This window comes from Streptomyces racemochromogenes, assembly GCF_044129415.1.
In the GTDB taxonomy this organism is placed as follows: domain Bacteria; phylum Actinomycetota; class Actinomycetes; order Streptomycetales; family Streptomycetaceae; genus Streptomyces; species Streptomyces racemochromogenes_A.
Map to the genome: position 1 here is coordinate 1 of NZ_JBBDHD010000042.1, position 56,381 is coordinate 56,381.

Below are 56,381 nucleotides of genomic sequence, written 5' to 3' on the forward strand. Positions count from 1 at the left end.
GGCCGGGCGGGGGGCGGGGGGGGGGGGGGGGGGGGGGGGGGCGGCGGGCCGCGCGCCCCCCGGCCCCGCCCGCGCCCCCCCCCCCCCCCCCCCCCCCCCCCCCCCCCCCCCCCCCCCCCCCCTGCCGTGTGCCGCGGACGGTGCTGTGCCGGGTCCTACTCGACCGTGACCGACTTCGCCAGGTTGCGCGGCTTGTCGATGTCCCGGCCCAGGGCCAGGGCGGTGTGGTAGGCCAGCAGCTGGAGCGGGATGCCCATCAGGATCGGGTCCAGCTCGTCCTCGTTCTTGGGGACGAGGATCGTGTGGTCGGCCTTCTCCTGCATCCGGTGCGCGACCGCCAGGATCCGGCCGCTGCGGGCCTTGATCTCCTCCAGCGCCGCGCGGTTCTTCTCCAGCAGGTCGTCGTCCGGGACGATCGCGACCGTCGGCATCGCCGGCTCGATGAGCGCGAGCGGGCCGTGCTTGAGCTCGGAAGCCGGGTAGGCCTCGGCGTGGATGTAGGAGATCTCCTTCAGCTTGAGGGAGGCCTCCAGGGCCACCGGGTAGCCGCGCACCCGGCCGATGAACATCATCGACTTGGCCTCGGCGTACTCGGCCGCCAGCTTCTTGATGTCCTCCTCGCCCTCCAGGATCTCCTGGATCTGGCCGGGGAGCTTGCGCAGGCCCTCGATGATCCGCTTGCCGTCGGCGACGGACAGGTCGCGGATGCGGCCCAGGTGCAGGGCGAGCAGGGCGAAGGCGGTCACGGTGTTCGTGAAGCACTTGGTGGACACGACGCAGACCTCGGGGCCGGCGTGCACGTACACCCCGCCGTCGGCCTCGCGGGCGATGGCGGAGCCGACCACGTTGACCACGCCGAGGACGCGGGCGCCCTTGCGCTTGAGCTCCTGGACCGCGGCGAGCACGTCGTAGGTCTCACCGGACTGGGAGACGGCGACGTACAGGGTGTCGGGGTCCACGACCGGGTTGCGGTAGCGGAACTCGGAGGCCGGCTCGGCGTCGGCGGGGATGCGGGCGAGGCTCTCGATGAGCCCGGCGCCGATCATGCCCGCGTGGTAGGAGGTGCCGCAGCCGAGGATCTTGACCCGGCGGATGCCGCGCGCCTCGCGCGGGTCCAGGTTCAGGCCGCCCAGGTGCACGGTGGAGAAGCGGTCGTCGATCCGGCCGCGCAGCACGCGGTCGACCGCGTCGGGCTGCTCGGAGATCTCCTTGTGCATGTACGTGTCGTGGCCGCCCATGTCGTAGGAGGCGGCCTCCCACTCCACGGTCTCGGGCGTGGCGGTGGTCGTCGTGCCGCTGGTCGTGTAGGTGCGGAAGTCGTCGGCCTTGAGGGTGGCCATCTCGCCGTCGTCGAGGGTGACGACCTGGCGGGTGTGGGCGACGAGCGCGGCGACGTCCGAGGCGACGAACATCTCCTTCTCGCCGATGCCGAGGACGACCGGGGAGCCGTTGCGGGCGACGACGATGCGGTCGGCGAAGTCGGCGTGCATGACGGCGATGCCGTAGGTGCCCTCGACGACCTTGAGCGCCTCGCGGACCTTCTCCTCCAGGGTGAGGGCCTGGGAGCGGGCGATCAGGTGGACGAGGACCTCGGTGTCGGTCTCGGAGACGAAGACCACACCGTCGGCCTCCAGCTTGGCGCGGAGCTCGGCGGCGTTGTCGACGATGCCGTTGTGGACGACCGCGACCTTGCTCTCGGCGTCCAGGTGCGGGTGCGAGTTGATGTCGCTCGGCGCGCCGTGGGTGGCCCAGCGGGTGTGGGCGATGCCGGTGGTGCCGGCGAAGCGCTTGGGGACCCGGGACTCCAGGTCGCGGACCCGGCCCTTGGCCTTGACGACCTTCAGGGCCGCCGACTTCGGGCTGTTGACGACGATGCCCGCCGAGTCGTAGCCGCGGTATTCGAGCCGCTGGAGGCCTTCCAGCAGCAGTGGTGCCACGTCGCGCTTGCCGATGTAACCGACGATTCCGCACATACGGTGTTGCCCCTCCTGAAGTTCGGTGTCCGTGCCCGGACGCGTAGCGGCCCCGGTGCCGGGGCCCGTCTGCCGCTGGAGACGATGCGGCGTCTCAGCCGTAGACGATGCGGCGCAGCTGCCGGAGCGAGAGCTCCGGGGGCGCCACGGCGCGGTGCGGCAGTTCCGCCGCGATCCGCTCGAAGATCTCCGCGTTGACCGCTCCGCCGGACTGCAGCTCGCGGTGGCGGCGACGGACGAACTCCTCGGTCGTCTCGTCGAAGTACGCGAGCACGTCGAGCACCACCCGGGCGGCCTCGCCGCGCTGCAGCGCGGTGGTGCGTACCAGGTGGTCGACGAGTTCGTCATGGGACGGTCGGCGGTCGAGCACCAGTAGATATTGACGGCCCAGGGGCAGAAACGCAAAGATCCTGCCCGGAATCGGGCAGGATCATGCTGGTCTGGACCAGGGAATAGGTGATTCCGGTCTCGTTGGGTTAGAAACCACCCAAAATGGCGGCCTTCGCCGCCGAGAACTCGTCCGCCGTGAGGACCCCGCTCTGGTGCAGCTCGCCGAGCTCGCGCAGCCGCCGCAGCAGGGTGTCGTGGTCCGCCGGCTCGCCCGCCAGGGCCGGGGCCGCGTCCGCGAGGGGGAGGGCCGCGGGGGCGTCCGCCGCCGTCGCCGGGGCGGCCGGGTGGGGCATCCGTACCGCCACCGCCGCCGCGACCAGTGCCATCAGCGGGTCCTTCTTGAAACCGAAGAGCTCCACCGCGCAGGGGTCGTACTTGGGCGCGGGCGCCGGCGGGGCACCCGTCAGGGTGAACCGCAGCCAGCCGTTCTCCAGCCCCTTCGACGGGGCCCACTCCACCGCCCGCACGTCCGCGACCCGGAACTCGCGCGGGCCGCCCGAGGCCTTCGCGTCCTCGGTGGTCCAGTTCCAGTCCAGCACCACCCGGTCGCCGTCGAACGCGGCCGTCCCGTCCCCCGCAGCGACCGTGATCGGCACCGCCGGGCCCGGCAGCAGGTACGCCTCCGAGGGGCCCGGGTCCACCCCCTCCAGCAGGAGCGCGTTGCGCACCTCGTCCACGAAGTACTCCGCCACCCCGACCCGCTCCGCCTCCACCGTCAGCCGGTAGGGGTCCGAGGACTCCGGCAGCCGGCCGCCCGTCACCTGGAGCAGCGGGTCCGCCCCGTCGCGCAGCCGCAGCCGCAGCCGGCCGGACTTGCGGCCCGGCTCGTGACTGATGCCCCCGATCGCGCGCAGCGGCACGACCACCTCACCGAGCTGCTGCCGCAGCAGCCCCACCCCCTTGTCGCGGCCCGGCACGATGCGCACCGCGTCCCCGTCGAAGGTCCACGTACCGTCCTTCTGGATGATTTCCGCCATCCGGGCATTCTCCCACCGGTATGTGGGGCCCGGGCGGGGGCCGTTGGGCCTATACCTGGGCGCATGAGAGTCCTGCGCCGCTCCCTCGGCACCCTCGGCACCCTCTTGGCCCTCGCCGCCGCCTGCGCCTGCACCGCCGCGCACGGCGACGACGCCAAACCGGCCGCCTCCGCCGTCCTCACCCCCTACGAGCGGCTGCTGCCGGCCCCGTCCTCCGTACGGGCCCAGGGGCCCGGGTACGCCTTCGGGGCGGGCACGGTCATCCGGACCGGCGGCCCCGGCACCCCGGAAGAGGTCCGGCGGATCGGCGAGCTCCTGGCGGAGCAGCTGCGCGGGCCGACCGGGCTGCCGCTGCCGGTGGCGGACGGGCCGGGCGGGCCCGGCGACGGGGACGGGGTGCGGCTGCGCCTCGACGGCGGGGCGCGGGAACTGGGCGAGGAGGGCTACCGGCTCCTGACCACCCCCGCGGGCGTCACCCTCACCGCCCGCACCCCGGCCGGCCTCTTCCACGCCGGCCAGACGCTGCGGCAGCTCCTGCCGGTGCGGGGCGCGGGGACGGTCCCGGGCGGCACGGTGACGGACACCCCGCGCTTCGCCTACCGCGGCGCCATGATCGACATCGCCCGCCACCACTTCCCGGTGGAGCAGGCGAAGCGCTACGTCGACCAGCTCGCCCAGTACAAGATGAACACCCTGCACGTGCACCTCACCGACGACCAGGGCTGGCGGATCGCCATCGACTCCTGGCCCCGCCTCGCCGAGTACGGCGGCGCGAGCGAGGTCGGCGGCGGGCCCGGCGGCTCCTGGTCCAAGGACGACTACCGCGAGCTGGTCTCCTACGCGGCGGACCGCTACGTCACCGTCGTCCCGGAGATCGACATGCCGGGCCACGTCAACGCCGCCCAGGCCGCCTACGGCGAGCTGACCTGCGACGGCAAGGCGCCCGCCCGCTACACCGGCGTCAAGGTCGGCTTCAGCTCCCTGTGCGTGGGCAAGGAGCGCACGTACGCGTTCGTCGACGACGTCCTCGGCGAACTCGCCGCCCTCACCCCCGGCCCCTACCTCCACATCGGCGGCGACGAGGCCCACTCCACCCCGGCGGCGGACTACGCGGCGTTCATGGACCGCGCCCAGGCGGTGGTGGCCCGGCACGGCAAGACGGTGATGGCCTGGCACCAGCTTGCCTCCGCCCGCCCGGCACCGGGCGCGGTCCTCCAGTACTGGGGCCACGACCGGACCCCGGCCGCCGAGAAGGCGGCGGTCGCGGCGGCCGCCAGGGCGGGCCACCGGGTGGTCCTCTCCCCGGCGGACCATGCCTACCTCGACATGAAGTACGACCGGCGGACCGGCCCGGGCCTGGCCTGGGCCGGCTACGTCCCCGCACCGCGCGCCTACTCCTGGAACCCCGGCTCCTACCTTCCCGACGTCCCCGAACCGGCGGTCCTGGGGGTGGAGGCCCCCCTCTGGACGGAGACCATCTCCACCCGCGCCGACTGGGAACTGATGGCCTTTCCCCGCCTCCTCAGCCTGGCGGAACTCGCCTGGTCCCCGGCCACCGCCCTCGACTGGCCCGCCCACCGGGCCCGCCTCGCCGCCCAGGGGCCCCGCCTGGACGCCCAGGACATCACCTACTACCGCGCCCCGGAGGTGCCGTGGCCGTAGCCGGCCGGGTCAGCCCGTGCGCGGCGAGAGCTGTTTGTGGCCCGGGTAGACGTGGGCCGGGGTGACGATCTCGGTGACCGCCTGGCCGAAGAGGGTGCTCGGCTCCTGTCCGTCGTGGCCGGAGTCGGTGTTGAGGACGATGACCATCGTGGCCCCGGCCTGCGGGAGGTGGACCGCCAGGACCTGGTAGCCGGGGATCGAGCCGTTGTGGCCGATCCAGCCCTGGACGTCGAAGATGCCGAGGCCGTAGCCGGCGCCCGGGACCCCCATCGGGGTGGTCTTCAGCCGCTCGGCCTGCGTCGCGGGCTTCAGCAGGGTGCCGGTGGCCAGGGTGCGGGCCCAGCTGCGGAGGTCGTCGAGGTCGGAGACCATCGCGCCCGCCGCCCAGGCCCATGAGGGGTTCCAGCCGGTCGCGTCCTCGGTCCGGCCCGAGGACGTCTGGTCGGTGTAGCCGTGGGCGTACGGGGCGGGGAGCGCGGCGTTCGTCGGGAAGGACGTGGAGCGCAGCCCCGCCGGTGCCAGGACGTCACGGGCGATGACCTCGTGGAGCGGGCGGCCGGTGAGCTTCTCCACGACCAGGCCGAGCAGGATCAGGTTGGTGTTGGAGTAGTCGAAGCGGGCGCCCGGCTCGAACTGCGGACCGTGCCTGAAGGAGTAGTCCAGCAGCTCGCGGGGCGAGAAGGGCTGGTTCGGGTCGGCCAGGAACCTCTTGTCGAAGTCCGCGTCCAGGCTGTAGTTGAAGAGCCCGCTGCGCATGCCCGCCAGCTGGCGCAGGGTGATGCGGTCGCCGTTCGGGACGCCGGTGACGTACTTCCCGATCGGGTCGTCGAGGGCCGCCCTGCCCCGGTCCACCTGCCGGAGGAGGGCCGTGACGGTGAACGTTTTGGTCTCGCTGCCGATGCGGACGTGGAGCGGGACCCTCATGGGCGCACCGGTCGCCTTGTCCGCGACGCCGAAGCTCTTGACGTAGCTCCCCTTCCCGGGGGCCCACAGCCCCACCGTCACCCCGGGCACCGCGGCCTCGCGCATGACCCGCCGCACGGCCGCGTCGAGCTGCGCCACGACGGCCGGCGTGAGCGGGCGGAACCCGGTGTCGGCGGACGCACTGGCCGGCGGCGGCGAAGGCGGCGGCAACGGGATGGCCGCGGCCCCGTACGCGGTGCCGGCGAGCACCGGCCCGGCGAACACGCCGACGGCAGCGGCGGCGGCACAGCCCCGGCGCAACCGCATGCGGGACGGCTTCACCACGACCACTCCTCCCGGTCCGAGGACCCGGCCAGTACACCAGCGTAGATCCGCCCGAATCCCCCCGCGCGGCGAGCGCCCCGGGGTCGCGCGATCTCGACCCTGTCTCGGTGTCTGCCCGCCTCGGGTTGCAGCCCACTTCCGCGGGGGCGCCCGACCCGGAGCCGTGGGGCCCATCTGGGGAGATGGGCGGCTACTGGATTCTCGCCTGTGATGAGCGGGTCACCAGAGATCCTTTGGAACAGCTCGAATACGTGGTCGCGGCCGCGGAAGGGTGTGCGCCGCAACTGCGGGACGTGAGCGAGGAGGGGTTTGAGGTCTCCCTCGCTGTCTACGGGTTCGCCGGTCACGGCACGCGTTATCTGGTTCCCGCCGACGTTCTGCGCCGAGTTGCAGACCTGGGGATTCCGTTGCGGATCACGCCCAACATGAATGAGCGATAGTTCAATGGACGCTGAAAGGTCGATATGAGCGGGTCCGCTGAATGGCATGAGTTGCGCACTGCGTTGGTGGTCGCCAAGGACGGGATCGATGCGCGATATGTGGCCGAATCCGTGGGACTGGGACTGGAAGTGCTCCTCGACGATGACTGTGGCCCCTGAATTTCTCGCCTAACTGGCTTCTCTCGGGGTCCCGTTGACCTTCACCTGCTTCTCCGGGGCGGGAGCGCCCGAGGCCGACCCGCTGGACTGGCTCGACGGATAGCCGAAAGCGCCCGCCCGGAGGGGCCCGGGCGGGCGCGGTTCTTCGGTGGGGGCGGGCGTGCCCGCCCCCGGAGGGGGCGTCAGTGTCGGGCGAAGGGGGCTATGGGGTTTTTGAGGGTGCCGATCAGTTGGAGGGCCGCCGACGGGTCCGCGAGGTCGACCATCTGCTTGTTGTTGCGCAGCTGGAGGCGGTTGAGGCAGGAGAGGGCGAACTCCTCCCCGAAGAGGTCGTAGCGGGCGAAGCGGTCCGCGAGGGAGGGGAGGGACCGCTGGTAGTCGTGGGCGCAGTCCGCCACCGCCCGCCAGAACGTCGACTCGTCGCAGATGCCCTCCGTGACGAGGATGGAGTTCAGGAAGCGGAAGAAGCAGTCGAAGACGTCCGTGAAGATCGACAGCAGCTTCATGTCCTCCGGGATGTCCGCCCGGACGCGCTCGACCGCGGGCGGGAGGGCCGCGTCCGGGTCCATGACGACGATCTCCTCGGCGATGTCCTTGAAGATCGCCCGCTGGACCACCCCGTCCTTGATCACCAGGATCGTGTTCTCGCCGTGCGGCATGTAGGCGAGGTCGTACCGGTAGAAGCAGTGCAGGAGGGGGAGGAGGTAGGCGCGGAGGTAGGGGCGCAGCCAGTCCGCCGGGGTGAGGCCCGATTCGGTGATCAGGGCGCCGACGAAGGACTTGCCGTCCGCGTCCACGTGCAGGAGCGAGGCCATCGTGGCCAGGCGTTCTCCCTCGCGCAGGGAGCTCACCGGGGACTCGCGCCACAGGGCGGCCAGCATCTTGCGGTACGGGGAGTAGCGGTCCGTCGCGCGTTCGTACTGGCGGTGGTGGTAGCCGATGGCCGCGCGCTCGCGGATGATCGAGAACTGGACGGAGCGAAGGGTCTCGTCCGACTCGATCAGCTGGTGCAGCCAGTCGTTGATGGCCGGGGTGGCCTCCATGTAGGCCGCCGACAGGCCGCGCATGAAGCCCATGTTGAGGACCGAGATGGCCGTCTTCACGTAGTGCTTCGTGGGCGTGGTGGTGTTGAAGAAGGTGCGGATCGACTGCTGCGCCAGGTAGGCGTCCTCGCCCTCGCCCAGGAGGACCAGGCGGCGGTTCGCGATCTCGGCGGCGAAGGTGACCGTGGTCTTGTTCCACCACTGCCAGGGGTGGACGGGGAAGTAGTGGTAGTCGGCCGGGTCGAGGCCGAGGGCGGTGAGTTTCGCCGAGAAGCCGGCGACCGCCGCCTCGCCGAGTTCCTCGCGCATGAACGTGTCGTGGTCCAGGCCCGCGCCCGCCGTGAAGGTGGACACGTCCTTGTGGGCCGCGGCCCAGATGAGGTGCACCGGGTTCGCGGTCTCCGGGGCGTACGCGCGGTACTCGTGCACGCCGAAGCCCAGACGGCCGTTGTTGGCCACGAAGCAGGGGTGGCCCTCCGTCATGCCCGTCTCGATGTCCTGGAAGGAGGACGCGGCCAGGACCGCGGCGGGGATCTGCGGCTTGGTGTACTTGTAGCCCGTGCCGGCCAGGGTGGAGGAGATCTCCTCCAGGTAGACGGGGAGGACCTCCGCGCTCAGGCCGAGGGTGTCCCGGAGTTCCGTGTGGAAGTCCAGGGCGTCGAGGGGGAGCTCGGCGCCGTCGCGGTGGCGGGTGATGGAGGACTCCTCCACCGCCCAGTGGTCCAGGGCGTGGAGGACCGCGCGGAAGCGGTACTCGACCGTGCCGTCGTCGCTGAGGACGGCGTAGCGGTCCTCGCCCAGGGGCTTCGGGGTCAGCAGCCGTTCGTGGGAGAACTCCGCCAGGGCCTTGCGGACCAGCGCGCGGTTGGCGCGGGTCCACAGCTCCGGGGTGAGGTGGGCGATGTCGGCGGAGAGGTTCATATCGAGACCCCGGTGGTGAGGGCGGTGGCCGCCTCGAACCGGGCGCGGGTGCAGAAGCTCAGCAGGGCTTCCTTCTCCGGTTTGGTGACGGGGCCCTCGACCACGAAACCGACGGCCGCGTTGAGGGCGTGGACCGCCGTGTTGCGGACGTCCGGCTCGACCACGACCCGTTCGGTGGCCGGGTCGGCGAAGAGGGCGGCCATGACCGTGGTGATGACGGCGCGGGTGAAGCCGGAGAGCGGGGTGTCGGTCGGGGCGACGAGGAAGTGCATGCCGACGTCGCCCGGCCGGGCGTCGTACAGGCCGACGAGCTCCAGGTGCGCGGGATCGTAGCTCTCCATCAGGAAGGCCGGCCGGCCCTCGTGGAAGCCGAGGAAGGCCTGGTGGTGCTCGTGCGCGGTGATCCGCACGTACTCGCGCTCCACCTCGGTGAGGGTGGCGTCCTGCATCATCCAGAACGCGGCCTTGGGGTGGGTGACCCAGCCGTGGAGCAGCTCCGCGTCCGAGAAGGGGTCCAGGGGGCGGATGGAGAAGGTGCCGAGGGCGGGGTCGGTGCGGGTGAAGAGGGTTTCCGTGGTGCTCATGCGTACGTGCCTTCCGGGGCCGCGAACTGCTGGAACGCGATGGACTTCTCGACCTTGTAGTACTCGCGGCCGAGGAGCTCTCCGACGATGTACGCGTTGCGGTACGCGGCCATGCCCAGGTCGGGCGAGGTGAGGGAGTGGTTGTGGGTGGTGCCGTTCTGGAGGTAGACGCCGCGGCCGGTGACGTCGACGGCGTAGTTGCGGCCGGCGTCGAGACGGCCGTGGCCGTCGAAGTTCAGGCGGTCGCGGACGGGCGCCAGGAACTCCGGGACGCGGTACTTGTAGCCCGTGGCGAGGACCAGGCCCTCGGTGGTGAGGGAGAAGTCCCGCTCCTGCTCCTCCTGGCGCAGGCCCAGGGTGTACGTGCCGGTGGTGGTGTCGTACGCCGTGCTGTTCAGGGAGGTGTTGGTGAGCAGGGTCGTGGGGACCGGGCCCGGCATGGTGATCCTCTTCTGGTAGAGCAGGTCGAAGATGGCGTTGATCAGCTCGCCGTCGATGCCCTTGAAGAGGTTCTTCTGCTGGGTCTCCAGCCGGTAGCGGGTCTCCTCGGGCAGGGCGTGGAAGTAGTCCACGTACTCCGGGGAGGTCATCTCCAGCGTGAGCTTGGTGTATTCGAGGGGGAAGAAGCGCGGGGAGCGGGTCACCCAGTCGAGCCGGTAGCCGTGGACGTCGATCTCGGTGAGGAGGTCGTAGTAGATCTCGGCGGCGCTCTGGCCCGAGCCGATCAGGGTGATCGACTTCTTCTTCTGGAGGGCTTCCTTGTGCTCCATGTACGAGGAGTTGTGCAGGAAGTCGCCGCCCAGGTTCTCGCAGGCCGCGGGCACGTGCGGCGGGGTGCCGGTGCCGAGGACCAGGCGGCGGGCCAGGAACGTTTCGCCGCCGTCCGTGCGCACCTCGTACAGGCCCGTCGGCTCGTCGTACGCGACCTCGGTGACGGAGGTGGAGTACAGGACGTTGTCGAGCCGGTCGGCGGCCCAGCGGCAGTAGTCGTTGTACTCGGCGCGCAGCGGGTAGAAGTTCTCGCGGATGTAGAAGGAGTACAGCCGGTCCTTGTCCTTCAGGTAGTTCAGGAAGGAGAAGGGCGACGTCGGGTCGGCGAGGGTGACCAGGTCCGACATGAACGGCGTCTGCAGGTGCGCGCCGTCGAGGAACATTCCGGCGTGCCACTCGAAGTGCGGCTTGGACTCGATGAACAGGCCGCTCAGCTCGTCGATCGGCGCGGTCAGGCAGGCGAGTCCCAGGTTGAAGGGGCCCAGGCCGATGCCGATGAAGTCGTAGGGCTCAGTGGTGGACGGCAAGGGACTCTCCCAGGAACTGCTCGGCGTGTGCGGCGACGAGGTCGAGGACGGCGGTGATGTCGGCCGTCGTGGTCTGCGGGTTGAGGAGGGTGAACTTCAGGTACTGCTTCCCGTCGACCCTGGTGCCGGCGACGACGGCCTCGCCGGAGGCGAACAGGGCCTTGCGGGCGTGCAGCTGGGCCTCGTCGAGGAGGTCGGCGCGCGGGCCTTCGCCGTCGCCGCCGGGGGCGGGGACGTAGCGGAAGACCAGGGTGGAGATCTGCGGTTCGACGACCACCTCGAAGCGGGGGTCGGCGTCGAGGATGCCCCAGCCGGCGGCGGCGAGGTCGACGACCTCGTCGAAGAGCGAGCCGATGCCGTCGGCGCCCATGACGCGCAGGGTCATCCAGAGCTTGAGGGCGTCGAAGCGGCGGGTGGTCTGGAGGGACTTGTCGACCTGGTTCGGGATCCGCTCCTCGGCCATGCGGCGCGGGTTGAGGTAGTCGGCGTGGTACGTGGCGTGCCGGAGGGTGTCGCGGTCGCGGACCAGGACGGCGCTGGAACTCACGGGCTGGAAGAAGGACTTGTGGTAGTCCACGGTCACCGAGTCGGCGTGCTCGATGCCGTCGAGGAGGTGCCGGCGGGTGGGGGAGACCAGCAGTCCGCAGCCGTAGGCGGCGTCCACGTGCATCCACGCGGAGTGCTCGGAGGCCAGGCGGGCGATCTCGGGGAGCGGGTCGATGGACCCGAAGTCGGTGGTGCCGGCGGTGGCGACGACCGCCATCGGAAAGAGGCCCTCGCCGGCGCAGTTCTCCAGCTCCAGGGCGAGCACGGAGGTGTCCATGCGGCGGTGGCGGTCGACGGGGACGCAAATGACGGCCTCGTAGCCGAGACCGAGCAGGGCCGCCGACTTCTGCACGCTGAAGTGGCTGGCCTCAGAGGTGAAGATGCGCAGTTTCGGGAGGAGTTCGGCCTTGGTGAGCTCGGTGCCCTCGTCCAGGGCCCGCTTCATGACGATCCGGCAGGCCTCGTCACGGGCCAGGAGCAGCGCGTGGAGGTTGGACTGGCTTCCGCCGGAGGTGAAGATGCCGTCCGCGCCCTCGCCGAGGCCGATGCGGCGGGCGGTCCAGTCGATGAGGCGCCGCTCGATGAGCGTGCCGCCGATGGACTGGTCCCAGGTGTCGAGGGAGGAGTTGACGGCCGACAGGACGGCTTCGCCGACCACCGCGGGGATGACGACCGGGCAGTTGAGGTGGCCCAGGTAGCGCGGGTGGTGGAAGTAGACCGCGTCGCGCAGGTAGACGTCCTCCAGCTCGTCGAGGGCGGCGGTCGCGTCGCCGAGCGGGCGGTCGAGGTCGATGCCGTCGATGACCGGGGCGAGTTCGTCCACGGAGATGCCGGTGTGCGGGCGCCGCGTGGCCGCGAGTTTGGCGGCGACGCGGTCGACGCCCTCGGTGACGGTGCGCCGGTAGCGGTCCGCGGTCGTCTCGTTCAGCAGATGCGAGCGCATCAACTTTCCTCCGGACGGGGAGAGCAGGGGGGTGGGTGCAAGATTTAGGTTAGCCTAACCTAAGTTAGATCACAAATGAGGAAGGGCTCCGGCTGATGCCGGAGCCCTTCTCGAATGGCTTGAAAATAAAGGGAGTTGACTACAGTTCGGACGCCGGGTCCTCGCTCGGGGCCTGGCCCGCGTACGCCTCGGCGAGCAGCTGCTCCTCGCTCGCGCCGAGCCTCCAATACCCGGTGAACCGCACCGCGCGCCGGTCGACGGAACGTTCCTGCACCAGATGGCGGCGCACCGCCCTGATCGTCCCGGCCTCGCCCGCGAGCCACGCGTACGGGGCCTCGGCGGCGGGGAGCCGCGCCGCGCGCAGCTCCGACAGCACCCTCTCGGTGCGCGCCGCCGCGCCCGCGCCGTCCTCGCGCACGATCCAGGTGATGTCCGTGTCCGCGAGGGTGTGCAGGCCCAGACGGTCGTCCGCGTGCGGGACCTCGAACCAGGCCTTCACCCTGGTGCCGGCGGGCAGCCGGTCCAGGATCGCGGCGGCCGCCGGCAGGGCCGTCTCGTCCGCGTACATCAGCACCGCGTCGGCGCCCTCCGGCCGCTGGAACCGGACCGACTTGTTCTCCGCCACGGCCGGGCCGATCGCCATGATCCGCCGGCCGGTCACCGCCCGGCCCGCCCAGCGGGAGGCCGGTGACGAGTCCCCGTGGAGGACGAAGTCGATGTCGACCTCGACCGCCCCGCCGTCCGTACGCCGCTGCTCGCGCACGGTGTACGAGCGCATCACCGGGCGTTCCTCCTCCGGCATCGCGCGCCAGGAACCGAACCAGATGTCCTCGTCGGTGGACGGGAGTTCGGTGTGCTCCCGGTCCCCGACGGGGAGGAAGAGCGACAGGCTCTGGTCGTAGCCGCCCGAGCGGAAGCCGGCCAGGGACTCGCCGCCGAAGGTCACGCGCAGGAACGAGTGGCCGAGGCGGCGCGTGCGCAGCACTTCAAGGGTGAAGAAGCGGAAGTGCGCGGCGGCCGGGGTCGCGCCGGAGGCGGCGTCGGCGGAAGCGGTGGCGGTCATGCGGAGGTCCCCCCCTGGGTTACCGGGTCAGCCGAGCTTCTTGGCGTTCTGGATGGTCTTGGCGAGGTCTTCCAGCAGCTGCGCGCACTTCTCGTACGAGTAGATCGGCTCGGTCACGCGCGGCGCGACCTGGCCGGCCTTGACCGCCGGAAGCTCGTTCCAGGTCGGCTTGGCCTTCAGGGCCTCCGGCTGGAGGGCCTGGGTGCGGTTGTCGAGGAGGATGACGTCGGCCTTGTACTTGCCGGCGTTCTCCCAGCTCAGGCTCTCGAAGAAGCCCTGCGGGTCCAGCTTGTCCTGGTCCGGGGTGACGAACTCGACGCCGAGGGACTCGAAGTACTTCAGGTCCGCGGAGGTCTTCGGGGTGGAGACGTAGAACATCTGGTCGGAGCCGGAGCCGACGAGGACCTTGACGCCCGGGTTGGCCTTGACGGCCTCGCGGACCTTGGCGGAGGCGGCGTCGAAGCGCGCCTTCGCGTCGGCGCTCTTCTTGGTGTTCAGGTCGGCGCCGAGGGACTTGGCGAGGTCCGCCGTCCGCTCCAGGGCCTTGTCCATGGACACCTTGTCGCCCACGCCGATGGCGGCGGCCGGGGCCAGCTTGAGGATCTTGTCCTTGGAGGCCTCGGGCACGTACCAGTACGAGCCGTCCCAGGTGTTGGTCGCGAGGAGGTCGGGCCGCAGGGCCGCGTACTTCTCGACGTTGAACTCGTCGTAGACGTTGCCGAGGATCTCCACCTTGGAGATGTCCATCGTGCCGGCCATCGGGTCGGGCTTGCCGTCCGCCAGCCTGGTCGGGCCGAAGACGCCCTTGACCTGGACGCCGTAGTCGTAGAGCGCGGCGGCGGTGCCGGTGTAGGCCACGATGTTCTTCGGCGTGGACTTGGCGGTGGCGGTCTTGCCCAGGTCGTCCTTGAAGCTCCAGGAGCCCGACGCGGCGGAGGAGCCCTGGTCGCCCGCCCCGTCCTTCGCCTTGTCGCTGCCGCCGCACGCGGTGAGGGCGGCGACGAGGCCGAGGGCGCCGCCGGCCGCGATGAGGCCGCGGCGGGAGAGGAGGGTCGGGCTGGGCTTGGGCATGTCGGTTCCGCTTTCGTGCGTGCAGGGCGGCTGCGAGGGTGGGCCGTTCGGAGGGAAGGTTAGCCTAACCTTGGCCAAAAGCGGTAAGGCAGTCCTAACTTCTTCCGGGGGCGCACGGGCGCACGAACGCGCGACGGCCCGCGCCGGTGGGCGCGGGCCGTCGTACGGGGAGGTGCGGGGAGCGGTGCCGGATCAGCCGGCGAAGCCCAGTTCGCGGGCGATGAGCATGCGCTGGACCTCGCTCGTGCCCTCGCCGATCTCCAGGATCTTCGAGTCCCGCCACATACGGGCCACCGGGTACTCGTTCATGAACCCGTAGCCGCCGTGGATCTGCGTGGCGTCACGGGCGTTGTCGACGGCGACCGTGGAGGAGTACAGCTTCGCGATGGCCGCCTCCTTCTTGAACGGTTCGCCCGCCACCAGCCGCGAGGCCGCGTCCCGCCAGCCCAGGCGGGCCATGTGGGCGCGCGTCTCCATGTCGGCCAGCTTGAACTGGATGGCCTGGTTGTCGCCGATCGGCTTGCCGAAGGCCTGCCGCTCCTTGGCGTACTTCACCGACTCGTCCACACAGCCCTGGGCCAGGCCGGTGGCCAGCGCCGCGATGGCGATGCGGCCCTCGTCGAGGATCCGCAGGAACTGGGCGTAGCCGCGGCCCTCCTGGCCCACCAGGTTGGCGACCGGCACCCGGACCTCGTCGAAGGACAGCTCGCGGGTGTCCGAGGAGTTCCAGCCGACCTTGGAGTACGGGGCCGCGACCGTGAAGCCGGGGGTGCCGGACGGGACGATGATCGAGGAGATCTCCGGACGGCCGTCCGCCTTGCGGCCGGTGACCGCGGTGACCGTGACCAGGCCGGTGATGTCCGTACCGGAGTTGGTGATGAAGCACTTGGATCCGTTGATCACCCACTCGTCGCCGTCGCGGACGGCGGTGGTGCGGGTGCCGCCCGCGTCGCTGCCGGCGCCCGGCTCGGTCAGGCCGAACGCGCCGAGCACCTCGCCGGAGCACAGCTTCGGCAGCCACTCCCGCTTCTGCTCCTCGGTGCCGAAGAGGTAGAGCGGCATGGCGCCCAGGGAGACGCCCGCCTCCAGGGTGATGGCCACCGAGGAGTCGACGCGGGCCAGCTCCTCCAGGGCGATGCCGAGGGCGAGGTAGTCGCCGCCCATGCCGCCGTATTCCTCCGGGAAGGGCAGGCCGAACAGGCCCATGCGGCCCATCTCGCGGACGATCTCGTACGGGAACTCGTGGCGCTCGTACAGGTCGCCGATCTTGGGCGCCACCACGTCGTGCGCGAACGCCTCGACGGTACGGCGGAGTTCCTCGTGCTCGGGGGTGAGCCGGTGGTCGAGGGGCATGGCTTCGTTACTCCTTGTGGGAGAGGGCGCGGACGGTACGGGAGGGGCTGGGACGGCCCAGCCGTTCGGCCATCCACACGCTCGTGGCGGTGAGGGCGGCCAGGTCGACCCCGGTCTCGATGCCGAGGCCGTCGAGCATCCACACCAGGTCCTCGGTGGCCAGGTTCCCGGTGGCGCTCTTCGCGTACGGGCAGCCGCCGAGACCGCCGGCCGAGGCGTCGACCGTGGTCACGCCGTGCTGGAGCGCGGCGAGGGTGTTGGACAGGGCCTGGCCGTAGGTGTCGTGGAAGTGCACCCCGATCCGGCCGGTGGCCACGCCCGCCGCGTTCAGCTCGCCCAGCAGCGCCTGGACGTGGCCCGGGGTGGCGACGCCGATCGTGTCGCCGAGGCTCAGCTCGTCACAGCCGAGGTCCAGCAGGGCCTTGGCGACGCGGACCACCTGGGGGACGGGGACCGCGCCCTCCCAGGGGTCGCCGAAGCACATCGACAGATAGCCGCGCACATGCGCCCCGGCAGCCTTGGCGCGGGCCACGACGGGCTCGAACATGGCCAGGGACTCGGCGACCGTCCGGTTGAGGTTCCGCGCGGCGAAGGTCTCGGTGGCCGAGCCGAACACCGCGATGCGGGTGGCCCCGAGGGCGAGCGCGCGGTCGAGGCCGCGCTCGTTGGGCACCAGGACGGGCAGCTCCGCCGGGACATCGGAGAGCAGCGGGAACAGCTGCTCGGCGTCCGCCAGCTGGGGCACCCACTTGGGGTGGACGAAGCTGGTGGCCTCGACGGTGGTCAGGCCGGCGGCGGCCAGCCGGCGGATGAACTCGGCCTTCACCTCGGTGGGGACGGCCGTCTTCTCGTTCTGCAGCCCGTCGCGGGCGCCGACCTCGTGGATCCTCACGCGCGGGGGGAGCCCGGTGGACGACGGGACGGTCATGGGCAGCCCGTTCACGCGTCGGCCTCCGTGACCTCGTCGGGGGTGACGACGGCCAGGACCTGGTCCATGGCCACCGTCGTACCGGGGGTGACGTCGAGTTCGGTGACGGTGCCGGCGTGCGGGGCGGAGATGACGTGCTCCATCTTCATCGCCTCGACCACCAGCAGGCTCTGCCCGGCCGCCACCTTGTCCCCGACGGCCACCTTGACGACGGTGACGGTGCCGGGCATGGGGGCGGCGAGGGTGTCGGCCCCTGCCCTTCCGCTGCCGCTGAGGGCTGCGGTGACGGGGTCGTGGTGGTGGAGGTGCCAGGAGTCGGCGTCCCGTCCGAGCCAGGTCCCCTCCGGGGAGGTGGCGTGGCTGAACCGGTGCGTGACGCCGTCCAGTTCGACGGTGACCCGGCCGTGGCTGAGGTCGAGGACGCGGCCGCGGGCCGGCGTCCTGGGGCTCTGCCCCAGACCCCGCGCCTCAATCTCCCCCAGACTCCGTCCGGGGGTACCCCCAGGCGAGGCCGAGTTCGGTGCGGCGCCGCTGTCGGCTGCGGGCGCGTCGAGGAGGATCTCCTGCTCCGTGCCCCGCCGGCGGGTGCGGACCGTGACCGGGTCCTGGCCCGGGAGGCGGAAGTGGTGGACCGTCCAGGCCGGGGTGCCCCCGAGCCGCCAGCCGTTGCCGGCGGAGAACGGGTCCGCCCAGGCGCCGGCCGAATTGAGCCCCGCCTCGGGGCCCCTCCCAGCGGTAGCCGGGGGAGCTTGGGGCGCGGGGTCCGGGGCGGAGGCCGCCAGCAGCGCGGCCGCGGCGTACACCTCGTCCGGGACCCCCTCCGGGAGGAGGGACGGCAGGTCGCGCTCGACCAGGCCCGTGTCCAGGTTCCCCGACACCACGTCCGGGTGGGCCAGCAGCCTCCGCAGGAACCCGGCGTTGGTCTGGACGCCCAGGATCACCGTGTCCGCGAGGGCCCCGCGCAGCATCCGCAGGGCCGTCTCCCGGTCGGGGCCGTGGACGATCACCTTCGACAGCATCGGGTCGTACGTGGAGCCCGTGTCCACCCCGGCCACCAGACCGGAGTCCGTCCGTACCGCACCGCCCGACGGCTCGGACAGCGCCAGCACCGTGCCGCCGGACGGCAGGAACCCGCGCGCCGGGTCCTCCGCGCAGACGCGGGCCTCGATCGCGTGCCCGGTCAGCCGGACGTCCTCCTGGCCGAAGCCCAGTTCCGCCCCCGCGGCCACCCGCAGCTGCTGCTCCACCAGGTCCAGCCCGGTGATCAGCTCGGTGACGGGGTGCTCCACCTGGAGGCGGGTGTTCATCTCCATGAAGTAGTACGAGGACGGGTCCCCGCCCGGCACGATGAACTCCACCGTGCCCGCGCCGACGTACCCGCAGGAACGCGCCGCCTCCACCGCCGCCGCGCCCATCGCCGCCCGGATCTCCGGGGTCAGCAGGACCGACGGGGCCTCCTCGATGACCTTCTGGTGGCGCCGCTGGAGCGAGCACTCGCGCTCGCCCAGGTGCACCACGTTGCCGTGGGCGTCGGCCAGCACCTGGATCTCGATGTGCCGCGGCCGGTCCACCCACCGCTCCACCAGCAGGGTGTCGTCCCCGAAGGAGGAGCGCGCCTCGCGCCGGGCCGCCGCGATCTCGTCCGCGAGCAGGCCCGCGTCCCGGACCAGCCGCATGCCCTTGCCGCCGCCGCCCGCCGAGGGCTTCAGCAGCACCGGCATGCCGATCTTCTCGGCGGCCTCGACCAGTTCGGCGTCCGACAGCCCGCTCCCGGACGACCCGGGCACGACCGGCACCCCGGCGGCCCTCACCGTCTCCTTGGCCCGGATCTTGTCGCCCATCAGGGAGATCGCCGAGGCGGGCGGACCGATGAAGGCCAGCCCCGCCTCCGCGCAGGCCTGCGCGAAGGCCGCGTTCTCCGCGAGGAAGCCGTAGCCGGGGTGGACCGCCTCGGCCCCCGTGCGCCGGGCTGCGTCGAGCAGCTTCCCGACCGACAGGTAGCTCTCGGCGGCCGCCGCCGGGCCGATCCGGACGGCCGTGTCGGCCTCCCGTACGTGCCGGGCGTCCGCGTCGGCGTCGCTGAAGACGGCCACGGACCGGATCCCGAGCTCCCGCAGGGTGCGGATGACCCGTACGGCGATCTCGCCCCGGTTCGCCACCAGAACAGTGCTGAACATCAGTGAGGTCCTCACGTCACAAGTCACGGGTCACATGCGGAAGATGCCGTAGCCGCGCTCGCCGAGCGGGGCGTTCGCGCACGCGGTCAGGGCCAGGCCCAGCACCTGCCGGGTCTCCAGGGGGTCGATGACCCCGTCGTCCCACAGCCGCGCGGTGGCGTAGTAGGCGTTGCCCTGCTCCTCGTACTGCGCGCGGACCGGGGCCTTGAAGGCCTCCTCGTCCTCGGCGGGCCACTCCTGCCCCGCACCCTCGATCTGGTCGCGCTTGACCGTGGCGAGGACGGAGGCGGCCTGCTCGCCGCCCATGACGGAGATCTTGGCGTTGGGCCACATCCACAGGAAGCGCGGCGAGTACGCCCGGCCGCACATCGAGTAGTTGCCCGCGCCGTACGAGCCGCCGACCACGACCGTCAGCTTCGGGACCCGGGCGCACGCGACGGCGGTGACCATCTTCGCGCCGTGCTTGGCGATGCCGCCCGCCTCGTAGTCGCGGCCGACCATGAAGCCCGAGATGTTCTGGAGGAACAGGAGCGGGACGCCGCGCTGGTCGCACAGCTCGATGAAGTGGGCGCCCTTCTGCGCGGACTCGGAGAAGAGGATGCCGTTGTTGGCGATGATGCCGACGGGGTGGCCGTGGATCCGGGCGAACCCGGTGACCAGGGTCTGCCCGAACTCCGCCTTGAACTCCTGGAAGCGGGAGCCGTCCACGACGCGGGCGATGATCTCGCGGGCGTCGTAGGGGGTGCGGGAGTCGACGGGGACCGCGCCGTAGAGCCCGTACGGGTCCACCTTCGGCTCCTCGGCCGGCTCGACCGACCAGGGCAGGGCCCCGCGCTCGGGCAGGGTCGCCACGATGTTCCGTACGATCCGCAGCGCGTGCGCGTCGTCCTCCGCGAGGTGGTCGGTCACGCCGGAGGTGCGCGAGTGCACCTCGCCGCCGCCGAGCTCCTCGGCCGTGACCACCTCGCCGGTGGCGGCCTTCACCAGCGGCGGGCCGCCGAGGAAGATCGTGCCCTGGCCGCGCACGATGACGGCCTCGTCGCTCATCGCCGGGACGTACGCCCCGCCCGCCGTGCAGGAGCCGAGGACGGCCGCGATCTGCGGGATGCCGGCGCCGGACATGCGGGCCTGGTTGTAGAAGATCCGGCCGAAGTGCTCCCGGTCGGGGAAGACCTCGTCCTGCATGGGCAGGAAGGCGCCGCCGGAGTCGACCAGGTACAGGCAGGGGAGCCGGTTCTCCAGCGCCACCTCCTGCGCCCGCAGGTGCTTCTTGACCGTCATCGGGTAGTAGGTGCCGCCCTTGACGGTGGCGTCGTTGGCGACGATCACGCACTCGCGGCCGCTGACCCGGCCGATGCCCGCGATCACGCCGGCGGCCGGGGCCGCGCCCCCGTACATCCCCTCGGCGGCCAGCGGGGCCAGCTCCAGGAAGGGGGACCCGGGGTCGAGGAGGGTGTCGACGCGGTCGCGGGGCAGGAGCTTGCCGCGCGCGGTGTGGCGGGCGCGGGCCTTCTCGCCGCCGCCGAGGCGGGCCGCGTCCAGCCGGGCGCGCAGGCCCTCGGCGAGCTCGCGGTGGGCGGCCTCATTGGTCCGCCAGGCCTCGGACGCCGGGTCCGCGGCGCTCGTCAGCACTGGTGCCTGCTGCATCGGTCGAGCTCCCTTGCTCGGTACCTGCTGTGTTAATGACCGTTAACGCGTGTGGGTCAAAGGTTAACGAGCGCTAACCGCCCTGTCTAGAATGGATTCCCATGAGCACCAGAGCTGCCACCCCGACCCGCCGCGAGCAGATCCTCCGCGAGGCCGCTCGTCTTTTCGCGGAGCGCGGCTTCCACGGCGTGGGCGTGGACGAGATAGGGGCCGCGGTCGGCATCAGCGGCCCGGGCCTCTACCGGCACTTCGCCGGCAAGGACGCGATGCTGGCCGAGCTGCTCGTCGGGATCAGCGAGCGGCTGCTGACGGGCGGCCGCCGCCGCGTCGAGGAGGCCGCGGACGACCCGCGCGCGCTGCTCGCCTCCCTGGTCGAGGGGCACATCGACTTCGCGCTGGACGATCGGGCGCTGATCACCCTGCACGACCGGGAGCTCGACCGGCTGCGCGACGAGGACCGCAAGCTCGTCCGGCAGCTCCAGCGCCAGTACGTCGAACTGTGGGTGGCCGTCGTGCGCGAGCTGCACCCCGAGGTGGGGGAGGCGGAGGTACGGGTCGCCGTGCACGCGGTGTTCGGCCTGCTGAACTCCACCCCCCACCTGGGGGCGCTGAGCCGGGAGGCGACGGAGTCGCTGCTGCGCCGGCTCGCGCACGGGTCCTTCGGGGCGCTGTCGGGGTGAAGCGGGGCCGCGGCCCGGGCCCCGGCCGGCGCGAGGGCTTGAGGGCGGCTCGGTGGAACGGACGGATCGGGCCGGCCGACGGCAGAATGGGCCGCATGCCGAAGCCGACAGAGCCCATAGAGCCCCCCGCCGCCCCCAGCCGAGCGGAGCTGATCGACCACCTGGTGCGCACGCGCATCGCCGGACAGGTGGCGACCCCGCGCGAGAACAACCTCTCCCACTACCGCAAGCTCGCCAACGGCGACCGGCACTACTGGCTGGGCCTGGAGCTCGGCGACCGCTGGGCGGACGAGCAGGACGTCCTGGCCGTGATGGCCGAGCGCGTCGGCGTCGTCGACGACCCCGCGCACCGGGCCGGGCAGGACACCATCGACCCGGAGCTGACGGTCGCGGGCCTCGACCGGATGGCGGCCCGCCTGCGGAAGGCCGCCCTGGACCGGCAGAGCGTGCTGTTCGCCACCGGCCACCCGGGCGGGCTCCTGGACGTCCACCGCGCCACGGCCGACGCGCTGCGGGCCGCGGGCTGCGAGATCGTCCGGATCCCGGCGGGGCTCTTCGCCGACGAGGGCTCGGTGTGGCAGTTCGCCGACGTGGCGGTCCTGGAGCGGGGCGCGACCCTGTGGCACACCCACTCCCCGGCGCCGATGGCCGCGATCCTCGACGCCCTCGCGAACGACGGCCGCCCCCAGCCGGACCTGGTCGTGGCCGACCACGGCTGGGCGGGCTGCGCGGCGCAGCGGGGGCTGGACGCGGTGGGCTACGCCGACTGCAACGACCCCGCGCTGTTCCTCGCGGAGGCGGAGGGCACCCTCCAGGTGGCGGTCCCCCTGGACGACCACGTCCGCGACCCCCGCTTCTACGACCCGATGGTCGCCTACCTCCTCGCCGCGGCGGGCATCGGCTAGCCGCCGCCCCGCACGCCGGCGAGGCCGGGTACGGCCCCGCCGGCGTGCGAGGCGACGGGCGCGCAGCGCAAGCACGGGGTCCGCGGCGTGCCCCGGGGAACGGTCGAACGGCGGGCGGGGGCCCGCCCCGCGCCGCGGCGGACCCGTCAGGCGAGCCAGGACGAGGTCATCGCCTGGACGGCCGAGCCGTCGAGGTCGGTCAGCTTGGCGGCGACGAACTCCCGCGCCCAGTCCGACGTCTGCACGCGCAGCGGCATCCGCTCGGCCCCCAGCAGCTCCACGATCGGTGCGGCGGCCTCCGCCGGGGTCTGGGCGACCCCGTAGGACTTCTGCGTGCGGTCTACGTACGCCTGGAGCGTCGCCGTGTACGGCCCGGCCGTGGACAGCAGCTCCGTCACGTAGTCCAGCTGGCTCGCGACGAACTCGCTCGTCACGGCCCCCGGCTCGACCAGGGCCACCTGCACCCCCACCGTCGCCGCGACCGGCGCCAGCGACTCCATGAACCCCTCGACGGCGAACTTCGCCGCGCAGTACGCCTCGTTGAACGGCTGCCCCACCACGCCGCCGACACTCGTCACGGTGATCACCCGGCCGCCCGAGGCCCGCAGGTGCGGCAGGGCCGCGCGGGTCAGCTCCACGACGCCGAAGTAGTTGACCTCCATCGAGGCCCGCACCGCCGCCATGCCGTTCTGCTCGACGGTGCCCACGAACCCGGCCCCCGCGTTGTTCACGACGGCGTCCAGCCGCCCGTGCTCGGCGACGATCTCGGCCACGCAGGCCTCCACCGCGGCGGCATCGGTGACGTCCAGCGGCTTGACCTGGACGAGGTCCTGCACCCCGGCCTCCCGGGCGGCGTCCATGAGGGCCCCGGCCCGGCCGGTGTCCCGCATCGTGGCCACGGTGTGCCAGCCGGCCCGGGCGGCCGCGACGGCGGCGGCCAGGCCGATGCCGGTGGAGGTTCCGGTGATGAGGACGGTACGGGGGGTGTGGCCGGTCATGTGGGGCTCCCGGGGGTGGAGGGTGATTAAGTGCGTGTGCACGCACACATTATCTTTCCGTGTGTGTGCACGCAACCCGGGTACCCTGCCGGTATGGCGAAGAACAACCTCACCCTCGGCGACCTCACCGCCCGCGACCACGCCTTCTACGGCCTCGTCTGGGCCGGGTCCACGCTCAGCGCCCGCGTCGACCAGGCCCTCGCGCGCCGCCACGACCTCCCGCTCTCCTGGTTCGAGGTCATGCTGTGGCTCCAGGCCCAGCCCGAGCCCGTGGCCGCCTCCGACCTGGGGGCGATGACCCTGCTCAGCCGCAGCCAGGTCTCGCGCGTCGCCGACTCGCTCCAGGCCCGCGGGCTGATCGAGCGCATACCCTCCCCGACCGACGCCCGCTCGGTGCGCATCGCCCTCACCGAGGCCGGCCGCCGGCTCTACGCCGAGGCCGACGCCACCCGCCGGGAGGCCCTCGCCGAGGTCTTCGACGACCTGCTCGACGACGGGGACATCGCCGCGCTGGAGGCGGTCTGGGCGAAGCTCAAGGCCCGCCCGAAGGAGTAGGGGACGCCGAAGGCCCCCGGACCGGGTCCGGGGGCCTTCGGTGACGCTTCGGTCAGGCGCGCGGTACGCGGACCACGCCCTCCTGGATCACGGTGACGGCCAGCCGGCCGTCCCGGGTCCAGATCCGGGCCTGGCCCAGCCCCCGCCCGCCGTGCGAGGTGGGGGAGTCCTGGTCGTACAGCAGCCACTCGTCCGCCCGCAGCGGCCGGTGGAACCACATCGCGTGGTCCAGGGAGGCCCCGACCACGTCGCCCACCGCCCAGCCGCCGCGCCCGTGCGCGAGCAGCACCGAGTCCAGCAGGGTCATGTCCGAGACGTACGTGGCCAGGCACGTGTGCAGCAGCGGGTCCGCGCTGTCCAGCTTCCCCGCGGTACGGAACCACACCTGTGAGCGCGGCTCCACCGGCTCGCCGATCGACCCCCACGGGGGCGTCGTCGCGTACCGCAGGTCCACCGCGCCGCGCGCTTCCAGCAGCCGCTCCACCGTGCCCGGGTCCCGGAACAGTTCCCGGTAGGCGGGCAGGGCCTCGGCGGCCGTCGGCAGGGTCTCCGGATCGGGCGCGTCGGGCATGGGGATCTGGTGGTCGAGCCCCTCCTCGTCCACCTGGAACGAGGCCGACAGGTGGAAGATCGGCTGCCCGTGCTGCACGGCGACGACCCGCCGCGTGGTGAACGAACGCCCGTCGCGGATCCGGTCGACGGTGTAGACGATGGGCGCGCCCGGGTCGCCCGTGCGCAGGAAGTACGAGTGCAGCGAGTGCGCCGTGCGGTCCCCGGGCACGGTGCGGCCGGCCGCGACCAGTGCCTGGGCCGCGACCTGCCCGCCGAAGACGCGCGGGACCAGCGAAGGGCGGCTGGTCCCCCGGAAGATGTTCTCCTCGATCTGCTCCAGGTCGAGCAGATCGAGGAGGGCGGTGAGCGCCGCGCTGTTGTCGGACTCGGCCAACGGGACTTACAGGCCCATCGACTTGGCGATGATCGACTTCATGATCTCGCTGGTGCCGCCGTAGATGCGGTTGACGCGGTTGTCCGCGTACAGGCGGGCGATCGGGTACTCGTTCATGTAGCCGTAGCCGCCGTGCAGCTGGAGGCAGCGGTCGATCACGCGGTGGGCGACCTCGGTGCAGAACAGCTTCGCGGAGGCGGCCTCGGCCGGCGTCAGCTCGCCCGCGTCCAGGGCCTCCAGCGCGCGGTCGGCGACCGCCTGGGCGGCGTCCACCTCGGCCTGGCAGGCGGCCAGCTCGAACTTGGTGTTCTGGAAGTGCGCGACCGGCTTGCCGAAGACCGTGCGGTCGGTGACGTACTGCTGGGCGAACCGGACGGCCGCGGCGGCCTGGGCGTACGCGCCGAAGGCGATGCCCCAGCGCTCGGAGGCCAGGTTGTGGCCCAGGTAGTAGAAGCCCTTGCCCTCCTCGCCGAGCAGGTCCTCGACCGGCACCTTGACGTCGACGAAGGCCAGCTCGGCGGTGTCGGAGGTCTTCAGACCCAGCTTGTCGAGCTTGCGGCCGATGGAGTAGCCCTCGGACTTGGTGTCCACGGCGAACAGGGAGATGCCGAAGCGGCGGTCGTCCTCGCTCGGGGCGGAGGTACGGGCGCAGACGATCACGCGGTCGGCGTGGACGCCACCGGTGATGAAGGTCTTGGAGCCGTTGAGGACGTAGTGGGTGCCGTCCTCGGAGAGCTTCGCGGTGGTCTTCATGCCCGCGACGTCGGAACCGGTGCCCGGCTCGGTCATGGCCAGCGCCCACATCTCCTCGCCGGAGACGAACTTCGGCAGGAAGCGCTTCTTCTGCTCGTCGGTGGCGAGCATCTTGATGTAGGGCAGGGCGAGCAGCACGTGCACGCCGGAGCCGCCGAAGTTCACGCCGGCGCGGGAGGTCTCCTCGTACAGGACGGCCTCGAACTTGTGGGTGTCCAGGCCCGCGCCGCCGAACTCCTCGGGGACGTTGATGCCGAAGATGCCCAGCTCGCCGAGCTTGTAGTAGAAGTCGCGCGGCGCCTGGCCGGCCTGGAACCACTCGTCGTAGACCGGGACGACCTCGGCCTCGATGAAGGCGCGGAGGGTCTCGCGGAACGCCTCGTGGTCCTCGTTGAACACCGTACGGCGCACGGCCGGCTCCCTTCGTCGCGGCAGTCCGCCGCTTATGTCTAAGCGCTTGCTCATACCTAAGTTACCGGCGGGTTGTCGATCCTGTCCAGACTCGGCCGACCGGCGGTGAATCCTTTCCGCGGGCCCGCGTCTCTTATCCCCGTACCGCGACGGCCGCGGTACGGAACGGGGCCTGGAGGTCGCCATGATCATCGGTATCGCCATCGCAGCGGGCGCGGTGCTGCTCTGCACGTGCGTGCTCGTCCTGAAGCGGAGGCGCGCGCGTGGCTGACTGGCCCGGCGCACGCCTGATCGCCGAAGCCCAGCGCGGTGACCTCGACTCGATCACCGCGCTGGTCTCGGGCTCGCACCCGAACGTACGGCGCTTCGCCCGCTCCCTGTGCGCGACCCCGGAGGACGCCGAGGACGCGGCGCAGGAGGCCCTGATCATCCTGTACCGCAAGATCGGCATGCTGCGGGCCTCCGGCGCGCTGGCCTCGTGGATGTTCCGCATCGTCCGCAACGAGTGCCTGCGGCGCGCCCGCGCCGTCGTCCGCGACCGGGAGCACCCCCCGGCCCCGGACACCCCGGCGGACTCGGCGGAGGACGAGGCGCTGCGCCGCCTGGAGGCGGGCCGGGTGGCGGCGGCGGTCGCGGCCCTCCCGGCCGACCAGCGGCGGGTGCTGATCATGCGGGACGTCCAGGGCCACAGCGGCCGCGTGGTCGCCGACGCCCTGGGCCTCAGCACGGCGGCGATGAAGTCCCGCCTCCACCGGGCCCGCGCCACGGTCCGCACCGCCCTCCTCACCCCGCCCGACCCGGCTCCCGAAGGGAACGACCGATGACCGCGACGATGACCGCGACGAAGACGGCGACGACGGCCGACGGCCGCCCCGACTTCGCGAGCGCCTCCCTGCCGAGGCACCTGGTGCGCGGCGTGCTGGGCTTCGGCTCGCTCGCCTCGGCCGTCGCCCTCCTGCCGTACGCCTGGCCGGTGAGCCTGGCCCTCCTGCCCGCCGGCCTGCTCGCGCTGCGCGGCTGCCCGATGTGCTGGGCGGTCGGCCTGGTGCAGACCCTCTCCAGAGGCCGCCTGCGGCGCTCCTGCGAGGACGGCCGCTGCACGCTGACTCCGTCGTAGGCCCGACGGCCGGACCCGCCTCAGCCGAGGGGTTCCGCCGGCCCCTCCGGCGCGGGACCGAGCCACCGCAGCGCGAACCACAGCTCCATGCGGGTGTCCGCGTCGTCCAGGTCGGCGTCGCCCAGCAGGGCCGTGCACCGTGCCATCCGCTGGCGGACCGTGTTCCGGTGGACCCCCAGCGCCGCCGCCGTACGGTCCCAGCTGCCGTGGTGGGCCAGCCAGGCGCGCAGGGTCTCCCGCAGCGCCGGGGGGAGGGGCCCCAGCAGCGCCTCGGCGTGGGCGCGGGCCTCCGCCTCGCCGACCAGGCCCGTGACACCGGGGTCCGTGTGGCGGGCCAGCGGGGTACGGGCGGCCTCGGCGCGGGACAGGGCGCGGCGGGCCTGGGCGTCGGCCGTGCGCAGCCGCGCCGGGGCGGCCGGTGCGCTCACGCCGAGCCGCCACCCCGGCTGCGGGCCGGGGTCCCGGTCGGTGAGGAGGCGTACGGCGTCCCCGTGCGGGTCCAGCAGTACGGTGCCCAGCGCCGCCGCCAAGGCGTGCGGGTCCCCGCCGCCCCGGGCGTGGACGGCGTACCAGGGGCCCGGGCCGAGGGCGGCGGCCGGGTCGCCGTCCAGCAGGAGGCGGGTCAGCGCGGCCGCCTCCGCGGCGGCGGGGCCGCCGGCCGTGAGCAGGGTCAGCAGGACGGCGCCGACCGAGGCGATGGTGTGGTCGCCGGGGGCCCGGCCGGGGGTGGCCAGGGCCAGCACCTGCCCGCCGCCCACCGCGTAGGCGGCCAGATGGGTGCCGGCGAGGCTGTCGGTGGCGGTGGCCGCGCTCCCCGGGGCCACCCGCAGGGCCAGCGCCGCCAGCGCCGCCCTCACCTCCTCGTCCGGCTGCGCCCCCGCCGTGGCCCTGGCCGGCCGGACGGCGGGGGTCGGGGCGGATCCGGCCCCGGCGGGGCCCGCCCGCTCGTCGACCCCCGGGCGTGCCGGTCCCGGCCGGCCCCCGCCGGCCGTGCCGGCCCCGGCGGGGGAGCCCGCCCGACGCGTCCCGGCCCCCGGCGCCCCGGCCGTCGGAGGCCGGCCGGCCGCTCCGGCTCCGGGCCCCGCCCCGGCGGCCGTTCCCGCTCCGCCCTCCGGCCCCCACAGGGCCGCCCAGCCGCCCAGGCTCGCCGCCAGGCGGGACAGGACCGCCGGGACCGGGTCCGGGCGGGCGGCGGCCGACGCGAGGGACTGCTGGGCTTCGGTGACGCGGCGGAGCTCACGGGTGCGGGCCTCCGCCATCAGGCGCCCGACGCTGCGGGCGACGGCCGTGAACGGGGTCCCCGGCGGGACCTCGACGAGCGGCAGCCCGTACCGCTCGCACGCCTCGGCCAGACCGTGCGGCACCACCGCGTGCACGGGGGTCACGCCGAAGCCGAGCGCGGCGGCCCCGGCGCGGGCGAGCCGGTGCACGTAGGCGGCGGCCCCGTCCTCCGTCAGCGCGGCCCCGGCCGTCAGCAGCAGCTCGCCTCCCAGCAGGTACGGGGACGGGTCCGCCATCTCGGAGGCGTGGACCCCGTGCACCTCCGCCACCCCCGGGCCCGCGAGGTGCCGCAGCCCGAGCCCCCGCTCCCCGAGCAGCCCCGCCAGCCCCACGGGCGGCGTCATCGGCTCCCCGGCGGGTGCCGAGGCCGACGCCCGGGGCCCGGTGCCGGGATGCGGGGGGACCGGCGGGGGAACCGGGAGATCGGCCATGGATACTCCGTACATTTCAGCGCGGCCAGATGGATGAAACGTACCCTCCCTCCCTCCGCGCGGCACGCTTACGCTCGAAAGACCGCACCAGCAGGACCACCAGAAGGGCACCCCCCATGAGCACCGAGCAGACGCCGCGCGGCCCCGTCGACTCCTCCCGGATCCCGCGCTACGCCGGTCCGGCGACCTTCGCCCGCCTGCCCCGCCTGGACGAGGTCGGTTCCGCCGACGTCGCCGTCGTCGGCGTGCCCTTCGACTCCGGTGTCTCCTACCGCCCCGGCGCCCGCTTCGGCGGCAACGCCATCCGCGAGGCCTCGCGCCTGCTGCGCCCGTACAACCCGGCACAGGACGCCTCCCCGTTCGCCCTCGCGCAGGTCGCGGACGCCGGCGACATCGCGGTGAACCCCTTCAACATCAACGAGGCCGTCGAGACGGTCGAGGCCGCCGCCGACGAGCTCCTCGCGGGCGGCTCCCGCCTGATGACCCTCGGCGGCGACCACACCATCGCCCTCCCCCTCCTGCGCTCGGTCGCGAAGAAGCACGGCCCGGTCGCCCTGCTGCACTTCGACGCCCACCTGGACACCTGGGACACCTATTTCGGCGCCGAGTACACCCACGGCACCCCGTTCCGCCGCGCCGTCGAGGAGGGCATCCTCGACACCGAGGCCCTCTCCCACGTCGGTACCCGCGGCCCGCTCTACGGCAAGCAGGACCTGGACGACGACGCCAAGATGGGCTTCGGCATCGTGACCTCGGCGGACGTCTACCGCCGCGGCGCCGACGAGATCGCCGACCAGCTGCGCCAGCGCATCGGCGACCGCCCGCTGTACATCTCCATCGACATCGACGTCCTGGACCCGGCGCACGCGCCCGGCACCGGCACGCCCGAGGCGGGCGGCATGACCTCCCGCGAGCTGCTGGAGATCATCCGCGGTCTGTCGTCCTGCAACCTGGTTTCCGCCGACGTGGTCGAGGTCGCCCCGGCGTACGATCACGCCGAGATCACCTCGGTCGCGGCCTCGCACACCGCGTACGAGCTCACCACGATCATGAGCCGCCAGATCGCCGCCTCGAAGGCGAAGTAACACCCGGCGCACCACCGGCGAGGCGACCACGGCGGCCCGGACGGCACCGCACGAAGGGCACGCAAGCACGTGACGCACGACCACGACCTGGTTCTCCGCCCCACCGACGCCCAGACGGCGGCCGCCCTGGCCCCGCCGCCGGGCCGTACGGGCGGGGACCTGGTCGTGGAGACGCTGCGCGGCCTCGGCGCGACCACCGTCTTCGGTCTGCCGGGGCAGCACGCGCTGGCCCTCTTCGACGCCGTCGGCCGCTCCGACCTGCGCCTGGTCGGCCTGCGGACGGAGAACAACGCGGGCTTCGCCGCCGACGCCTACGGCCGCCTCACCGGCGAGGCGGTCCCGCTGCTGCTGTCCACGGGCCCCGGCGCGCTCATGTCCCTGCCGGCCCTGGCGGAGGCGGCCGCCGCCTCCGCGCCCGTCCTCGCCATCTCCTCCCAGGTCCCGTCCCCGGGCCTGGGCGGAGGCCGGCGCGGCCACCTGCACGAGCTGCGCGAGCAGTCCGCGTCCTTCCGCGACGTGGTGAAGTCCGTCCACACCGCCCGCACCCCCTCCCAGATCCCCTCCGTCGTCGCCGAGGCCTGGGAGTCGGCCCTCACCGCCCCGCACGGCCCCGTCTGGGTGGAGATCCCCGAGGACGTGCTCCGGGCGGAGACGGTCATCCCGCAGGTCACGGGCATGGACGCGAGCCCGCACGAACCGGCTCCGCGCCCGGAGCTGACCGCGCTGGCGGCGCACTGGCTGTCCCGGGCCGCCCGCCCCGTGATCATCGCGGGCGGCGGCGTCATCCGCGCGGACGCCGCCGGCAAGCTCAGGCAGCTCGCGGAACGCCTGAACGCGCCCGTCGTCACCACCTTCGGCGGCAAGGGCGCCTTCCCCTGGAACCACCCGCTCTCCCTCCAGTCCTGGCTGGAGGACCGCCACATGACGGACTTCCTGGAGGACGCCGACGTCCTGCTCGTCGTCGGCTCGGGCCTGGGTGAACTCAGCTCCAACTACCACACGTTCTTCCCCACCGGCCGGGTCGTCCAGATCGAGGCGGACCTCGGCAAGCTGGAGTCGAACCACCCGGCACTGGGCATCCACGCCGACGCCCGCCTGGCCCTCCAGGCCCTCCTGGAGACGGTCGGGCCCCGCGAGGACGAGGACGCCCCCGCCCGGGTCCGCGCGGTGCTCGCCGACATCGCCGCCCGCCTGGCCACCCAGGACCTCGCCCTGGAACAGGAGCTCCTGACCTCGATCAGGTCCGCCCTCCCGGCCCGCTCCCCGTCCTTCTGGGACATGACGATCCTCGCCTACTGGGCCTGGTCCGCGTTCGACGCGAAGCACCCCAACACCATGCACTCGGCCCAGGGCGCCGGCGGCCTCGGCTACGCCTTCCCGGCGGCCCTCGGAGCGGCCCTCGCCGAGCCCGGCACCCCGGTCCTCGCCGTCTCCGGCGACGGCGGCGCGATGTACTCCGTCTCCGAGCTCGCCACCGCGAAGCAGTACGGCCTGGACGTCACCTGGCTGATCGTGGACGACGGCGGCTACGGCATCCTGCGCGAGTACATGACGGACGCCTACGACGGCCGCACCACCGGCACCGAGCTCACCCGCCCCGACTTCACGGCCCTGGCAGCCTCCTTCGGCGTCCCGGCCTCCACCACCACCCCGGCCACCCTCCGCGAGGACCTCGCCGCCGCCCTCGCCACCCCCGGCCCCTCGGTCCTGGTCCTCCCGGCCACCCTCAGGATGTTCGCCCCGACCCACCTGGGCTAGGCGGCCTCGTGATGCTGGGCCGCGAAGACCACGTGGGACGTCTCCCCGACCAGCTTGAGGGTCAGCTCGGACTCCATGGCCCGAGCGAGCCGTGCCAGCAGAGGCACCGTCGGTACGGTCCCGCCCAGCTCCAGCTTCGACACCTGGGGTTGTGTCATCCCTGCCCGGCGCGCGAGCTCGGTCTGCGAGATCCCGAGCTCGCTGCGACGGTCGTACACCGCCTGCCCGAGCTCGAAGGCGAGCCGGATCTCCTCCCTCTGCCGTGCGGTCTCGGCGGACTCGGCCAGGCCCTGTGCCACCTTCCTGTCCCGCGAGAGCTTCCACTGAGCGTGGCTGACCATGGCGTTCTCCCTTCTAGACGTCACGGGTATACACGTCGACCGCCGGCCCATGGGAGGACTCGCACACCCGGCCCGCGCGTACGGCCCGATCCACTTCTGCGACTTCGCGCTGCTTCGTCTTCCTGAAGACGGTCAGAAGCACGATCCTCCGGTGAGGAGCGAGGCGGTACGAGAGGCGCACCGCCTCGCGGTTGTGGCCGAGTATGAAGCGCAGCTCGCGGACGCCGCCTCCCAAGTGCCGTGAGTACGGTTCCCCGAGTGTGGTCGGAGCGTCGACGAGGAGTCCCACGGCGTGCTCCGCCACCAGGTAGTCGGCGTCCGACAGGTTCATGAGCCACAGCCGGACCTCCGGCTCGATCTCGACCGTGAAAAGGTCTTCCATATAGCTGAACGTATAGACAGTCCAGTGTATGGCGGCGGCGAAAGTGCGGGAAGCCGCCCGAACGAGTGAGGACCCGTTCCCGGGATCCCCGCTGCCCGCGTAGCCCGTCCGGCCGCTCCCCGCGTGCGCCGGAGGCGCCGCAGGCGGATGTTCGAATTGTTGCGGCGGGATGAAATCCGCCGGTCGGAGCGTTGGGGGTCTCGGCAGGACAGGACCTACGGGGAGGCACCCACGTGACGGCGGCTGGGGAGAAACAGGGCTGGGGCAGGCGGCTGGCCGCCTACACCTGGCGGTACAGGCTCAACGTGCTGCTCGCGCTGGGCTCCTCACTGGCCGGCATGGCCGTCATGGCGCTCGTGCCGCTCGTCACCCGCGTCATCATCGACGACGTCATCGGCGACCGGACCAAGGAGATGGGCCCCTGGGCGGGCCTGCTCGTCGGCGCCGCCCTGCTGGTCTACGTGCTCACCTACATACGCCGGTACTACGGCGGCCGCCTCGCCCTCGACGTGCAGCACGACCTGCGCACCGACATGTACGACACCATCGCCCGCCTCGACGGACGGCGCCAGGACGAGCTGTCGACCGGGCAGGTCGTCGGGCGGGCCACCAGCGACCTCCAGCTGATCCAGGGCCTGCTGTTCATGCTGCCCATGACCATCGGCAACTTCCTGCTCTTCGGGATATCCCTGGCCGTCATGGTCTGGCTGTCGCCGCTGCTGACCGTCGTCGCGCTGCTGATGGCCCCCGCCCTGTGGTTCATCGCCAAGCGCAGCCGCAAGAAGCTCTTCCCCGCCACCTGGTACGCGCAGAGCCAGGCCGCCGCCGTCGCCACCGTCGTCGACGGGGCCGTCACCGGTGTCCGCGTGGTCAAGGGGTTCGGGCAGGAGGAGCAGGAGACCGGCAAGCTCCGCGAGGCCGGGCGCCGGCTCTTCGCCGGGCGGATGCGTGCCATCCGGATCAACTCGCGCTACACCCCCGCCCTCCAGGCCGTCCCCGCGCTCGGCCAGGTCGCCATGCTGGCCCTCGGCGGCTGGCTGGCCACCCGGGGGCACATCACCCTCGGCACCTTCGTCGCCTTCTCCACCTACCTCGCCCAGCTCGTCGGCCCCGTCCGCATGCTCGCCATGGTGCTCACCGTCGGCCAGCAGGCCCGGGCCGGCGTCGAGCGGGTCTTCGAGCTGATCGACACCGAGCCGGTGATCCGGGAGGGGACGCGGGAGCTGCCCGCCGACGCCCCCGCCACCGTCGAGTTCGAGGACGTCCGCTTCGGCTACGACCCCGAGCGGCCCGTCCTCGACGGGTTCTCGCTCCGTCTCGCCGAGGGGGAGACCGTCGCCGTCGTCGGGGCGTCCGGCTCCGGCAAGTCCACCGTCTCGCTGCTCCTGCCGCGCTTCTACGACGCCGACCACGGCACCGTCCGCGTCGGCGGCCACGACGTGCGCGAGCTGACGTACGACTCCCTGCGCGCCGCCATCGGCCTCGTCCCCGAGGACTCCTTCCTCTTCTCCGACACCATCCGGGCCAACATCGCCTACGGCCGCCCCGGAGCCACGGACGAGGAGATCCGCGAGGCCGCCCGCGCGGCCCAGGCGGAATCGTTCATCCAGGTGCTTCCCGACGGCTACGACACCAAGGTCGGGGAGCAGGGCCTGACCCTCTCCGGCGGCCAGCGCCAGCGCATCGCGCTCGCCCGCGCCCTCCTCACCGACCCCCGGCTGCTCCTCCTCGACGACGCCACCTCCGCCGTCGACGCCCGCGTCGAGCACGAGATCCACGAGGCGCTGCGCGCCGTCATGGCCGGCCGCACCACCCTCCTGATCGCCCACCGCCGCTCCACCCTCGCCCTCGCCGACCGGATCGCCGTGCTCGACGGCGGCCGGCTCGCCGACCTCGGCACGCACGAGGAGCTGGAGCGCCGCTCGGCCCTCTACCGGCGGCTGCTGACCGACCCCGAGGCCCTCGGCGCCGGCTCCCCGCGTACCCCCGACGCCCCCTCGATGGCCGAGTTCGAACGGGACGTCGAGCGGGACCTGGAACGGGACATCGAGCTGGAGGCCGAGATCGACTCCGAGCCGGTGAGCGCCAAGCGGCGCGTCGCCGACGGGGTGACCCCCGAGCTGTGGCGGCGCCGGGACAAGGCCGAGGAGCCCCCGCCGGGCGCCACGCCCGAACTGCTCGCGCAGGTCGCCGCCCTCCCGCCGGCCGACGACCGGCCCGAGGTGGACGAGGAGCGGGCCGCGGCGGCCGAGGAGAGCTACGGCCTGCGCCGGCTGCTGCACGGCTTCTGGGCCCCGCTCGCCGTCAGCCTCGGCCTCGTCGCCCTCGACGCGGGCGCCGGCCTGCTCCTGCCGGTGCTGATCCGGCACGGCATCGACCAGGGCGTGGAGAAGGCCGCCCTCGGCGCGGTGTGGGCCGCCGCTGCCCTCGCCCTGGCCGTCGTGACCGCCCAGTGGGCCGCCCAGGTCGCCGAGACCCGGATGACCGGGCGCACCGGCGAGCGCGTGCTCTACGCCCTGCGCGTCAAGATCTTCGCCCAGCTCCAGCGCCTCGGCCTGGACTACTACGAGCGCGAGCTCACCGGCAAGATCATGACCCGGATGACCACCGACGTGGACTCCCTCTCCAGCTTCCTGCAGACCGGCCTGGTCACCGCCGTCGTCTCGGTCCTGACCTTCTTCGGCATCCTGATCGCCCTGCTCGTCCTCGACCTCGAACTCGCGCTGATCGTCTTCGCCACCCTGCCCGTGCTGGTCCTCGCCACGTTCGTCTTCCGCCGCAAGTCGGTCGCCGCGTACGAGCTCGCCCGCGACCGGGTCAGCCTGGTCAACGCCGACCTCCAGGAGTCCGTCGCCGGGCTGCGCCTGGTCCAGGCCTTCCGCCGCCAGCACACCGGTGCCACCCGCTTCGCCGAGCGCAGCGACTCCTACCGCCGGGCGCGCGTGCGCGGCCAGTGGCTGATATCCGTCTACTTCCCGTTCGTGCAGCTGCTGTCGTCGGGCGCGGCGGCGGCCGTGCTGATCGTCGGCGCGGGCCGGGTGGAGGCGGCCACCCTCACCACCGGCGCCCTGGTGGCGTACCTGCTCTACATCGACCTGTTCTTCGCCCCGGTCCAGCAGCTCTCCCAGGTCTTCGACGGCTACCAGCAGGCCACCGTCTCCCTCGGCCGGATCCAGGACCTGCTGCGCGAGCCCACCACCACGCCGCCGCCGGCCGCGCCCCGCGCGGTCGACGGGCTGCGCGGCGAGATCGCCTTCGAGGACGTGCGCTTCGCGTACGCCACCGCCGAGGAGCGCGGTGAGAAGGGCGAGGCGCTGGGCGGCATCACCCTGCGGATACCGGCCGGGCAGACCGTCGCCTTCGTCGGCGAGACCGGCGCCGGGAAGTCCACCCTGGTCAAGATGGTCGCCCGGTTCTACGACCCGACCTCGGGCCGGGTGACCGCCGACGGCACCGACCTGCGGGAGCTGGACCTGACGGCGTACCGCCACCGGCTCGGGGTCGTCCCCCAGGAGTCCTACCTCTTCCCGGGGACGGTCCGCGACGCCATCGCCTACGGGCGGCCGGAGGCGAGCGACGCCGAGGTGGAGGCCGCCGCCCGCGCGGTCGGCGCCCACGACATGATCGCCACCCTGGACGGCGGCTACCTGCACACCGTCGCCGAGCGCGGCCGCAACCTCTCCGCGGGCCAGCGCCAGCTGATCGCGCTGGCCCGCGCCGAACTCGTCGAACCGGACGTCCTGCTGCTCGACGAGGCCACCGCCGCCCTGGACCTGGCCACCGAGGCCCAGGTCAACCAGGCCACCGACCGGCTCGCGGGCAAGCGCACCACCCTGGTGGTGGCGCACCGGCTGACCACCGCCGCCCGGGCCGACCGGGTGGTGGTCATGGAGCGCGGCCGGGTCGTCGAGGACGGCAGCCACGCCGAACTGCTGGCCCGGGGCGGCCGCTACGCCGTGCTGTGGCGGACCTTCGTCGGCGAGGACGAACGGGCCGCCGCCGCGTAGCGGAGCCCCTCAGGAGTGCGCCCCGGGTGTCAGAGCTCGCCGAAGAGCAGGTTGCCCGGGGCGTCCTCGTCGTCGCCGGTGTAGTACTCGCGCACCGCGTCCAGGAGCTCGTCCAGCGACAGGTACCCGTCGTGGTTCTTGTCGATCCGCTCGAAGAGGGCGTCGGCGTCGGCCGGCTCCAGCCGGGTGTCGAAGGCCAGCTGGGCCCTGTGGAACTCCTCGGGGCTGATCTGCCCGTCCCCGTTGGTGTCGACGACCGTCAGCATCGCCTTCATCATCGGCCGGAACGACTTCTCGTACGCGGGGCCGCCGTCCTTGTAGAGGCGGGTCATCCCGTCCCGGTACTGCCCGGGCGTCAGCTTCTGGTCCTGGCCCACGCCCAGCTCGTTGAAGAGGTCCACCCAGAAGTCGGTGAGCCCGCGGAACACCTCGGCCGCCTTGGGGGAGTCGGCGGGCTCGGCCAGCGCGGTCAGCAGCCGTGAGCCCAGCGCGATCATGTCCTTCTCGTCGATCACGCCGTTGCCGTCCGCGTCCAGGTGCGCGAACGCGCGCTCCAGCTTCCGGTCGAGCAGGTCGGTCGTCATGGGCGGACGCCTTTCATGGTGACGGTGGGCATTCGGTCGATCGCCCAGGGTAGTGCAACCTTCCGGGGGTCCGGCGCGTCGTACGTACGTCAGTACGTGTTACGTACGACCGATCGGGGGGTCAGGGTGTCTCAGGGGTGGAAGGCGCGGACGGCGCGCGGGCGGGGCGTGTCCCTCGGCGTGTTCGGGGCGGCGCTCTGGCTGGCCGTCGGCGGCGTGCTCACGGCGGCGCCGCAGGCGGCGGCCGCCGCCGGAGGCTGTCCGGGTGACCTGGTGCGGACGCTGCCGCTGCCGGGCGCCGAGGTGCGCGTGTACAAGAGCCGGACGCAGGTCTGCGCGGTGAACGTGGCCCTGCACCCCGGCGAGCGCCGCCACCTCGCGGTGAGCGTCCAGCCGCGCGGCGGGGTCCCCGTGGCTGATGCGGGACGATTCACCCGCTACGCGGGCCCCGTCACCGTCGGCGCGATCAGCCGATGTGTGTATGTAAGGGGGAGCGTCGCGGCCGGATCGGTGGAATCCGGCTGGATCCTGTGCTGACGCGGCGGCCCAACCGGTACTGTTCACAGGCGTGTTGACCCCGCTAGGTTCACGGCGACCACCAGTGGACCGAATGGGGAGAGTGCATGCGCAAGACGCTTGGCCGGCTGCTGCCGCTCACGGTGCTGATCGGCGCCTTCGGCCCGGTCGGCCTCACGGCTCAGGCGGCCACCGCCGCCGAGCCGGCCGCCACCGCGCCGACCACCGCCGGGCAGGGCACCACCGCGGACATCAAGGACCGGATCCTCGCCATCCCGGGCATGAGCCTGATCGAGGAGAAGCCGTACCCCGGCTACCGGTTCTTCGTGCTCACCTACGAGCAGCCGATCGACCACCGGCAGCCGTCGAAGGGCACCTTCAAGCAGCGCATCACCCTGCTGCACAAGGACGAGTCCCGGCCGACGGTGTTCTACACCTCCGGCTACAACGTCAACACCAACCCGCGCCGCGCCGAGCCGACGACCATAGTCGACGGCAACCAGGTGTCCATGGAGTATCGATTCTTCAACCCGTCCCGCCCCGACCCGGCGGACTGGTCGAAGCTGGACATCTGGCAGGCCGCCAGCGACCAGCACCGCATCTTCACCGCCCTGAAGAAGATCTACACCAAGAACTGGCTCGCCACCGGCGCCAGCAAGGGCGGGATGACGGCGACGTACTTCGAGCGCTTCTACCCCCGCGACATGGACGGGGTCGTCGCCTACGTCGCGCCCAACGACGTCGTCAACAAGGAGGACTCGGCCTACGACCGGTTCTTCACCAAGGTCGGCACCAAGGAGTGCCGCGACAAGCTGGCCGCCGTCCAGCGCGAGGCCCTGATCCGGCGCGAACCGCTGGAGGCCAAGTACAAGGAGGCCGCCGCCGCGGGCGGCTGGACCTTCAACACGATCGGCAGCATGGACAAGGCCTTCGAGGCCGTCGTCCTCGACTACACCTGGGCCTTCTGGCAGTACAGCCTGCTCTCCGACTGCGGAACCCTCCCGGACGCGAAGACCGCCACCGACCAGCAGATCTGGGACAGCGTCGACACCATCTCCGGCTTCTCGGCCTACACCGACCAGGGCCTGGAGACGTACACGCCGTACTACTACCAGGCCGGCACCCAGCTCGGCTCGCCCGACATCAAGCAGCCCTGGCTGAAGGGCCTGAGCCGCTACGGCTACCAGCCGCCGCGCAACTTCGTCCCGAGCGCCATCCCCATGACCTTCCAGCCGGGGGCCATGGCGGACGTGGACACCTGGGTCCGCAACAACGCCCACCAGATGCTCTTCGTGTACGGCCAGAACGACCCGTGGGGCGCCGAGCCCTTCCACGTCGGCTACGGGGCGACGGACAGCTACGTGATGATCGCGCCCGGCGCCAACCACGGGGCCAACGTGGCCAAGCTCCAGGACGGGGAGAAGGCCCTGGCCACCGCACGGATCCAGCAGTGGGCCGGAGTGGCCCCCGCCGCGAACCTGTTCGGCGCGCAGAAGGCCGCACCGCAGGCGGCGGCCCCGCTCGCCGCCCCGGACCCGGAGCTCGACCGGACCGACCTGCGCCGCGACTCCCTGCGGCCGTAGCGGTCCCCGCCGGGCCGCGGGCCGGGGTGCGTCAGTACTCCAGCCCGTGGCCCAGCGGATAGCGGCCCGGGACCGGGACCGGCAGGCGGCCCGACGGCCGCTCCGCCCCCGTCAGCACCCGGGCCGCCGCCCGCAGTTCCACGTCCGTCCAGGTGTACGTGGCCACCTCGGCCGCGCACCGCGGCAGCCTGGCCGGGTCGTACGGGTTGCGGACCGCCACCAGCACCACCGGGACGCCCGTCGCGACCAGGTCCGCCACGAGCGTGCGCTGCGGACCGTCCCCCTCCGGGACGTTGTACGTGCACACCAGCACCGCCGTGTTCCCCGGCGCGGCCGCCACCGCCCGCTCCGGGGGCAGGGCCTGCGCCCGGCAGCCCAGGGCCGTCAGCTCCCGCGCCAGGACCGCGGTGGGAGGCCCCGTCGTCCCCGTGGGGGAGGCCGGGTCGGCGCCGGTCACCAGCAGCCGCGGCCCGGCCGACGCGTCCAGCGGCAGCAGCCCGCGCGGGTTGGCCAGCAGCGTGGTCGTCCCCGCCGCGACCGCGTCGGCCGCCGCCAGGTGCTCCCGGGTCCCCACCACCGCGTCCACCCGTGCCTCGTCGGCGTACGGGTCCTCGAACAGGCCCCGGCGGGCCTTGACCTCCAGGATCCGCAGCACCGACTCCTCGACCCGCTCCCGGGTGAGCTCGCCCGACTGCACCGCCGCCAGCACGCTGCGGTACGCCAGCCCCAGGTCGGGGGCGTTCAGCAGCTGGTCGCAGCCCGCCTTGAGGGCCAGTACCGGCACCCGGTCGTCCCCGTACTTCTGGCGGACCCCCGCCATGTCGAGGGCGTCGGTCACCACCACGCCCCGGAAGCCCAGCCGTTCGCGCAGGATGCCGGTCACGATCGGCCGCGAGAGGGTCGCCGGGTCCCCCGAGGGATCGAGCGCGGGGAAGACGATGTGCGCGGTCATCACCACGTCCGCGCCCGCCTCGACCGCCGCCCGGAACGGCGGCTCGTCCAGCTCCTCCCACTGCGCGCGGCTGTGCCGCATCACCGGCAGCCCGACGTGGCTGTCGGTCTCGGTGTCGCCGTGCCCCGGGAAGTGCTTCGCCGTCGCCGCCACCCCCGCCCCCTGGTAGCCGCCCACCTGCGCGGCCACGAGTTCCGCCACCGCCTGCGGGTCGGATCCGAAGGAGCGGACGCCGATCACCGGATTGGCCGGGTTCACGTTGACGTCCGCCACCGGCGCGTAGTCCTGCCGGATGCCGAGGGCCGCCAGCTCGGCCCCCGCCACCCGGGCCGCCCGGCGGGCGTCGGCCGAGGACCCGCCCGCGCCGAGGGCCATCGCCCCGGGCAGCAGGGTCGCGGGCCGGCCGATCCGGGCGACGGCCCCGTGTTCCTGGTCGACGGAGAGCAGGAGCGGGATCCCGGCGCCCGAGCCGGCCGCGGCCCGCTGGAGGCCGTTGGACAGGGCGGCGATCTGGCGCGGGGAGCGGGTGTTGTGCGCCCAGGCGAAGTAGACGATGCCGCCCAGGTGGTAACGGGCCACCAGTTCGGCGGCGGTGCGCACGCCGAACTGGGCCCGGTTCAGCTCTGCGTCGGCCGGGTCGGGGTCGGTCGCCGAATGCCCGTACGCCCGCGACACGAACAGCTGCCCCACCAGCTCGGGCAGTTCCATCGACGCCACCAGGGCGCGCAGCCGCGCCGGGTCCGTGCGGCGGCCCGGGGGGCCTTCGGGGGATCGGGGGTCGTCCGGAGTGCGGTGGGAGCCCGAGGCGGACGCGGCGGCGCCCGCGGCCGTGGCTGCGGCCATGGCCGCGGCGGCGAGCAGGGCCCGGCGGGAGGCGTGGTACGGCACCCCCGGGACCCTACTCCCGCTCCGCGCCCCGCGCTGCCGGGACACTCGGCCCGTCCCCCGGAAGCAGGCCCGCCACGGCCGGCCAGTGCTCCCGGAGGGTGCGGACGGTCTCGGTGATCGCCGGGCGGCGGGAGGCACCCGTCCGCCACAGGGCGTACAACCGGCGTACGGGGACCGGCTCCAGGGGGACGGCCACCGCTCCCGGCGGCAGCGGGCCGGTGCCCAGCCGGGGCACGACCGCGATCCCGAGCCCGGCCGCGACGAGGGCGACGATGGTGTGGTTCTCCTCGGCCATGTGCGCGACGTCGGGCTCGAACCCGGCCGCCCGCAGGGTCCGCACCAGCCAGTCGTGGCAGACCCGCCCCGGCGGCTGGCACACCCACCGCTGCCCGCCGAGGTCCGCGCGGCGGACCACGGCCCGGGCGGTGAAGGGGTGCCCGGCCGGGACCACCAGGTCGCACCGGTCGTCCCCGATCAGCGCGTGCTCCACGCCCTCGGGGGCGGGCAGCGGGGCGATGTCCCAGTCGTGGGCGACCGCCAGGTCGGTGACGCCCCGGGCCACCAGGTCCACCGACAGGTGCGGGTCCACTTCCGTGAGGCGTACGTCCAGCGCCGGATGGCGGGCGGCCAGATCGGCCAGGACCCCGGGCAGCAGTCCGCGCGCGGCCGAGGCGAAGGCGGCCACCGTCAGCAGCCCGCCGGGCCGTCCGCGCCGCTCCTCCAGGGTGGTCTCGGCCCGCTCGACGATGGCCAGCAACTCCCGGGCGGTCTCGGCCAGGTGGCGGGCCTCCTCGGTGAGCGCGACCCCGCGCCCGCGCCGCTCCAGCAGGGTGGTGCGGGTCTCCCGCTCCAGCTTGCCGATCTGCTGCGAGACGGCGGAGGGGGTGTAGCCGAGGGCGGCGGCTGCGGCAGCCACGGAGCCGTGGACGGAGACGGCGTGCAGGGCGCGCAGCCGGGGCAGGTCGAGCATCCGGCCATCGTAGGGGGCCGGGGCGAGCATTCGTAAGGAATGCTTCATCCTTACCGGAAGACATGCGCGCTGGTGCTACATGGTGGGGGCGGCCGATCCTCGGGGCATGCGTCCCGTACACACCGCCCTCGCCGTCCTCGTCGCCGCCGTCTGGGGGTTCAACTTCGTCGTCATCCAGATCGGGCTCGGCCACTTCCCGCCGCTGCTGCTGTCCGCGCTGCGCTTCCTGGTCGCCGCGCTGCCGGCCGTGTTCCTCGTGGGCCGGCCCAGGGTCGCCTGGAAGTGGGTCCTGGGGGTCGGGGTGGCGCTGGGCATCGCGAAGTTCGGCCTGCTGTTCACGGGCATGGCCGCCGGGATGCCGGCCGGGCTGTCCTCGCTGGTGCTCCAGATCCAGGCCGTGTTCACCGCCGTCCTCGCCGCCGTCGTGCTGCGCGAGCGGCCCGGGCGGGTGCGGGTGCTGGGCATGGTCGTGGCACTGGCCGGGATCGCGGTCGCCGCCGCGGACACCGGCCTGTCCGGACCGGCGACCGGGTTCGCCCTGGTGGTGGCGGCCGCCGCCTGCTGGGGCGTGTCCAACGTCCTCACCCGCAGGGCGGCCCCGCCCGACGCGCTGAACTTCATGGTGTGGGTGTGCACCGTCCCCGTGGTGCCGTTGCTGGGGCTGTCGCTGCTGCTGGAGGGGCCCGACCGGGACCTGGCCGCGCTGCGCGCCCTGGACTGGTCCGGGGTGGCCGTCATCGGCTACGTCGCCTGGGTGTCCACGGTGTTCGGCTTCGGCGCCTGGGGCTACCTGCTGCGCCGCTACCCGGCCTCGGCCGTGGCGCCGTTCTCGCTGCTGGTGCCGGTGTTCGGGATGTCCTCGGCCGCGCTGGTGCTCGGCGAGCCGGTCTCGGGGCCGCGCTGGCTGGCCGCGGTGCTGCTGGTCGGCGGGGTCGGTCTGACCTCGCTGGCGCCGGCGGGCGGCAGGCGGGGTGCGGCGACGGCCGCGGGCGCTCCCGCCGGTGCGGTGGGGGCGGCCCGCTAGGGCCTGTCGTCAAACTCCCGTCGTCGCCCGCGGGGCAGCCGGGAGTTTGACGACAGGCCCGAGGGCGGGCCCCGCCGCCGCTATTTCCTGCCGCCGCCGAGGATCTGGCCCAGCAGGTCGCCGAGGCCGCCGCCCTCCGCGGGGGCGGCGCCGGAGGCCGGGGCGCCCGCGGTGGGCGCGCCCTTGCCGGAGGCGCGCCTGGCGAACACGGCCAGGACGACGGGGACCAGCATCTCGATGACCCGGGAGACGGTGGGGGCGGGGATGCCGGTCTTCTTCGACACCGCGTCGGCGACCGGCTTGCTCACCTTGCTCAGCACCCCGGCCATCATCCCGCCGCCGAGCAGGCCGCCGAGGCCGCCGCCGAGGGTGGCCACGCCCTGGAGGGGCGGCTGGGCCACCTCGGCGAACGCCTGGCGGACCTCGTCGTCCCCGCTTTCGGCCTTCTCCTGGAGGCCGCCGGTCATCGCGCCGACGGTCTGCGCGACGGTCTCGCGGGCGCCGTCGGTGTCGGTGCCGAGCACGCCGGCGATCTCCTGGAGTCCGTCGTCGCCGAGTTCGTGGATCACGTCGTCCTGGAAGGAAGATTCGCTCATGCCTGGAACGCTACGTGTGCGGGGATTTATCGGCATCTCAGAGCGACCTCCGGACCACCGTCGGTAATGGAAAGGTAAAGCTGTGATTCCGCATGCAACCCTCCGGGCCGCGTGGGGGTCGTATCTTGCGTCGGGACTTCCGGGGGGGATCCGGGGGGATCGGGAAGTCCGACGAGGGAGGGGTAACCGTGAGGGGGTCCGGCCGTGAGGCCGGACCCCCTTTCGTTTGTCCACAGGCCCGGCCCGCTGTCGGCGGGGGACGGTAGTTTCATGCCATGGCGAACAACGGGGCGGTGCAACACGCGGTGGTCGAGGGGGTGCTGGAGCGCATCACCTACGCCAACGAGGAGAGCGGCTACACGGTCGCCCGGGTCGACACGGGCCGCGGATCCGGAGACCTGCTGACCGTCGTCGGCTCGCTGCTCGGCGCGCAGCCCGGCGAGTCCCTGCGGATGGAGGGCCGCTGGGGCTCGCACCCCCAGTACGGACGCCAGTTCACCGTCGAGAACTACTCGACGGTCCTGCCCGCCACCATCCAGGGCATCCGGCGCTACCTGGGCTCCGGCCTGATCAAGGGCATCGGCCCGAGGATCGCCGACCGGATCGTGGAGCACTTCGGCCTCGACACCCTCGACGTGATCGAGGGTGAGCCGGAGCGGCTGATCGAGGTGCCGGGCCTGGGCCCCAAGCGGACGAAGCTGATCGGCGCCGCCTGGGAGGAGCAGAAGGCCATCAAGGAGGTCATGGTCTTCCTCCAGGGCGTCGGCGTCTCCACCTCCATCGCCGTCCGCATCTACAAGAAGTACGGGGACGCCTCCATCTCGGTGGTGAAGAACCAGCCGTACCGGCTCGCCGCCGACGTGTGGGGCATCGGCTTCCTCACCGCCGACCGGATCGCCCAAGCCGTCGGCATCCCGCACGACAGCCCCGAGCGGGTCAAGGCCGGGCTGCAGTACGCCCTGTCGCAGTCCGCCGACCAGGGCCACTGCTTCCTCCCCCAGGAACGGCTCATCTCCGACGGGGTGAAGCTGCTCCAGGTGGACACCGGGCTGGTCATCGAATGCCTGGCCGAGCTCGCCGCCGATCCGGAGGGCGTCGTACGGGAGGCCGTGCCCGACCCCCAGGGCGGCCCGGACCCGCTCACCGCCGTCTACCTCGTCCCCTTCCACCGCGCCGAACTGTCGCTGGCGGGCCAGGTCCGCCGGCTGCTGAACGCCGAGGAGGACCGGATGCCCGGCTTCCGGGACGTGGACTGGGAGAAGGCCCTCGGCTGGCTCGCCGGGCGGACCGGGGCCGCGCTCGCGCCCGAGCAGCGGGACGCGGTGCGGCTGGCGCTGACCCGCCGGGTCGCCGTCCTCACCGGCGGGCCGGGCTGCGGGAAGTCCTTCACCGTGCGCTCGATCGTGGAGCTGGCCCGGGCCAAGAAGGCCAAGGTGGTGCTCGCCGCCCCCACCGGCCGGGCGGCGAAGCGGCTCTCCGAGCTCACCGGGGCGGAGGCCTCGACCGTGCACCGGCTGCTGGAGCTCAAACCGGGCGGGGACGCCGCGTACGACCGGGACCGCCCGCTGGACGCCGATCTGGTCGTGGTCGACGAGGCCTCGATGCTGGACCTGCTGCTGGCCAACAAGCTGGTCAAGGCGGTGGCCCCGGGGGCGCACCTGCTGCTCGTCGGGGACGTCGACCAGCTCCCGTCGGTCGGCGCGGGCGAGGTGCTGCGGGACCTGCTCGCCGAGGGCGGGCCGGTGCCCGCCGTGCGGCTGACCCGGATCTTCCGGCAGGCCCAGCAGTCGGGCGTGGTCACCAACGCCCACCGCATCAACACGGGGGTGCCACCGCTCACCGACGGGCTGCCGGACTTCTTCCTCTTCCCCGAGGAGGACACCGAGGCGGCCGGCCTCCTCGCGGTGGACGTCGCGGCGCGCCGGATCCCCGCCAGATTCGGACTCGACCCGCGGCGCGACGTCCAGGTGCTGGCGCCGATGCACCGGGGTCCGGCCGGTGCGGGCCACCTCAACGCGCTGCTCCAGCAGGCCATCACCCCGGCCAGGCCGAACCTGCCCGAGAAGCGGTTCGGCGGCCGGGTCTTCCGCGTGGGTGACAAAGTCACCCAAATCAGGAACAACTATGAGAAGGGTGCCAATGGTGTCTTCAATGGCACCGTCGGTGTGGTGACCGCTCTGGACCCGGACGAGCAACGCTTGACGGTCCGTACGGAGGAGGACGAGGAGGTGGGGTACGAGTTCGCCGAGCTGGACGAGCTGGCGCACGCCTACGCCGTCACCATCCACCGCTCCCAGGGGAGTGAATATCCGGCGGTCGTGATCCCGGTCACGACCGGGGCTTGGACGATGCTCCAGCGGAACCTGCTCTACACGGCCGTGACCAGGGCGAAGAAACTCGTCGTCCTCGTCGGGTCACGCCGCGCCCTCGGGCAGGCGGTCCGTACGGTTTCCGCAGGCAGGAGGTTCACGGGGGTCGCGGCCAGGCTCGCCGGACGGATACCGGTGGGAAACATCACCTAAATGATCGATCATTCGGGTTCCCACAGGTGCCGCGGGCAGGGCAGGATGAGCAGGTTGACGGCACTCAGTGCCGCCAAAGAGACCAAAGGCCGACCCCGAGTGCACTCTCCTGCGCCAAATGGGGGAAGGTAGAGGCAGTCAGGGCACCTCGAAGAAGAGGCACTACGTCGGTGAGGGATGACGTGAGCGACAACTCTGTAGTACTCCGGTACGCGGACGGCGAATACACCTACCCGGTGATCGAGAGCACCGTCGGTGACCAGGGCTTCGACATCTCGAAGCTGAGGGCCCAGACCGGGCTCGTCACTCTGGACAGCGGCTACGGCAACACCGCCGCCTACAAGTCCGCGATTACCTACCTCGACGGTGAGCAGGGCATCCTGCGCTACCGCGGTTACCCGATCGAGCAGCTGGCGGAGCGCTCGACCTTCATCGAGGTCGCCTACCTTCTGATCAACGGTGAGCTGCCGACGGTCGACCAGCTCGCGTCGTTCCGCAACGAGATCACCCAGCACACCCTGCTGCACGAGGACGTCAAGCGGTTCTACGACGGCTTCCCGCGCGACGCCCACCCGATGGCCATGCTGTCCTCGGTCGTCAGCGCGCTGTCCACCTTCTACCAGGACAGCCACAACCCGTTCGACGAGAAGCAGCGCCACCTCTCGACGATCCGCCTGCTGGCCAAGCTCCCGACGATCGCGGCCTACGCGTACAAGAAGTCGGTCGGCCACCCGGTGGTCTACCCGCGTAACGACCTCGGTTACGTCGAGAACTTCCTGCGCATGACCTTCTCCGTGCCGGCCCAGGAGTACGAGCTCGACCCGGTCGTGGTCTCCGCGCTCGACAAGCTGCTGATCCTGCACGCGGACCACGAGCAGAACTGCTCGACCTCCACGGTGCGCCTGGTGGGCTCCTCGCAGGCGAACATGTTCGCCTCGATCTCCGCCGGCATCTCGGCCCTGTGGGGCCCGCTGCACGGTGGCGCCAACCAGTCCGTCCTGGAGATGCTCGAAGGCATCAAGAAGGACGGCGGCGACGTTGACGCCTTCATCCGCAAGGTGAAGAACAAGGAGGACGGCGTCCGCCTGATGGGCTTCGGGCACCGCGTCTACAAGAGCTTCGACCCCCGGGCGAAGATCATCAAGGCCGCGGCGCACGACGTCCTCTCGGCGCTCGGCAAGAGCGACGAGCTGCTGGACATCGCGCTCAAGCTGGAGGAGCACGCGCTCGCCGACGAGTACTTCGTCTCGCGCAACCTCTACCCGAACGTGGACTTCTACACCGGTCTGATCTACCGGGCCATGGGCTTCCCGACCGAGATGTTCACCGTGCTGTTCGCGCTCGGCCGCCTGCCCGGCTGGATCGCCCAGTGGCACGAGATGATCAAGGAGCCCGGCTCCCGCATCGGCCGCCCGCGCCAGATCTACACCGGCGAGGTCCTGCGCGACTTCGTCCCGGTCGAGGCCCGCTGAATCTGAGCCCCCAGGGCCCGGACACGCGAGAAGCGCCCCGCCGTCGATCCCCCCACGGGTCGACGGGCGGGGCGCTTCCCTTTCCCCGGCAGCGGATTCCCCCCACGGGACCCGCGCCGGGGCGTCGGTGTGTGCCGGGACCCGTTCGGGTCGGGAGGGCCGCTCAAAGCTTTCCCGAGGGCACGCGTCCCGGCCGGCGGATGCCGCGGACGTCCCCCAAGACCTCCGTGAAACATCCCCCAAGATGTTTCTGGCATCGCCCCATTAGACCTGGGACGACCCCGGATGGTTACGTTGCCATCACTGTGATCTGCGTCTCCAGTGAAGGAGTTGTGGAGGCTCCGGGGAGGGGCGTCCGCTAGCGGAACGAGCGCAGCCGCAGGCTGTTCGTCACCACGAAGACCGAGGAGAAGGCCATCGCGGCCCCCGCGATCATCGGATTGAGCAGGCCCGCCGCCGCCAGCGGCAGGGCCGCCACGTTGTAGCCGAAGGCCCAGAACAGGTTCCCCTTGATGGTGGCCAGGGTCCGGCGCGAGAGCCGGATCGCGTCGGCCGCCACCCGCAGGTCGCCCCGTACGAGGGTCAGGTCGCCGGCCTCGATGGCGGCGTCGGTGCCGGTGCCCATCGCCAGGCCCAGGTCGGCCCGGGCGAGGGCGGCCGCGTCGTTGACCCCGTCGCCCACCATGGCGACCGTGCGGCCCTCGGCCTGGAGCCGCTTGACCACGTCCACCTTGTCCTGCGGGAGCACCTCGGCGATCACCTCGTCGATGCCCACCTCGCGGGCCACCGTCTCGGCCACCGCCCGGTTGTCGCCGGTCAGCAGGACCGGGGTGAGGCCGAGCGCCCGCAGCCGGGCCACGGCCTCGGCACTGGTCGGCTTCACGGCGTCGGCGACGGTCAGCAGCCCCCGGGCCTCGCCGTCCCAGGCGACCAGCACGGCCGTGCTGCCGGCGGCCTCGGCGGCCGCCCGCGCCCCGGCGAGGGAGCCGGGCAGGGTGACGCCCCGCTCGGCCAGCATCCGTTCGCGCCCCACCAGGACGGTGCGGCCCTCGACCACGCCCCGCACGCCCAGCCCCGCGAGGTTCTCGAAGGACTCCGGGACCGGCAGGCCGCCCGCCGCCTCGGCGGCCTCGGCGGCACCGGCGGCGACGGCCCGGGCGATCGGGTGCTCGGAGGCGTGCTCCAGGGCTCCGGCCAGCCGCAGCAGCTCCTTCTCGTCCACCCCGTCGGCCGGGTGGACCCCCGACAGGGCCATCCGGCCCGTGGTCACGGTCCCGGTCTTGTCCAGGACCACGGTGTCCACGGCCCGCGTCGACTCCAGCACCTCCGGCCCCTTGATCAGGATGCCCAGCTGGGCGCCCCGGCCGGTGCCGACCATCAGGGCGGTCGGGGTGGCCAGGCCCAGCGCGCAGGGGCAGGCGATGATCAGGACGGCCACGGCGGCGGTGAAGGCGGCGGTGGCGTCGTCGGTGACCAGCAGCCAGGCGACCCAGGTCCCGAGCGCGAGCAGCAGCACGACGGGCACGAAGACGGCGGAGATCCGGTCGGCGAGCCGCTGCACCTCGGCCTTGCCGTTCTGCGCCTCCTCGACCGCCCTGGCCATCCGCGCGAGCTGGGTGTCGGCCCCGACCCGGGTGGCCTCCACGACGAGCCGGCCGGAGGTGTTGACGGTGGCGCCGGCGACGGTGTCCCCGACGGTCACCTCGGCCGGCACGGACTCCCCGGTCAGCATCGACGCGTCCACGGCGGAGCCGCCCTCGACGACCCTGCCGTCGGTGGCGATCTTCTCGCCGGGGCGGACGACGAACCGGTCGCCCGCCGCGAGGGAGGCCACCGGGATCCGCACCTCCCTGCCGTCCCGCAGGACGGACACGTCCTTGGCGCCGAGGTCCAGCAGGGCCCTCAGGGCCGCGCCCGCCTTCCGCTTGGAGCGGGCCTCCAGGTAGCGGCCGAGCAGGATGAAGGTGACGACGCCCGCCGCGACCTCCAGGTAGAGGGAGGAGGAGCCGTCGGCCCGCCGGACGGTCAGCTCGAAGCCGTGCCGCATGCCGGTCATGCCCGCGTGCCCGAAGAACAGGGCCCACACGGACCAGGCGTAGGCGGCGAGCGTGCCCACCGAGACCAGGGTGTCCATGGTCGCGGCGCCGTGCCGGACGTTGGTCCAGGCGGCCCGGTGGAAGGGGAGGGCGCCCCAGACCACGACCGGGGAGGCGAGCGTCAGACAGAGCCACTGCCAGTTGTCGAACTGGAGGGCGGGCACCATCGAGAGCAGGACGACCGGCAGGGCCAGCGCGGCCGACACCAGCAGTCGCTGCCGCAGCGCGGCGAGCACCGGGTCGGAGCCGTCCTGCGGCCCGGGCCCGGACTCCTCGTGCGCGGGCTCGGGCGGCGGGGGCTCCTCGGCCGTGTACCCGGTGCGGACCACGGTCTCGATCAGGTCGGCCACCCGCACGCCGTCGCCGTAGGAGACCCGCGCCTTCTCGGTGGCGTAGTTCACCGTGGCGCTGACCCCGTCCATGCGGTTCAGCTTCTTCTCGATGCGGGCCGCGCAGGAGGCGCAGGTCATTCCGCCGATGGTCAGCTCGACCTCGGCTATGGGCCCCTCGTGCACTGTGCTGCTGCTCATGTCCCGCTCCGGGGGAAGGGCCGGGCCGCACGGTCCAGTCGGGGCTGGCGGGTACGGCCCGGCAGGGTGCTGCGGAAGGAAGGAGAGCTCAGACCCGGCCGGCGAGCTCGTAGCCGGCCTCGTCCACGGCGGCGCGCACGTCCGCCTCGGCGAGCGGAGCGGCGGACACCACGGTGACCTCACCGGTGGCGGCGACGGCCTTGACGGAGGTGACGCCCGGCAGGGCGGTCAGCTCGGCGGTCACGGCGCCCTCGCAGTGCCCGCAGGTCATTCCGGTGACCTTGTACACGGTTTCCGTCACGGCGGTCATGTCGTTCTCCAATCAGGGGGTGTCTCTCTCTACCAGAGACTATACCCCTAGGGGGTATCAAGTCGTCATCCGGCACCCTTCCAGTGTGTGCCGGACGGGGTGGATCCGGCGGCCGGATCCCGCCGGACCCGGTCACTCCTCACGCCGGCCCCGGTTGCCCGGGCGGCGGGCCACCCAGGCGCGGATGGTGTCGGCGTACCAGTAGGGCTTCCCGCCCTCCACGTGGTCGGGGGCGGGAAGCAGCCCGTGCTTGCGGTAGGAGCGCACGGTGTCCGGCTGTACCCGGATGTGGGCGGCGATCTCCTTGTAGGACCACAGCTGACGGTCGCTCATCGGACGACACCTCCTCGTCCACGCTCCGGGGCCGGCCGGGAGGCCGTCGGGGGAGCCGGTGCGCGGACACTGACGATCACTCGCGTTGTGCCCGGAGAACGACGTCCGGTGGAGACGGGGGAGCGGCTGTGGGCCGCCTGTGACCGAAAACCCGCGTAATCCGGATATGTGTGACACGGGCGCGACTCCTGTGACAGACACGGCACAGGAGTCGCCCGGTGCATCCGGCGGCGGAGAGGGCGCTCAGCGGTAGAGCCCCGGCCGCTCCACCATCCGCACCTCGGTCCGTACGCCGCTGCGCGCGGCCGCGAGCCCCGCCTCCGCGACGGCGGCGGCCGCGTACCCGTCCCAGGCGTCCGGGCCGTCCACCCGGCCCCGCGCGGCGGCCGCCACCCACCGCCGCACCTGGCGGTCGTAGGCGTCCGCGAACCGGGTCGTGAAGTCCTGGGCGATCTCCCCGCCCCAGCGGCCGCCCGCCTCGACGACCATCGCGTGGCCGTCGCCGATGCGGGCGCTGCCGGACTCCCCGACCGCCTCGCACCGCACCTGGTAGCCGAACCCGCAGTTGACGAAGATCTCCACGTCCACGATCGCCCCGCCGGAGGTCTCCAGCAGCACCAGCCGCGGGTCGCTCAACCCCTCGGGGGCCGCCGAGGACGGCCGCGGCGACAGCACGGTCACGGCCGTGACCTCCTGCCCCAGCAGCCAGCGGGCCGCGTCCACCTCGTGCACCACCGAATCGCCGATCAGCATGTCGCTGGTGAAGAAGGACGGCGAGGCGGCATTGCGGTGCCGGCAGTGGAGGAAGAGCGGCCGGCCGATCCCGCCCGCGTCCAGCAGCTCCTTGAGCCGCTCGTACTCGGCGTCGAACCGCCGCATGAACCCCACCTGCACCAGCCGCCGGCCCAGTCGCCGCTCCGCCTCCAGCACCCGCAGCGCCCCCTCCGGATCCGGGGTCAGCGGCTTCTCGCAGAGCACCGGCAACTCCCGCTCCAGGGCGAGCAGGATCGCTTCTTCATGGGCGGGGCCGGGCGAGGCGATCAGTACGGCGTCCACCCCGGGAGCCGCCGTCGCCGCGGCCGGATCCGTGAACGCCGCCGCGCCCTCCACCCCCGCCGCCACCGCCTTGACCCGCTCCGCGTCCGGATCGGCGACGGCCACCACCCGCGCCCCGCCGACCGTCGCGCCGATGCGCCGGACGTGGTCGGCGCCCATCTTCCCGGTGCCGATGACGGCGATGCCGAGCGTGTTCATCGTTCCTCTGCCTCCAGGGTCTGCCGGGGTCTGCCGGGGTCTGCGAGGGGTCCGCCGGGGTCAACGGGCGCCGCAGGCACGCAGGTAGGCGCGGGTGCGCCGGGCGATCGGCAGCGGACGGTCCGGCGGGCACGGGTACATGTCCTGCTCCACGATCGCGAACAGCTCCACCCCCAGCCGCTGCGCCGCCGCCAGCACCGGCTCCAGCGCCGGCACCCCCGACGGCGGCTCGCACATCACCCCACGCTCGACGGCCGGCCCGAACGGGAGGCCGTCGGCCACCACTTCGGCGAGGACCCGCGGGTCCACCTGCTTGAGGTGCAGGTAGCCGATCCGCTCGCCGAAGGCCTCGATCGCCTCGACGCTGTCCCCGCCGCAGTACGCGTAGTGCCCGGTGTCCAGGCACAGGGACACCGACTCCGGGTCGGTGGCGTCCAGGAACCGGGCCACGTTCTCCGGGGTGTCCACATGGGTGTCCGCGTGCGGGTGGACCACGATCCGCAGCCCGTACCGCTCGCGCACCTCACGGCCCAGGCGTTCGGTCTGGGTGGTCAGTTCACGCCATTGGGCGGGGGTGAGGACCGGATCCTCCAGCATCCCGCCCGTCTTGTCGTCGCGCCAGAACGACGGGATCACCACCAGGTGCTCCGCGCCCGTGTCCCGGGTGAGCGCGGCGATCCGCGACACGTGCTCCCACGTCTGCTCCCAGACGGCGGGTCCGTGATGGAGTCCGGTGAAGACGGTGCCGGCGGACACCCGCAGGCCCCGCCTGGCGGTCTCGTCGGCGAGCCGGGCCGGATCGGTGGGCAGGTAGCCGTAGGGGCCGAGCTCGATCCACTCGTACCCGGCCTCGGCCACCTCGTCGAGGAACCGGTCCCAGGGGACCTGGAGCGGATCCTCCGGGAACCAGACACCCCAGGAGTCCGGAGCCGAACCGACACGGATACGGGTCAACGCGGGCGGGGAGGAGGTCATGACGGCCACCTTAGGGTGCGAGGTCCGAGGGGAAAGGGAGGACGAGTGCGAGTGGGAGGAGTACCCGGCGTGAGCACGGGGGACGCAGGGGGCGCAGCCGCGGACGGGGCCGCGTACGACCTCATCACGATGGGGCGGATCGGGGTGGATCTCTACCCCCTGAAGACGGGGGTACCGCTGGCGGAGGCCGACACCTTCGGGAAGTTCCTCGGCGGCTCGCCGGCCAACGTCGCCGTCGCCGCCGCCCGCCTAGGGCGGCGCACGGCCATGATCAGCCGGACCGGCGCCGACCCCTTCGGGGCGTACCTGCGCGCCGAGCTGCGGGGGTTCGGGGTCGACGACCGGTGGGTGGGGGAGGTGGCGCGCCACCCGACGCCGATCACCTTCTGCGAGGTCTTCCCGCCGGACCGCTTCCCGCTGTACTTCTACCGGCTCCCCAAGGCGCCCGACCTGGAGATCGAGCCGGACGAGATCGACCGGGAGGCGGTGCGGGACGCGCGGGTGTTCTGGATGACCGGTACGGGACTGAGCGCCGAGCCGAGCCGCGCCGCGACCCTGGCCGCGCTGGAGGCCCGCTCGAAGTCCGGGACGACCGTCTTCGACCTCGACTGGAGACCGATGCTGTGGGACGAAGGATCGCCGCGGCCCTGGTACGAGCGGGCGCTCGCACTGGCGACGGTGGCCGTCGGGAACGCGGAGGAGTGCGAGGTCGCCACCGGCGAGAGCGAGCCGTACGCGGCGGCGGGGGCGCTGCTCGCGGCCGGGGTGGAGCTGGCGGTGGTCAAACGGGGCCCGGAAGGGGTGCTGGCGGTCCACCGGGACGGGACGGCGGTGGAGGTGCCGCCGGTGCCGGTGACGGTGGTCAACGGGCTCGGCGCGGGCGACGCGTTCGGCGGGGCCATGTGCCACGGGCTGCTGGCGGGCTGGGAACTGGAGCGGGTCCTGCGGTACGCGAACGCGGCCGGGGCGATCGTCGCCTCGCGGCTCGCCTGTTCCACGGCGATGCCGTTCGCGCACGAGGTGGAGGAGGTTCTGGAGTCGTGCCGGTGAGCGTGTCACACACGATGGAGTGGACGAGGCTGCGCGTCCTCGACCTCGCGCCGGGGGAGGTGTACGCGCACGAGTGCGGTGAGGCGGAGTGGATCGTCCTCCCGCTGAGCGGAAGCTGCGAGGTCCGCTGCGCGGAGCCCTCACCCACGGCGTCCGAGCGCACCGGGCGTGCGGAGCCCGCAACGGGGTCCGGGGACGGAGCCCCCGACGGGGTCCGGGGCGGAGTGCCGGTTCCGGGAAGGGACGGCGGGGGGGAGGGCCCCGCAGGGATCTTCCGGCTGCGCGGCCGGAGCGGGGTGTTCGCGGGGCCCACCGACTTCGCGTACGTGCCGCGGGACGCCCCCGCCGAGATCGCCTCCGCCGGCGGCGGCCGGTTCGCCCTCGTGGGGGCCCGCTGCGAGCGGAGGCTGCCGCCCCGGTACGGGCCCGCCGCGGACGTGCCCGTAGAGCTCCGCGGCGCAGGCCGGTGCTCGCGCCAGGTGCACAACTTCGCCGCCGCCGACGCCTTCGACTGCGACCGGCTCATCGCCGTAGAGGTGCTCACCCCCGGCGGGAACTGGTCCTCGTACCCGCCCCACAAGCACGACGAGCACCACCCGGGAGAGGAATCCCGCCTGGAGGAGATCTACTTCTACGAGATCGCCCCGCACGACGGCACACCCGGCGTCGGCTACCAGCGCGTCACGCCCTCGCCCGCGGGGAAGACCGACGTGCTCGCCGAGGTCCGCTCGGGTGACGCCGTCCTGATCCCCGACGGCTGGCACGGCCCGTCCATCGCGGCTCCCGGCCACGACATGTACTACCTGAACGTGATGGCCGGCCCGGACGCGACGCGCGAGTGGCTGATCCGCGACCATCCCGACCACGCCTGGATTCGCGGGACGTGGGCGGGGCAGGAAGTCGATCCCAGGCTGCCGCTGAACCGGCCCGCACCCCGCCCCGAGGAGACACCGTGACCGCGCCGCGCAGCGTCCGGCTGACCACCGCCCAGGCGCTCGTACGCTTCCTGGGCCGCCAGTACACCGAGCGCGACGGCCGCCGGCAGCGGCTGATCGCCGCCACCTGGGGGATCTTCGGGCACGGCAACGTCGCCGGCGTCGGGCAGGCCCTGCTGGAGAGCGGGCCCGCCGCCATGCCCTTCCTCCAGGGCCGCAACGAACAGGCCATGGTGCACGCCGCCGTCGGCTACGCCCGCCAGCGCGGACGGCTCTCCGCGCACGCCGTGACCACCTCCATCGGGCCCGGCGCGACCAACCTCGTCACCGGGGCCGCCCTCGCCACCGTCAACCGGATCCCGGTGCTCCTGCTGCCCGGGGACACCTTCGCGACCCGGCCCGCCGACCCGGTGCTGCAGCAGCTGGAGGTCCCGTACGCGGGCGACGTGTCCGTCAACGACACCCTGCGGCCCGTCTCCCGCTACTTCGACCGGATCACCCGCCCCGAGGCCCTGGTCCCCGCCGCCCTCCAGGCGATGAGGGTGCTCACCGACCCGGTGCAGACCGGCGCCGTCACCCTCGCGCTGCCGCAGGACGTGCAGGCGGAGGCGTTCGACTGGCCCGAGGAGTTCTTCGCGGAGCGGGTGTGGCACGTACGCCGCCCCCGCCCCGACACCGACGGGCTGCGGGCCGCCGCCGAGGCGGTACGGGCGGCCCGCCGGCCCCTGCTGATCGCCGGCGGCGGCATCCGGCACAGCGGGGCCGAGGAGGCGCTGCGGGCCTTCGCCGAGGCCACCGGCATCCCCGTCGCCGCCACCCAGGCCGGCAAGGGCGCCCTGCGCCACGACCACCCCGCCGAGGTCGGCGCCGTCGGGCACACCGGCACCGCCACCGCCGACGACCTGGCCCGCGCGGCCGACCTGGTCATCGCGGCCGGGACCCGGCTCACCGACTTCACCACCGCCTCCTCGACCCTCTTCCAGGGCCCGGGCGTCCGCTTCCTCGGCCTCAACCCGGACCCGTACGACGCCCACAAACAGGCCGCGCTCCCCCTGGTCGCGGACGCCCGCGAGGGCCTGGACGCCCTGCGCGCGGAGCTGGCGGGCCACCGGGTGGACCCCGCGTACGAGCAGGCGTACCGCAAGGCCAAGGCCTCCTGGGAGGCCCTGGTCGACCGGGCCTTCGACGCCCCCGACGAGGACGCCGTCCCCACCCAGGCGCAGGTGCTCGGCGCCCTGGACGCCGTCGTCGACGACACCGACGTGATCGTCAACGCGGCCGGCTCCCTCCCCGGCGACCTCCACCGGCTCTGGCGGGCCCGGTCGGCGTACCAGTACCACGTGGAGTACGGGTACTCCTGCATGGGCTACGAGATCCCCGGCGCCCTCGGCGTGGCCCTCGCCGCGCCCGACCGGCCGGTGTGGGCGCTGGTCGGGGACGGCTCGTACCTGATGAACCCGACCGAGCTGGTCACCGCCGTCCAGGAGTGCGTCCCGCTCAAGGTGGTCATCCTCGACAACCACGGCTACGCCTCCATCGGCGGCCTCTCGGACGCGGTCGGCGGCGAGGGCTTCGGCACGGCGTACCGCTTCCGCGGGCCCGGCGGCGCCTACACGGGCGACCCCCTTCCGGTGGACCTCGCGGCCAACGCCGCCTCCCTCGGAATGGCCGTCATCCGCACCCACACCATCGGTGACCTGCGAAAAGCCCTGGCCGAG

The 56,381-nt window shown here is 72.9% G+C and carries 46 protein-coding genes and 1 pseudogene (1 of these 47 running past the window's edge); 18 read left to right on the forward strand and 29 right to left on the reverse strand.

The window, feature by feature from the left end:
• Positions 1 to 155: 155 nt before the first annotated feature.
• The 3 genes from glmS to WDV06_RS17830 form a co-directional block, all read right to left on the reverse strand.
• Complete coding sequence (gene glmS, locus WDV06_RS17820) at positions 156 to 1,973, reverse strand: glutamine--fructose-6-phosphate transaminase (isomerizing) (RefSeq protein ID WP_395510743.1); 1,818 nt, start codon at positions 1,971 to 1,973, stop codon at positions 156 to 158.
• Between the two features lie 94 nt (positions 1,974 to 2,067).
• Entirely contained in the window at positions 2,068 to 2,343 is a 276-nt protein-coding gene (locus tag WDV06_RS17825; protein WP_079427144.1) for a hypothetical protein, read from the reverse strand.
• 106 nt (positions 2,344 to 2,449) lie between these two features.
• Positions 2,450 to 3,340 (reverse strand): DUF4429 domain-containing protein, encoded by an 891-nt coding sequence (locus WDV06_RS17830; RefSeq protein WP_395510744.1) that lies wholly within the window; start codon positions 3,338 to 3,340, stop codon positions 2,450 to 2,452.
• Between the two features lie 63 nt (positions 3,341 to 3,403).
• On the opposite strand from WDV06_RS17830, the gene WDV06_RS17835 reads away from it, so the two are divergent.
• A complete protein-coding gene (locus WDV06_RS17835) occupies positions 3,404 to 5,002 on the forward strand; it encodes a beta-N-acetylhexosaminidase (protein ID WP_395510745.1) in 1,599 nt (532 codons plus the stop codon).
• A 9-nt stretch (positions 5,003 to 5,011) separates the two neighbouring features.
• Here the strand turns inward: WDV06_RS17835 and WDV06_RS17840 are convergent, their stop codons facing one another.
• On the reverse strand, positions 5,012 to 6,232 hold the full coding sequence (locus WDV06_RS17840) for a serine hydrolase domain-containing protein (RefSeq protein ID WP_395510777.1): 1,221 nt from the start codon (positions 6,230 to 6,232) through the stop codon (positions 5,012 to 5,014).
• Between the two features lie 116 nt (positions 6,233 to 6,348).
• Here WDV06_RS17840 and WDV06_RS17845 point away from each other — a divergent pair.
• Positions 6,349 to 6,690 (forward strand): annotated as a pseudogene (locus WDV06_RS17845) (DUF4279 domain-containing protein); the annotation flags it as partial.
• A gap of 341 nt (positions 6,691 to 7,031) precedes the next feature.
• Here WDV06_RS17845 and WDV06_RS17850 read toward each other — a convergent pair.
• The 10 genes from WDV06_RS17850 to WDV06_RS17895 form a co-directional block, all read right to left on the reverse strand.
• On the reverse strand, positions 7,032 to 8,813 hold the full coding sequence (locus WDV06_RS17850) for an IucA/IucC family protein (RefSeq protein WP_395510746.1): 1,782 nt from the start codon (positions 8,811 to 8,813) through the stop codon (positions 7,032 to 7,034).
• The gene (locus WDV06_RS17855) at positions 8,810 to 9,397 is read right to left on the reverse strand and encodes a GNAT family N-acetyltransferase (protein ID WP_395510747.1); all 588 of its coding nucleotides are present in this window, start codon (positions 9,395 to 9,397) and stop codon (positions 8,810 to 8,812) included. The genes WDV06_RS17850 and WDV06_RS17855 overlap by 4 nt, the downstream gene beginning before the upstream one ends.
• Positions 9,394 to 10,695: a lysine N(6)-hydroxylase/L-ornithine N(5)-oxygenase family protein gene (locus tag WDV06_RS17860; protein WP_395510748.1), complete on the reverse strand. Its 1,302-nt coding sequence runs from the start codon at positions 10,693 to 10,695 to the stop codon at positions 9,394 to 9,396. Before WDV06_RS17860 ends, WDV06_RS17855 begins: the two co-directional genes overlap by 4 nt.
• Entirely contained in the window at positions 10,679 to 12,184 is a 1,506-nt protein-coding gene (locus WDV06_RS17865) for a pyridoxal phosphate-dependent decarboxylase family protein (RefSeq protein ID WP_395510749.1), read from the reverse strand. Before WDV06_RS17865 ends, WDV06_RS17860 begins: the two co-directional genes overlap by 17 nt.
• 139 nt (positions 12,185 to 12,323) lie before the next feature.
• Positions 12,324 to 13,247 (reverse strand): siderophore-interacting protein, encoded by a 924-nt coding sequence (locus WDV06_RS17870; protein ID WP_395510750.1) that lies wholly within the window; start codon positions 13,245 to 13,247, stop codon positions 12,324 to 12,326.
• 27 nt (positions 13,248 to 13,274) lie between these two features.
• A complete protein-coding gene (locus WDV06_RS17875; protein WP_395510751.1) occupies positions 13,275 to 14,318 on the reverse strand; it encodes an ABC transporter substrate-binding protein in 1,044 nt (347 codons plus the stop codon).
• A 192-nt stretch (positions 14,319 to 14,510) separates the two neighbouring features.
• Positions 14,511 to 15,671, reverse strand: coding sequence for an acyl-CoA dehydrogenase family protein (locus WDV06_RS17880; RefSeq protein WP_042810595.1), 1,161 nt, complete (start codon positions 15,669 to 15,671; stop codon positions 14,511 to 14,513).
• A gap of 7 nt (positions 15,672 to 15,678) precedes the next feature.
• On the reverse strand, positions 15,679 to 16,599 hold the full coding sequence (locus tag WDV06_RS17885) for a hydroxymethylglutaryl-CoA lyase (RefSeq protein WP_395510778.1): 921 nt from the start codon (positions 16,597 to 16,599) through the stop codon (positions 15,679 to 15,681).
• 11 nt (positions 16,600 to 16,610) lie between these two features.
• A complete protein-coding gene (locus WDV06_RS17890; protein ID WP_395510752.1) occupies positions 16,611 to 18,776 on the reverse strand; it encodes an acetyl/propionyl/methylcrotonyl-CoA carboxylase subunit alpha in 2,166 nt (721 codons plus the stop codon).
• A 30-nt stretch (positions 18,777 to 18,806) separates the two neighbouring features.
• Complete coding sequence (locus WDV06_RS17895) at positions 18,807 to 20,423, reverse strand: carboxyl transferase domain-containing protein (RefSeq protein ID WP_395510753.1); 1,617 nt, start codon at positions 20,421 to 20,423, stop codon at positions 18,807 to 18,809.
• A gap of 101 nt (positions 20,424 to 20,524) precedes the next feature.
• On the opposite strand from WDV06_RS17895, the gene WDV06_RS17900 reads away from it, so the two are divergent.
• Both WDV06_RS17900 and WDV06_RS17905 read left to right on the forward strand, forming a co-directional pair.
• Complete coding sequence (locus tag WDV06_RS17900) at positions 20,525 to 21,103, forward strand: SACE_7040 family transcriptional regulator (protein ID WP_395510754.1); 579 nt, start codon at positions 20,525 to 20,527, stop codon at positions 21,101 to 21,103.
• An 86-nt stretch (positions 21,104 to 21,189) separates the two neighbouring features.
• Positions 21,190 to 22,008, forward strand: a complete 819-nt coding sequence (locus tag WDV06_RS17905; RefSeq protein ID WP_395510755.1) for a phosphatase — start codon at positions 21,190 to 21,192, stop codon at positions 22,006 to 22,008.
• Between the two features lie 146 nt (positions 22,009 to 22,154).
• On the opposite strand, the gene WDV06_RS17910 is transcribed toward WDV06_RS17905, so the two are convergent.
• Positions 22,155 to 23,006 carry an SDR family NAD(P)-dependent oxidoreductase gene (locus WDV06_RS17910; RefSeq protein ID WP_395510779.1) on the reverse strand — a complete coding sequence of 284 codons (852 nt, stop codon included), beginning with the start codon at positions 23,004 to 23,006 and terminating at the stop codon, positions 22,155 to 22,157.
• A gap of 93 nt (positions 23,007 to 23,099) precedes the next feature.
• Between WDV06_RS17910 and WDV06_RS17915 the strand changes: the two genes are divergently transcribed.
• Positions 23,100 to 23,561 (forward strand): MarR family winged helix-turn-helix transcriptional regulator, encoded by a 462-nt coding sequence (locus tag WDV06_RS17915; protein WP_395510756.1) that lies wholly within the window; start codon positions 23,100 to 23,102, stop codon positions 23,559 to 23,561.
• A gap of 52 nt (positions 23,562 to 23,613) precedes the next feature.
• On the opposite strand, the gene WDV06_RS17920 is transcribed toward WDV06_RS17915, so the two are convergent.
• Positions 23,614 to 24,507: an acyl-CoA thioesterase gene (locus tag WDV06_RS17920; protein WP_395510757.1), complete on the reverse strand. Its 894-nt coding sequence runs from the start codon at positions 24,505 to 24,507 to the stop codon at positions 23,614 to 23,616.
• A 6-nt stretch (positions 24,508 to 24,513) separates the two neighbouring features.
• Positions 24,514 to 25,671, reverse strand: coding sequence for an acyl-CoA dehydrogenase family protein (locus WDV06_RS17925; RefSeq protein ID WP_045945973.1), 1,158 nt, complete (start codon positions 25,669 to 25,671; stop codon positions 24,514 to 24,516).
• 263 nt (positions 25,672 to 25,934) lie between these two features.
• On the opposite strand from WDV06_RS17925, the gene WDV06_RS17930 reads away from it, so the two are divergent.
• Together WDV06_RS17930 and WDV06_RS17935 are read left to right on the forward strand one after the other, a co-directional pair.
• On the forward strand, positions 25,935 to 26,495 hold the full coding sequence (locus tag WDV06_RS17930) for an RNA polymerase sigma factor (protein ID WP_395510758.1): 561 nt from the start codon (positions 25,935 to 25,937) through the stop codon (positions 26,493 to 26,495).
• Entirely contained in the window at positions 26,492 to 26,788 is a 297-nt protein-coding gene (locus WDV06_RS17935; protein ID WP_395510759.1) for a hypothetical protein, read from the forward strand. The genes WDV06_RS17930 and WDV06_RS17935 overlap by 4 nt, the downstream gene beginning before the upstream one ends.
• A gap of 20 nt (positions 26,789 to 26,808) precedes the next feature.
• On the opposite strand, the gene WDV06_RS17940 is transcribed toward WDV06_RS17935, so the two are convergent.
• On the reverse strand, positions 26,809 to 28,413 hold the full coding sequence (locus tag WDV06_RS17940; RefSeq protein WP_395510760.1) for a helix-turn-helix domain-containing protein: 1,605 nt from the start codon (positions 28,411 to 28,413) through the stop codon (positions 26,809 to 26,811).
• Between the two features lie 203 nt (positions 28,414 to 28,616).
• On the opposite strand from WDV06_RS17940, the gene speB reads away from it, so the two are divergent.
• Together speB and WDV06_RS17950 are read left to right on the forward strand one after the other, a co-directional pair.
• Positions 28,617 to 29,585, forward strand: a complete 969-nt coding sequence (gene speB, locus WDV06_RS17945) for an agmatinase (RefSeq protein WP_344156456.1) — start codon at positions 28,617 to 28,619, stop codon at positions 29,583 to 29,585.
• Positions 29,586 to 29,654: 69 nt separating this feature from the next.
• Entirely contained in the window at positions 29,655 to 31,343 is a 1,689-nt protein-coding gene (locus WDV06_RS17950) for a thiamine pyrophosphate-binding protein (protein ID WP_395510761.1), read from the forward strand.
• Here WDV06_RS17950 and WDV06_RS17955 read toward each other — a convergent pair.
• Entirely contained in the window at positions 31,340 to 31,684 is a 345-nt protein-coding gene (locus WDV06_RS17955) for a helix-turn-helix domain-containing protein (protein WP_045951079.1), read from the reverse strand. The genes WDV06_RS17950 and WDV06_RS17955 overlap by 4 nt on opposite strands.
• A gap of 13 nt (positions 31,685 to 31,697) precedes the next feature.
• Entirely contained in the window at positions 31,698 to 32,066 is a 369-nt protein-coding gene (locus tag WDV06_RS17960) for a type II toxin-antitoxin system RelE/ParE family toxin (protein WP_045951078.1), read from the reverse strand.
• Between the two features lie 233 nt (positions 32,067 to 32,299).
• On the opposite strand from WDV06_RS17960, the gene WDV06_RS17965 reads away from it, so the two are divergent.
• Complete coding sequence (locus tag WDV06_RS17965) at positions 32,300 to 36,073, forward strand: ABC transporter ATP-binding protein (RefSeq protein ID WP_395510762.1); 3,774 nt, start codon at positions 32,300 to 32,302, stop codon at positions 36,071 to 36,073.
• Between the two features lie 29 nt (positions 36,074 to 36,102).
• Here WDV06_RS17965 and WDV06_RS17970 read toward each other — a convergent pair whose 3' ends face one another.
• Positions 36,103 to 36,657, reverse strand: a complete 555-nt coding sequence (locus WDV06_RS17970) for an EF-hand domain-containing protein (protein WP_395510763.1) — start codon at positions 36,655 to 36,657, stop codon at positions 36,103 to 36,105.
• Positions 36,658 to 36,825: 168 nt separating this feature from the next.
• Here WDV06_RS17970 and WDV06_RS17975 point away from each other — a divergent pair, with 168 nt between their 5' ends.
• Together WDV06_RS17975 and WDV06_RS17980 are read left to right on the forward strand one after the other, a co-directional pair.
• Positions 36,826 to 37,194, forward strand: coding sequence for a hypothetical protein (locus WDV06_RS17975; protein ID WP_395510764.1), 369 nt, complete (start codon positions 36,826 to 36,828; stop codon positions 37,192 to 37,194).
• A gap of 86 nt (positions 37,195 to 37,280) precedes the next feature.
• Positions 37,281 to 38,756, forward strand: a complete 1,476-nt coding sequence (locus WDV06_RS17980; RefSeq protein WP_395510765.1) for an aminopeptidase — start codon at positions 37,281 to 37,283, stop codon at positions 38,754 to 38,756.
• A 31-nt stretch (positions 38,757 to 38,787) separates the two neighbouring features.
• Here the strand turns inward: WDV06_RS17980 and WDV06_RS17985 are convergent, their stop codons facing one another.
• Both WDV06_RS17985 and WDV06_RS17990 read right to left on the reverse strand, forming a co-directional pair.
• On the reverse strand, positions 38,788 to 40,551 hold the full coding sequence (locus WDV06_RS17985; protein ID WP_395510780.1) for a glycoside hydrolase family 3 protein: 1,764 nt from the start codon (positions 40,549 to 40,551) through the stop codon (positions 38,788 to 38,790).
• A 55-nt stretch (positions 40,552 to 40,606) separates the two neighbouring features.
• Positions 40,607 to 41,566, reverse strand: a complete 960-nt coding sequence (locus WDV06_RS17990) for a LysR family transcriptional regulator (protein WP_395510766.1) — start codon at positions 41,564 to 41,566, stop codon at positions 40,607 to 40,609.
• Between the two features lie 106 nt (positions 41,567 to 41,672).
• Between WDV06_RS17990 and WDV06_RS17995 the strand changes: the two genes are divergently transcribed.
• Positions 41,673 to 42,590, forward strand: coding sequence for an EamA family transporter (locus WDV06_RS17995; RefSeq protein WP_395510767.1), 918 nt, complete (start codon positions 41,673 to 41,675; stop codon positions 42,588 to 42,590).
• 80 nt (positions 42,591 to 42,670) lie between these two features.
• Here WDV06_RS17995 and WDV06_RS18000 read toward each other — a convergent pair whose 3' ends face one another.
• Complete coding sequence (locus WDV06_RS18000; protein WP_395510768.1) at positions 42,671 to 43,186, reverse strand: DUF937 domain-containing protein; 516 nt, start codon at positions 43,184 to 43,186, stop codon at positions 42,671 to 42,673.
• A 275-nt stretch (positions 43,187 to 43,461) separates the two neighbouring features.
• On the opposite strand from WDV06_RS18000, the gene recD2 reads away from it, so the two are divergent.
• Both recD2 and WDV06_RS18010 read left to right on the forward strand, forming a co-directional pair.
• Positions 43,462 to 45,708 carry an SF1B family DNA helicase RecD2 gene (gene recD2, locus WDV06_RS18005; protein ID WP_395510769.1) on the forward strand — a complete coding sequence of 749 codons (2,247 nt, stop codon included), beginning with the start codon at positions 43,462 to 43,464 and terminating at the stop codon, positions 45,706 to 45,708.
• A 182-nt stretch (positions 45,709 to 45,890) separates the two neighbouring features.
• Positions 45,891 to 47,180 carry a citrate synthase gene (locus WDV06_RS18010; protein ID WP_042820327.1) on the forward strand — a complete coding sequence of 430 codons (1,290 nt, stop codon included), beginning with the start codon at positions 45,891 to 45,893 and terminating at the stop codon, positions 47,178 to 47,180.
• A gap of 358 nt (positions 47,181 to 47,538) precedes the next feature.
• Here WDV06_RS18010 and WDV06_RS18015 read toward each other — a convergent pair whose 3' ends face one another.
• The 5 genes from WDV06_RS18015 to WDV06_RS18035 all read right to left on the reverse strand — a co-directional run bounded on the left by WDV06_RS18015 (position 47,539) and on the right by WDV06_RS18035 (position 52,678).
• Positions 47,539 to 49,806: a heavy metal translocating P-type ATPase gene (locus WDV06_RS18015; protein ID WP_395510770.1), complete on the reverse strand. Its 2,268-nt coding sequence runs from the start codon at positions 49,804 to 49,806 to the stop codon at positions 47,539 to 47,541.
• Positions 49,807 to 49,894: 88 nt separating this feature from the next.
• On the reverse strand, positions 49,895 to 50,116 hold the full coding sequence (locus WDV06_RS18020; RefSeq protein ID WP_395510771.1) for a heavy-metal-associated domain-containing protein: 222 nt from the start codon (positions 50,114 to 50,116) through the stop codon (positions 49,895 to 49,897).
• 132 nt (positions 50,117 to 50,248) lie between these two features.
• Positions 50,249 to 50,449, reverse strand: a complete 201-nt coding sequence (locus WDV06_RS18025; RefSeq protein WP_358896182.1) for a helix-turn-helix transcriptional regulator — start codon at positions 50,447 to 50,449, stop codon at positions 50,249 to 50,251.
• A gap of 243 nt (positions 50,450 to 50,692) precedes the next feature.
• Positions 50,693 to 51,703, reverse strand: a complete 1,011-nt coding sequence (locus WDV06_RS18030; RefSeq protein WP_395510772.1) for a Gfo/Idh/MocA family protein — start codon at positions 51,701 to 51,703, stop codon at positions 50,693 to 50,695.
• A gap of 60 nt (positions 51,704 to 51,763) precedes the next feature.
• Positions 51,764 to 52,678 (reverse strand): sugar phosphate isomerase/epimerase family protein, encoded by a 915-nt coding sequence (locus WDV06_RS18035; protein ID WP_395510773.1) that lies wholly within the window; start codon positions 52,676 to 52,678, stop codon positions 51,764 to 51,766.
• A 129-nt stretch (positions 52,679 to 52,807) separates the two neighbouring features.
• Here WDV06_RS18035 and iolC point away from each other — a divergent pair, with 129 nt between their 5' ends.
• The 3 genes in view from iolC to iolD are tightly spaced (at most 14 nt apart) and all read left to right on the forward strand, a layout consistent with a single transcriptional unit that may run on beyond the window.
• Positions 52,808 to 53,728, forward strand: a complete 921-nt coding sequence (gene iolC / locus WDV06_RS18040) for a 5-dehydro-2-deoxygluconokinase (protein WP_395510781.1) — start codon at positions 52,808 to 52,810, stop codon at positions 53,726 to 53,728.
• Positions 53,729 to 53,742: 14 nt separating this feature from the next.
• Positions 53,743 to 54,684, forward strand: coding sequence for a 5-deoxy-glucuronate isomerase (gene iolB, locus WDV06_RS18045; protein ID WP_395510782.1), 942 nt, complete (start codon positions 53,743 to 53,745; stop codon positions 54,682 to 54,684).
• On the forward strand, positions 54,681 to 56,381 hold the 5' portion of the coding sequence (gene iolD / locus WDV06_RS18050; RefSeq protein ID WP_395510774.1) for a 3D-(3,5/4)-trihydroxycyclohexane-1,2-dione acylhydrolase (decyclizing). Its footprint extends 186 nt past the window's final position; only the first 1,701 of its 1,887 coding nucleotides appear in the window; the start codon lies at positions 54,681 to 54,683; its stop codon lies beyond the right edge, outside the window. The genes iolB and iolD overlap by 4 nt, the downstream gene beginning before the upstream one ends.

Excerpts from the sequence above, each read along its gene's own strand:
- WDV06_RS18035 (WP_395510773.1), bottom strand. The coding sequence starts at position 52,678 with ATGACCTCCTCCCCGCCCGCGTTGACCCGTATCCGTGTCGGTTCGGCT.
- WDV06_RS17910 (WP_395510779.1), bottom strand. The coding sequence starts at position 23,006 with ATGACCGGCCACACCCCCCGTACCGTCCTCATCACCGGAACCTCCACC.
- WDV06_RS17980 (WP_395510765.1), top strand. The coding sequence starts at position 37,281 with ATGCGCAAGACGCTTGGCCGGCTGCTGCCGCTCACGGTGCTGATCGGC.
- recD2 (WP_395510769.1), top strand. The coding sequence starts at position 43,462 with ATGGCGAACAACGGGGCGGTGCAACACGCGGTGGTCGAGGGGGTGCTG.
- glmS (WP_395510743.1), bottom strand. The coding sequence starts at position 1,973 with ATGTGCGGAATCGTCGGTTACATCGGCAAGCGCGACGTGGCACCACTG.
- WDV06_RS17990 (WP_395510766.1), bottom strand. The coding sequence starts at position 41,566 with ATGCTCGACCTGCCCCGGCTGCGCGCCCTGCACGCCGTCTCCGTCCAC.
- WDV06_RS18025 (WP_358896182.1), bottom strand. The coding sequence starts at position 50,449 with ATGAGCGACCGTCAGCTGTGGTCCTACAAGGAGATCGCCGCCCACATC.
- WDV06_RS17985 (WP_395510780.1), bottom strand. The coding sequence starts at position 40,551 with ATGGCCGCAGCCACGGCCGCGGGCGCCGCCGCGTCCGCCTCGGGCTCC.
- WDV06_RS17875 (WP_395510751.1), bottom strand. The coding sequence starts at position 14,318 with ATGCCCAAGCCCAGCCCGACCCTCCTCTCCCGCCGCGGCCTCATCGCG.
- WDV06_RS17865 (WP_395510749.1), bottom strand. The coding sequence starts at position 12,184 with ATGCGCTCGCATCTGCTGAACGAGACGACCGCGGACCGCTACCGGCGC.
- WDV06_RS17870 (WP_395510750.1), bottom strand. The coding sequence starts at position 13,247 with ATGACCGCCACCGCTTCCGCCGACGCCGCCTCCGGCGCGACCCCGGCC.
- WDV06_RS17895 (WP_395510753.1), bottom strand. The coding sequence starts at position 20,423 with ATGCAGCAGGCACCAGTGCTGACGAGCGCCGCGGACCCGGCGTCCGAG.
- WDV06_RS17855 (WP_395510747.1), bottom strand. The coding sequence starts at position 9,397 with ATGAGCACCACGGAAACCCTCTTCACCCGCACCGACCCCGCCCTCGGC.
- WDV06_RS17890 (WP_395510752.1), bottom strand. The coding sequence starts at position 18,776 with ATGTTCAGCACTGTTCTGGTGGCGAACCGGGGCGAGATCGCCGTACGG.
- WDV06_RS17835 (WP_395510745.1), top strand. The coding sequence starts at position 3,404 with ATGAGAGTCCTGCGCCGCTCCCTCGGCACCCTCGGCACCCTCTTGGCC.
- WDV06_RS17885 (WP_395510778.1), bottom strand. The coding sequence starts at position 16,599 with ATGACCGTCCCGTCGTCCACCGGGCTCCCCCCGCGCGTGAGGATCCAC.
- WDV06_RS18030 (WP_395510772.1), bottom strand. The coding sequence starts at position 51,703 with ATGAACACGCTCGGCATCGCCGTCATCGGCACCGGGAAGATGGGCGCC.
- WDV06_RS17915 (WP_395510756.1), top strand. The coding sequence starts at position 23,100 with ATGGCGAAGAACAACCTCACCCTCGGCGACCTCACCGCCCGCGACCAC.
- WDV06_RS17940 (WP_395510760.1), bottom strand. The coding sequence starts at position 28,413 with ATGACGCCGCCCGTGGGGCTGGCGGGGCTGCTCGGGGAGCGGGGGCTC.
- WDV06_RS18000 (WP_395510768.1), bottom strand. The coding sequence starts at position 43,186 with ATGAGCGAATCTTCCTTCCAGGACGACGTGATCCACGAACTCGGCGAC.
- WDV06_RS17850 (WP_395510746.1), bottom strand. The coding sequence starts at position 8,813 with ATGAACCTCTCCGCCGACATCGCCCACCTCACCCCGGAGCTGTGGACC.
- WDV06_RS17970 (WP_395510763.1), bottom strand. The coding sequence starts at position 36,657 with ATGACGACCGACCTGCTCGACCGGAAGCTGGAGCGCGCGTTCGCGCAC.
- WDV06_RS17995 (WP_395510767.1), top strand. The coding sequence starts at position 41,673 with ATGCGTCCCGTACACACCGCCCTCGCCGTCCTCGTCGCCGCCGTCTGG.
- WDV06_RS17840 (WP_395510777.1), bottom strand. The coding sequence starts at position 6,232 with ATGCGGTTGCGCCGGGGCTGTGCCGCCGCCGCTGCCGTCGGCGTGTTC.
- WDV06_RS17905 (WP_395510755.1), top strand. The coding sequence starts at position 21,190 with ATGGGCCGCATGCCGAAGCCGACAGAGCCCATAGAGCCCCCCGCCGCC.
- WDV06_RS17830 (WP_395510744.1), bottom strand. The coding sequence starts at position 3,340 with ATGGCGGAAATCATCCAGAAGGACGGTACGTGGACCTTCGACGGGGAC.
- WDV06_RS18015 (WP_395510770.1), bottom strand. The coding sequence starts at position 49,806 with ATGAGCAGCAGCACAGTGCACGAGGGGCCCATAGCCGAGGTCGAGCTG.
- WDV06_RS17935 (WP_395510759.1), top strand. The coding sequence starts at position 26,492 with ATGACCGCGACGATGACCGCGACGAAGACGGCGACGACGGCCGACGGC.
- speB (WP_344156456.1), top strand. The coding sequence starts at position 28,617 with ATGAGCACCGAGCAGACGCCGCGCGGCCCCGTCGACTCCTCCCGGATC.
- WDV06_RS17900 (WP_395510754.1), top strand. The coding sequence starts at position 20,525 with ATGAGCACCAGAGCTGCCACCCCGACCCGCCGCGAGCAGATCCTCCGC.
- WDV06_RS18020 (WP_395510771.1), bottom strand. The coding sequence starts at position 50,116 with ATGACCGCCGTGACGGAAACCGTGTACAAGGTCACCGGAATGACCTGC.
- iolC (WP_395510781.1), top strand. The coding sequence starts at position 52,808 with ATGGGGCGGATCGGGGTGGATCTCTACCCCCTGAAGACGGGGGTACCG.
- WDV06_RS17955 (WP_045951079.1), bottom strand. The coding sequence starts at position 31,684 with ATGGTCAGCCACGCTCAGTGGAAGCTCTCGCGGGACAGGAAGGTGGCA.
- WDV06_RS17880 (WP_042810595.1), bottom strand. The coding sequence starts at position 15,671 with ATGCCCCTCGACCACCGGCTCACCCCCGAGCACGAGGAACTCCGCCGT.
- WDV06_RS17960 (WP_045951078.1), bottom strand. The coding sequence starts at position 32,066 with ATGGAAGACCTTTTCACGGTCGAGATCGAGCCGGAGGTCCGGCTGTGG.
- iolB (WP_395510782.1), top strand. The coding sequence starts at position 53,743 with ATGGAGTGGACGAGGCTGCGCGTCCTCGACCTCGCGCCGGGGGAGGTG.